Below are 57,671 nucleotides of genomic sequence, written 5' to 3'. Positions count from 1 at the left end.
CTTCTCGGAAGACACCTACCGCGTGCTCACGGCGGTCGACGCGGCCGTGATGGTGATCGACGGCGCGAACGGCGTGGAAGCGCAAACGCTCAAGCTGCTCGAAGTCTGCCGCAGCCGCAAGACGCCCATTCTCACGTTCATCAACAAGCTCGACCGCGAAGTGCGCGAGCCGCTCGACCTGCTCGACGAAATCGAGCAGCACCTGGGCGTGGCCGCCGTGCCGTTTACCTGGCCCATCGGCATGGGCAAGGAGTTCCAGGGCGTGTACGACATCCAGCGCGACCAGGTACGCGTGTTCCGCGCGGGCCAGGAGTCGCTGGGCGGCGCGGTGGAAACGCTGCAGCACATCGGCGACGCCGATGGCGAAGCGCGCTTCGGCTATCACTGGAAGCGCACCAAGGAAGAAGTCGAGCTGATCACGGGCGCGACGCCCACCTTCGATCGCGACGCCTTCCTCGCGGGCGAGCAGTCGCCGGTGCTGTTCGGCTCGGCGATCAACAACTTCGGCGTGAAGGAAATTCTCGACGCCCTGGTCGATCTCGCGCCGCCGCCGTCGCCGCGGATGGCCGTGCAGCGACCGGTCTCGCCCGAGGAGCCCAAGTTCACGGGCGTCGTGTTCAAGGTGCAGGCCAACATGGACCTGGCACACCGCGACCGCGTGGCGTTCATCCGCGTGTGCTCGGGCCATTTCGAGCGCGGCATGCAGCTGAAGGTCACGCGCAACAACAAGACCTTCCGCGCGAACAACGTGGTGAGCTTCCTGTCGCAGCGCCGCGAGACCGTGGCCGAGGCGTACCCTGGCGACATCATCGGTATTCCTAACCACGGCACGCTGAGTCTCGGCGACACGCTCACCGAAGGCGAAGACCTGCAATTCACGGGTCTGCCGTTCTTCGCGCCGGAAATCTTCCAGACCATCGAGGTGGTCGATCCGATGCGTGCGAAGCAACTGGGCGAAGCGCTCAAGCAGCTTGGCGAAGAAGGCGCGATCCAGGTGTTCCGACCGATCCACGGCGGCGCGACGATTCTGGGCGCGGTTGGCCAGCTGCAGTTCGAAGTGGTGTCGCACCGCCTCGCGGCCGAGTACAAGGTTGCCGTGCGCCTGATGCCCGCGCGCTACCGCCTCTCGCGCTGGGTAACCTGCGACGATCCCGCCGAGCTGCGCCGCTTCACCGATTCGTACGAGGCCCGCATGGCCTACGACGCGTCGAACGCGCCCACCTATCTCGCCTCGCACGTCTCCGAAATCGAGGTCGCACAAAAGGCCTGGCCGAAGATCGTGTTCAACGAGCTGCGCGAGCATTCGGGCGCGCCGTTCCGCAAGTCGATGTAAGACGCGCGGCGCACTCGCGCCGCGTTCACAAACCCCGCGACGTTCCTTCTCGCGCATCGTGGTGTCACACGCCCAGGGCGGCGTGCGACGCCATACCGCCGCATCTGCGCTCATACGCGCCGGGCGAAAAACGCGCAGCGCCTGCGCGCTTGCCCTATCCTCTTCTCGTAACGGTAAAAGACGACAAACCGGCGTTCGCCTGATGGCAAGCGCCTGTCCGACCGACGAGGAGTGCCTGTGACCGTACGCAATCTCGATGCAGTGTTCCAGCCGAAATCCGTGGCCGTGATCGGCGCTTCACAGCGCCCCGGCAGCATCGGCAGCATGGTGTGGCGGCGGCTGATCGAAGGCGGCTTCACGAGCCCGCTCTGGGCCGTCAACCCGCGCCATGCGGGCGACTTCGAAGCCTTCGACGGCCGGCCCGTGCTCGCCGACGCAAGCGACCTGCCCGAGGCGCCTGGCATTGCCATCATATGCACGCGACCCGCCACGTGGCCCGCGCTCGTGCATCGCCTCGGCGGCATGGGCACGCGCGCCGCGATCATCGTAGGGGAGGTGCGCGACGAGGCCGATCAGGCCGACCTGCGCCATGCGCTGGCGGCGGCACGCCCGCATCTGCTGCGCATCGTCGGCCCCGGCAGTCTCGGCGCGCTCACGCCCGCGCTCAACGCGCAGCTGGGCGCGGCAGCGTCGATTGCGCGCAAGGGCGGTGTGGCGTGGGTGTCGCAGTCCAACGCGCTCACCAACGCGGTGCTGCGCTGGGCCGCGCCGCGCGGCCTGGGCTTTTCGCACGTGATCGCCCTCGGCGACGAAGCCGACGTCGACGTGGGCGACGTGCTCGACTATCTCGCGAGCGACCCGAGCACGCGCGCGATCCTGCTCGAAGTGGACACGATCCGCGCGGCGCGCAAGTTCATGTCGGCGGCGCGTGCAGCGGCGCGCAACAAGCCCGTGCTCGCGCTGAGGAGCGGCCGCGACGACAAGGGCGATGCGCTCTACACGGCGGCATTCCGGCGTGCGGGACTGGTGCGCGTCGACACGCTCGACGACCTGCTCGACGAAATCGAAACGCTCGGCGTGGGCCGGGTGGCCGCGAGCGACTCGGCCACGCTCATCACGAGCGACCGCGGTGTGGCCACGCTTGCGCGCGACGCCTTCATGAAAGCCGGCGACACGCTGGCCCGCTGGAACGACGAAGCCCTTGCGGCCGTCCAGGCCGCGCTGCCCCACGCGCAGGCCGGCAATCCGCTCGTGCTCGGCGACACCGCGAAGCCCGAGCACTTCGGCCTCGCGCTGCAAACGCTCGCCACGCACCGTTCGAGCGGCACGGCGTTCGTCGTGCATGCACCGACCCACAGCGCGCCGGTGGACGCGGTGGCGCGCACGCTGATCGAGCAACAGCGTTTCGCGTATCGCGGCATGCTCGCGTGCTTCTTCGGCGGCGTGGACGAAGCCACGCGCGACGAACTGCACGCGCACGGCATTCCGGTGCACACCACGCCGCGGCGCCTGGCGCGCGCGTTTGCGCGTCTTGTCGATTACCGGCTGGGCCGCGAGCTATTGATGCAGACGCCAGAGACGATGCCCGCCCAGGGGCCGGCCGCGATCGAGGCCGCGCAGGGCGAAGCGCGCGCGGCGCTGGCGGCCGGGCGCACGGAACTGAAAGGGGAGGAGGCGGGCAGACTGCTGGCCTTGTTCGGGCTCGCCACGCAGGCGCAGGACGAACCTGGCGTGAAGCCCGTGGTGGACGTGTCGGTCGAATTTCGCGACGACGACAACTTCGGCCCGGTGTTCCGTTTCGCCGCGCCGTCGCCGGACGACTTTTCGCCGCCGCTGCGCGTCTACAGCCTGCCGCCGCTGAACCCCGTGCTCTCGCGCGACATCGTCGCGCACTCGCCCTATGCGCGCTACACGGCGCCCGAGCCGACGCTGGCAGCACTCACCGAGCTGTCGCAGTTCGTGTGCGAGGTGCGGGAAATCGTGGGCTTGCGTCTGACGCTGCGTGTGCTGCCCGAGGCGGTCGTGGTCGTCGCGCCCTGCCTGCAGCTCGCGGAAAAGCGCAGCCGCTTCGCGATCATGCCGTATCCGCGGCGGCTGGAAGAGACCATCGACTGGCAAGGCCAGCGCCTCACGATCCGCCCGATCCGTCCCGAAGACGAGGAGATGCACCGCACGTTCGTCGAGTCGATGACGCCCGACGACTTGCGCCTGCGCTTCTTCTCGGCGGTGCGCAGCTTCGATCACACGCAGCTCGCGCGCATGACGCAAATCGACTACGACCGCGAGATGGCGCTCATCGCGGTCGTGCATGGCGAGGACGGCCAGCCGCGCACGCTGGGTGTGGTGCGCGCCGTGGCCGATCCGGACAACGAGACCGCCGAGTTCGCGGTCGCGATTCTGTCGAATCTCAAGCGCGGCGGCCTTGGGCGCTTGCTGATGTCGCGCATCATCGAGTACGTGCGCTCGCGCGGCACGCACTGGCTGCTCGGCGAGGCGCTGCGCGAGAACGCGCCGATGATCGGCCTCGCGCGCGCCTGCGGCTTCACCGTCACGCCCACGGAAGACCCGGGCGTGGTCGGTTTTCGCATGCCGCTCGACTGAGGGAGCACGCGGCCTGATTCGTGACGCCGCTTAGGCGGCCAGCTTCGCGAGCGCGTCGTCGATCTGGCCGCGCGTGAGTGCGAGCTCTTCGAGCCACGACTCGCCGTACTGCGCGCCGGTTTCCTTCTCCAGCCGCGCGATGGTCGCAGCGCAGCGCGCGGCGTCCTTGGGCGTGGCGATGAACGCCTTCACCGACTGGCCGCCCTGGAACGCCTCGAACAGCGGCGCGCGGATTTCCTCGGGCAGCGCGCGCGTGGTCCACTGGTGCGTCTTGCCGTTGAAGGTCAGCGAAGGCGGCAGCACGCGCTCCTTGCGCGTGGCCGGAATCAGGCCGAAATTGCGCGCGGCTTCGGCGATCTGCTCGGCCGTGAAAAGCTCCTCGGGAGCGATCTCGAATTGCGCGATGGCGGTTTCGACGGTCTTCATCGCGTCGGCGCGGTCGTCGCGCTTTTTCTGCGCGCGCGCGACGATATCGCGCAACTCGTCGGCTTCGTCGGCCGAGATCGTGAAGCTCGCCTGTTTCTGCTGAAGCTCGGAAAAGCGCTGGAATTCTTGATCGGTCAGGAGTTTCGCCATGGGTTTGGAGTACGGGGTTTCGAATGCGCGTTCGCCATGCAAGGCGCACAGGTTTTTTGAGAGGGCCGCCATTCTAACCGTTTTGCGTGGCCAGCTTGAGCACGACTGCGCGTCAGGCCGCGCTGTCCTCGCGAAACATCGACAAGGTTTGCACGGTCGCGCTCAGCATTCGCGTCGCCTCATCGAGCGAGGGCGCGACGTAGTCGTCGATGCGCTTGAGGAACGGGCAGGTGAGCGCCGCGATCGCCTGCCCCGACGGCCCGAGCACCGGAAACGTCACGTCCGTCACGCCGAAAATCTGCTGGCTGTCCTTACGCGAGAAGCCCGCCTCGCGCACCTGCTCGCACGCGGCTTCGAGCGCCGCGTGGTCGATCGTTACCTCGCCCTTCACCTTCGTATGCTCCGCGAGCATGTGCGCGCGCTGCTCCGGCGTTTGCCAGGCGAGGAGCGTGCGGCCCGAACTCGTGTCGACGAGACCCACGCGCGAACCCAGCCGCACTGCGATGCCCCATGTGCCCGGCCCGTCCACCTGCGCGATCACGAGCAGGTTGCCGCGGTCGTACACGGTGAGATGGCAGGACTGCTCGGCTTCGTCGGCGAAGCGCTGCATGAGCGGCAGCGCTTCCGAGATCAGGCGCTCCATGGGCGGGTGACGGTGGGCGAGCGCGAAGAGTTTCAGGCTCAGCGCATAGCGGTCGCCGCCTTCCGATCGGATGACGTATTGCCGCGCGACCAGCCGCTCGAGCATGCGGTAGATCTCGCTCGCGTTGCGCCCCAGCGCCTTCGTGATCTCCGCGCGCGTGAGCCCGGCGCGCTGCTCCGCAAGCAGTTCGAGGATGTCGAGCCCCTTGTCCAGCGCGGGCGCGCGATAGCGATCGGCATCGTCTTTCTCGTCGGCTTCCTCGGGCACGTTGTCCATCTGACTCTTCTTCGTGTTCTTTTCCATTCGCTCGCCCCAGGGAAATTACGGACCCATGCTGCACTGCACATCGCTTGACCTTGTGATGTGCGTATATGAATAATACGTTCACTGGTGAACAAACGCCAGCGTCGTCAGGCAGGGAAGAGGCAGTTGCAACGGGTCGCCGGCGCTTCGAGCATTCCACATGGGCGCGGCAAACACATGCGATTCATCAACGACAGCATCGGCGTGCGAGGCGCGTCGACAGGAGACACACATGGCGTTCGCATCCGGGCTCTCGAAGGCCCGCCGCTCCACCGGAATTCATCAAACGCGCGGCGCGTTCCCCCGCGCCGCCACCAGGACGCTGTGCGTCGCCGCGGCCTGTGCTGCGGCGTTCGGTGCGTCGGCTGCAAGTAACGCAGCCGAACTCGGCAAGGTCGGCCTCGGCCTGCCGCTCCTCACCTCGCCGTTCTGGCAGTCGTACAACAACTATCTCGGCGCGTATGCGAAGCAGGACGGCATCGACATCCTCGCGCCCGTGAACTCGAACAACGATCCCGCCCAGCAGATCACGGACATGAACAACATGATCAATCTGGGCGCGAAGGGCATCGTGGTCGGGCCGATCGATTCGGCGGCGATCAGCCGCGCGCTGGGCAACGCCGCGCAGAAAGACGTGAAGGTCGTGGCTGTGGACGTCGCGCCCACCCAGGGTAGCGTGGCGATGGTCGTGCGCGCCGACAATCGCGCGTACGGCGAGCAGGCCTGCAAGTACATCGGCGAGCACGTGAAGTCGGGCAAGGTCGTGCAGATCATGGGCGACCTCGCCTCGGTGAATGGCCGCGACCGTTCTGAAGCGTTCCGCGCGTGCCTGAAGAATTATCCGAATCTGTCGCTGCTCGAAATTCCGGCTGGCTGGAAGGGCGACGTGGCGGCGAGCGCACTGGACAGCCTGCTCACCGCGAACCCGGACGTGAAGGGCATCTACATGCAGGCGGGCGGCGTGTATCTCTCGCCCACGCTGCAAACGCTGCGCCGCAAGCAGTTGCTTTTGCCCGCCGGCGATCCGAAGCACATCGTGATCGTTTCCAATGACGGCATTCCGCAGGAGTTCGAAGCAATCCGCAAGGGCGAGATCGATGCGACCGTATCGCAGCCCGCCGACCTTTATGCGAAGTACGGCCTCTACTACATCAAGGCCGCGCTGGAGGGCAAGACGTTCAAGCCGGGCAAGACCGACCACGACAGCACCATCGTCCAGCTGCAGTCCGGCATTCTCGAAGACCAGTTGCCGGCGCCGCTCGTGACGAAGCAAAACGTCGACGAGAAGACCCTGTGGGGCAACACCGTCAAATGAACGATCGAACCAGCGATCGGGCCGTGGCGGATACCGCGCCGCCGTGGGGCGGCGCGGTATCGGTGGGTAGCCGAGAGGCGGCCATGCGAGCCCGCTTGCCGGTGGTCGAGGCGAGCGGCGTGACGAAGCGATACGGCTCCACCGCGGCGCTCGCCGACGTGAGTCTGCGCGTGATGGCCGGCGAATCGCACGCGCTCGTGGGCCGTAACGGCGCGGGCAAGTCCACGCTCGTTTCGATTCTCACCGGCCTGCGCAAGCCCGACGAAGGCAGCGTGCGCTTGAACGGCGAGAGCGCGCCCACGCTCGCCGACCGCGACGCCTGGCGCGAGCGCGTGGCCTGCGTGTATCAGCATTCGACCATCATTCGCGATCTCACGGTTGCGGAGAACCTCTTCATCAATCGCCAGCCCAGGCGGCGCGGGGTGATCGACTGGCCCACCATGCGCCGCGACGCGCGTGCGCTGCTCGACCACTGGCGCATCGACGTGCGCGAGGACGCGCGCGCGGGCGACCTCTCGGTGGAGGCGCGCCAGCTCGTGGAGATCGCACGGGCGCTTTCGTACGGCGCGCGTTTCATCATCCTCGACGAACCGACCGCGCAGCTCGACGGCGAAGAAATCAAGCGCCTCTTCCGGCGGATCGACGAATTGCAGCGCGAAGGCGTGACGTTCCTGTTCATCTCGCACCATTTGCAGGAGGTGTACGAGATTTGCCAGACCGTCACGGTGCTGCGCGACGCGCGGCACATCGTGAGCGCGAGCGTGGCCGAATTGCCGCGCGAGCGGCTCATCGAAGCCATGACGGGCGAGCGCGGCGGCCTGAATGTCGCCGACGCGGCGGCGCGCGCGGCGCTGCCCGCCAACGCGCCGCTCGCGCTCGAAGTGCGCGGCCTCACGGGGCATGACTATCACGACGTGTCGTTCACGCTCAAGCGCGGCGAAGTGGTGGGCCTCACGGGCGCGACGAGCAGCGGCCGCACGAGCGTGGGCGAGGCGATTGCGGGACTCACGGCGCAGCGCGCGGGCGAGATCCGCGTGAAAGGCGCGCCGCTCACGCCCGGCGACGTGCCCGCGGCGCTCGCGAGCGGCGTGGGCTGCGTGCCGAAGGATCGCCATCACGAAGGGCTCGTGCTCACGCAGTCGGTGGCCGAGAACGCTTCCATGACGATTGCGGGCTTGCTGGGGCGCTTCGGTTTCGCCCCCCCGGCGAAGAAGCACGCATTCGGCAAGCGCATGATCGAAGCGCTCGGCATCGTCGCGCAAGGCCCGGATCATGTGGTGTCGGGGCTGTCGGGCGGCAACCAGCAGAAGGTGGTGATGGCGCGCGCGTTGGCAAGCAATCCTGACGTTCTCGTGCTGATCGACCCCACGGCCGGCGTGGACGTGAAGTCGAAGGAAGCGCTGCTCTCGGTCGTGGACCGCGTGCGCGACGAAGGCAAGGCTGTGCTCGTGGTGTCGAGCGAACTCGACGACTTGCGCACCTGCGACCGCGTGCTCGTGATGTTTCGCGGCGAGGTGATCGCCGAAATGGCGGCCGGATGGCAGGACCACGAATTGATCGCATCGATTGAAGGAGTCGATCTCCATGAAGAATAGTGTTTCGACGCCCGCGTTCGCGGCGGCGCAGGCCGATGCGGCCGCAAGCGCTCGCCGGGCGCGTCCGCGCATCCGGCTGGCGCGCCTGCGCGATTTCGCGCTGCTGCCCGCGCTGATGCTGCTGCTCGTGATCGGCGGGTTCGTGAGCCCGAGCTTTCTCACGCGTGCGAATCTCATCAGCGTGCTCGGGGCTTCCGCTGCGCTCGCGCTCGTAGTGCTCGCCGAATCGCTCATCGTGCTCACGGGCAAGTTCGATCTTTCGCTCGAATCCACGGTGGGTATTGCGCCCGCCGTTGGCGCGATGTTCGTTATGCCGGCCGCTTCGGCGGGCTTCGGCCTGCAATGGCCTGCATTTGCGGGGCTCGCCGCCATCGTGGCGGTGGGCGCGCTGATCGGCTTCATCAACGGCTTTCTCGTGGTGCGGCTGCGCCTGAACGCCTTCATCGTCACGCTGGCGATGCTGATCGTGCTGCGCGGCATGCTGGTGGGCGCGACCAAAGGCGGCACGCTCTTCGACATGCCCTCGTCGTTCTTCGCGCTCGCCACCACCATCGTGCTCGGACTGCCGGTGTCCGTGTGGCTCGCCGCTGCCGCGTTCGCGATCGCCGCGTTCATGCTGCGCTATCACCGCGTGGGCCGCGCGCTCTACGCGATCGGCGGCAATCCCGACGCGGCGCGCGCCGCCGGCATCCGCGTGGAGCGCATCACATGGGGCGTGTTCGTGCTCGGCAGCGTGCTTGCCGCGATTGGCGGCTTGATCGTCACCGGCTACGTGGGCGCGATCAATGCGAATCAGGGCAACGGCATGATCTTCACGGTGTTCGCGGCGGCCGTGATCGGCGGTATTTCGCTCGACGGCGGCAAGGGCACGATGCTCGGCGCGCTGTCGGGCGTGCTGCTGCTCGGCGTGGTGCAGAACCTGCTCACGCTCGCCCAGGTGCCCTCGTTCTGGATTCAGGCGATCTACGGGGCGATTATCCTCGGCTCGCTGATGGTGGCGCGGCTCGCGGGCGGCGAGGCACAGAACTAAAAGCGGAGACTATCTGTGAACGGCAACGCACCCCATACCGACGCCCGCCTGATTCTGCTCGCGCCCGAGGACAACTGCCTGATCGCGGCGGCGCGGCTGGCAGAGGGCGAGACGGTGGAGATAGAAGGCGAGCGCGTGACGCTCGAGAAGACGATCGAACTCGGCCACAAAGTGGCGCGCCGCGCGCTCGCGAAAGATGAAAAGGTGCTGCGCTACGGCGCGCGCATCGGCCACGTGAACGAGCCGGTGGCGCGCGGCGCGCATCTGCACACGCACAACCTGGAAAGCGATTACTTGCCGACCTATACGCACGACGCGGGGCACGAGTTCGTGCCGCACAAGTAACGCCACCATGATGCGGCACGCGCCGCGAGCAGGATTCAAGTTATGAGCGATAGCAACGTCACCGCTTCACCGGCCGCCACGCCGATGCTCGAAGGCTGGCTGCGCAACGACGGCCGCAAGGGCATACGCAACGTGGTTGCGGTGGCCTATCTCGTGGAATGCGCGCACCATGTGGCGCAGGAAATCGTTGCGCAGTTCCGCGAGCCCTTTGGCGTCTTCGACGATCCGCACGCGCTGCATGAGCCAAAAGAGCCGCCGGTGCATCTGATCGGTTTTCCGGGCTGCTACCCGAACAGCTACGCCGAGAAGATGATGAAGCAGCTCACCACCCATCCGAACGTGGGCGCGGTGTTGTTCGTCTCGCTCGGCTGCGAGAGCATGAACAAGCACTATCTCGTGGAACAGGTGCGCGCGAGCGGCCGTCCGGTAGAGGTCCTGACGATCCAGGAAAAGGGCGGCACGCGCAGCACGATCCAGTACGGTCTCGACTGGGTGCGCGAAGCGCGTGCGCAACTCGCCGCCGAACAGAAGGTGCCGATGCGCCTCGACGAACTCGTGGTCGGCACGATTTGCGGCGGCTCGGACGGCACGAGCGGCATCACCGCCAACCCGGCTGTGGGCCGCGCCTTCGATCAGTTGATCGCAGCGGGTTCCGCCTGCATTTTCGAGGAGACCGGCGAGCTGGTGGGCTGCGAATTCCACATGAAGACTCGCGCGGCAAGACCCGAACTGGGCGAGGAGATCGTCGCGTGCGTGGCGAAGGCGGCGCGCTATTACTCGATTCTCGGCCACGGTTCGTTCGCGGTCGGCAACGCCGACGGCGGCCTCACCACGCAGGAGGAGAAGTCGCTCGGCGCGTATGCGAAAAGCGGCGCCTCGCCGATCGTGGGCATCGTGAAGCCGGGCGACGTGCCGCCCACGGGCGGTCTCTATCTGCTCGACGTGGTGCCCGATGGCGAACCGCGCTTCGGCTTTCCGAATATCAGCGACAATGCGGAAATCGCGGAGCTGATCGCCTGCGGCGCGCACGTGATCCTGTTCACGACGGGGCGCGGGTCGGTGGTGGGCTCGGCGCTCGCGCCGGTCATCAAGGTGTGCGCGAACCCCCTGACCTACCGCAACCTCGCCGGCGACATGGACGTGGACGCGGGCCGCATTCTCGAAGGGCGCGCGACGCTCGACGAAGTGGGGCGCGAAGTGTTCGAGCGCACGCTGGCGGTAGCGGGCGGCGAGCGTTCGAAGTCGGAAACGCTCGGGCACCAGGAGTTCATTCTCACGTACAAGAGCTTCGAGCCCGTCGGCCCCGCATGCCTGCCCGCCAGTGCGCGCGTGCCGATCGTCGAAGCCGCGAACTGAACCGCGCAGTCGGATGATTTCGTTGTGGAAACAACCATATCCAGGAGGAGACGAGCGATGGCGCAAGAACAGCATCCCAGGGTGGCGCGCAGGCGCCGTATCGGCCGCACGGCGCTCGAAGTCAGCGCATTGGGTCTAGGCACCGCGCCGCTCGGCGGCCTGTATCGCGACCTGTCCGAAGAAGAGGCGCAAGCCACCGTCGACGCCGCGTGGGAAGCCGGCATCCGCTTTTTCGATACCGCGCCGCACTACGGCCATACCAAGGCCGAGCACCGGCTGGGCGCGGCGCTGCGGCGCTATCCGCGCAACGAGTACGTGATTTCCACGAAAGTGGGCCGCCATTTCGTGCCGCGCACGCACCCGTACGACGGCAGCGAAGGCTGGCAAAACCCGCTGCCCTTCGAAGCGATCTTCGACTACACGCGCGACGGCATTCTGCGTTCGTTCGAGGACAGCCAGCAGCGGCTCGGTCTCGTCGATATCGATATCCTGCTCGTGCACGACATCGGCCGCTACACGCACGGCGAGCGCAACGAGCACTACTGGCGGCAATTGAGCGACAGCGGTTTCCAGGCGCTCGACGAACTGCGCCAGGCGGGCGTGATCAAGGCGATCGGCTTCGGCGTGAACGAGCGCGAAGTGATAAGCGAGGCGATGCGGGAGTTCGACATCGACTGCGCGTTGCTGGCGGGCCGCTATACGCTGCTCGAACAGACGCCGCTCGACGACCTGCTGCCCGAGTGCGAGAAGAAGGGCGTGAGCATTCTGTTAGGCGGCGCGTTCAATTCGGGCATTCTCGCGCACGGGCTGCTCGGCGAACTCAAGTTCAACTATGCCGATGCGCCGCAGGACGTGGTCGAGCGCGTGGCGCGGCTCGATACGATCTGCCGGACCTACGACGCGCCGCTCGCGGCGGCGGCGCTGCAGTTTCCGTATGCGCACCCGGCCGTGGCGACGGTGCTCAACGGCGCACGCAGCCCGCAGGAGGTGCGCGAGAACGTCGCCTCGTTCGAGACGAATTTGCCCCGCGAATTGTGGCTCGCGCTGCGCGACAAGGGTCTCCTCGACCCGCGCGCACCGCTGCCGCAGGCCTGAGCCATGACTACGATCTCTACGATCGAACGGATCGACGCCCATCAGCACTATTGGGACCCCGCGCGCGGCGATTACGGCTGGCTCACGCCTTCGATGACCGCGCTGTATCGCGCGTTCGGACCCGCCGATCTCGCGCCGCTGCGCGCGTCGTGCGGCGTGGCGCGCACGGTGGTCGTGCAGGCCGCGCCGACCGTCGAAGAAACGCGCTGGCTGCTCGATCTTGCGCGCAATGAGCCGTCGATTGCGGGCGTGGTGGGCTGGGTGCCGCTGGACGACCCCCACGTCGCCACGCTGATCGCCGAACTCGCGCGCGAGCCGAAGTTGCGCGGCGTGCGCCCCATGCTGCAGGACCTGCCCGACGACGACTGGATCGCGAAAGCCGATACCGCGCGCGGCGTGCAAGCGCTCATCGCGCACGATCTCGCTTTCGACGCGCTCGTGTTCACGCGTCACGCGGATGCGCTCGCGACGTTCCTCGCGCGGCATCCAACGCTGCGCGTGGTGGTCGATCACGGCGCGAAGCCGCCGATCGCCGCAGGCGGCGAGAGCGGTTTTGCCGCGTGGGCGCAGGCCATCACGCGCTTCGCGAAGTTTGCGCACGTGCACTGCAAGCTGTCGGGGCTCGCGACGGAAGCCGCGCCCGGCTGGGACGACGCTACGCTGGCGCCGTGGGTCGGGCATCTGCTTGCCGCGTTCGGGCCGCAACGCCTCATGTGGGGTAGCGACTGGCCGGTGCTGAACCTGAATGGCGACTACGCACGCTGGCACGCGAGCGCGCAACAGCTTACACAAGCACTTTCCGCAGACGAGCGCGCCGCCATATTCGGCGGCAACGCTGCGGCTTTCTATCGGCTTGAATCCGGGCTCGGGGACCATCCAGCCGGTTAGAAAACGTCCGCCGAACGCCACGAGGCGCGCCTGCGTCGCCATAATGGCCGTTTGCGTCATCCCAACTTCTTCCCGCGATTGCATCGCTCGATCGCGGCATGGGGGCCTGCTGCAATACGGGGTATCGCCGTGCCGCGCTTCCAACTGGAGTGGCAGATGGTACAAAGACTGGCCGGCAAAACGGCCCTGATCACCGCGGCGGGCCAGGGCATCGGCTACGCGGCCGCCGAACTGTTCGCGCGCGAAGGCGCACGCGTGATCGCCACTGACCTGCGTATCGACGCACTTGCGGCGCTGCCGGTCGAGGCGCGCAAGCTCGACGTGCTCGACGGCGCGGCCATCACCTCGCTCGCGCAGGAACTTGGCGCGATCGACGTGCTGTTCAACTGCGCGGGCTTTGTGCACGCGGGCTCGATCCTGGAAGCGAGCGAAGAAGACTGGGACTTCGCGTTCGATCTGAACGCGAAGGCGATGTACCGGACCATCCGCGCCTTTCTGCCGGGCATGCTCGCGAAGGGCGGCGGGTCGATCATCAACATGTCGTCGGCGGCTTCGAGCGTGAAGGGCGTGCCCAACCGCTTCGTGTACGGCGCCTCGAAGGCCGCTGTGATAGGGTTGACGAAGGCCGTGGCCGCGGACTTCGTGACGCGCGGCATCCGCTGCAACGCGATCTGCCCGGGAACGGTGTCGTCGCCGTCGCTAGAGGAGCGCATTGCCGCGCAGGCGGCGGCGCAGGGCACGAGCGTGGACGCGGCGCGCGCCGCATTCGTCGCGCGCCAGCCGATGGGGCGCGTGGGCAAGCCCGAGGAAATCGCGGCGCTCGCGCTCTACCTTGCCTCCGACGAATCCGGCTTCACGACCGGCCAGGCACATGTGATCGACGGCGGATGGTCGAACTAGTTAGCCCGAACCATCGCCCCAGGCGATTCTGACCGACTGCAACGCACAGACACACGAGGAACTCAGACGATGAAACTGCTTCGCTATGGCCCGAAGGGCCACGAGAAACCGGGCCTGCTCGACGCCGAAGGCCGAATTCGCGCGCTCTCGGGCAACGTGGCCGACATTGCGGGCGACGTGCTCTCGGACGCCGGCCTCGCGCAACTGCGCTCGATCGACCCCGAAACGCTGCCGCTCGTCGAAGGCAATCCGCGTATCGGGCCCTGCGTGGGCCACATCGGCAAGATGGTCTGCATCGGCCTGAACTATGCCGATCACGCCGCCGAGTCGGGCATGCCGGTGCCGAGCGAGCCGGTCGTCTTCAACAAGTGGACGAGCGCCATCGTCGGCCCGAACGACGACATAGAGATCCCGCGCGGCTCGAAGAAGACCGACTGGGAAGTCGAGCTGGGCGTGGTGATCGGCAAGCATGCGAAGAACGTGAGCGAGGCCGAAGCGCTCAACTACGTGGCGGGCTACTGCGTGATCAACGACGTGTCCGAGCGCGAATGGCAGATCGAGCGCGGCGGCCAGTGGGACAAGGGCAAGGGCTTCGACACCTTCGGCCCGACCGGCCCGTGGCTCGTCACGCGCGACGAAGTGGCCGATCCGCAGAACCTCTCCATGTGGCTCGAAGTGGACGGCCATCGCTACCAGAACGGCAGCACGCGCACGATGATCTTCACGGTCGCGAAGCTGGTGTCGTATCTCTCGGAGTGCATGAGCCTGCAGCCGGGCGACGTGATCTCCACCGGCACGCCGCCGGGCGTGGGCATGGGCGTGAAGCCGAATCCCGTGTTCCTGAAGGCGGGTCAGACGGTGCGCCTTGGCATCGAGGGCCTGGGCGAGCAGCAGCAGAAAACGCGCGCGGCAGAGTAAGCGCGCTTGAGGCACGAAAAAGCGCGCGAGGGGAGGCGGGGCAAACCCGCTTCGCCTCGCGCGCTTTGTTTTGCGGCGCGGGCTTCTCAGTTCGCCGGACTTTTCTCTTCCGGCCCGTTGCCTTCCGCGAGCCGGTTCACCGTCCCCTGCGCGAGCGCCACGAGCTTTTCGTCGCCGTTTTCCATCACGTACACGCTGCACTGGCAGGTGGCCTGGTGGCGCCCCGCGTGCACTACACGGGCGCGCGCCATCAGCGTGCCCTTGAGCGCCGGGCGCAGATAGTTGATCTTGTATTCCCCGGTCACCACCCGCGGCCCGAGCGCCAGCGCGCCGGCGAAGGTCAGCGCGTTGTCGGCGAGATAGCTGATCACCCCCCCATGCACGTAGCCGTGCTGCTGCTTGAGGTCGTCGCGTACGGGCAGGCGCAGGGTCAGCTCGTCAGCGCCCACGTGTGTCAGTTCCGTTCCGAGCAGCACGCTGAACGGTTGGGCGTGTAAAGCGCCGCGTGCGCGGTCCACAAGATCTGTCATCGTCGCGTTCCCTGGGTCTATCCCCGAGTGGTTTCCTAACCACTCTAGGAAGCCTCAGCGTCGAGTCAAGGTGAATCGGATCCAACCGGCATTCTATTGTTGCGAGAAATGCGGGGAATGGCCGCGCGACCATTGCTGAAATGATCCGTTGCGCATTTTGGGGCATTTTTTCACGGTTTAGGGCTCAAAAACCGGCTTTGCGTGGCCGTAAACGCAGTGCGGACCCGAGCGATCACATGCTCGCGTTTCACTCATTCACTGCCATCCCAGGTGTCCCCGATGTTCAGCAAGATCAAGGTCGCATCCGGCCTGTTGTGTGTCCTCGTCGCGTTCTGTGTACTGCAGCTCGTGACCGCAGGACTTGGTTACTGGTCGCTTACGCGCACGCACGACGACGTGGCGGACCTCTCGAAAGTGGCGTTGCGGCAGGCGAGCGCCGCCAACGTCATCACCCAGCAGTTGATGGACGCCCGTATCAATCTCTCGCGCGCGGGCACGCGCATGGTCCGCGGCGGAACGGTGCCGACCGATATGGTCAATCACGCGCGCGACCAACTGGCCGCCGCCGACACCACGTTCGCGGCGCTCATGGCCGTGCCGCCGATCAACGACGACAATCGCGCGCGCGTCGCCGCGCTCGGCGAGCGCTATCAGGTGTACCGCAAGGCGCTCGGCGAACTGATCGACGACCTCAACGGCAACAATCTGCAGGCCTTCCTCGACCAGCCGACGCAGTCGTACCAAGACGCCTATCTCGCGGAGCTGCACGCTTTCACGCAGTTCAACGCCGCGGCGAGCCGCGCGTCGCTCGATTCGATCGACTCGCGCCTCGCACTCTTCCAGGGCGTGGGCATCGTCATCCTGCTGCTGCTGGTCGCGCTCGCGACCGGCGTGCACCTGGCGCTGCGCCGGGGCGTGGTGGCGCCGCTCGAGGAAGCGGGCCGCCATTTCGAGCGCATCGCGCGCGGGCGCCTCGACGAGCGTATCGCCGCGCGCGGCGAGAACGAGATCGGCCGGCTGTTCCAGGGCCTTGCGCTGATGCAGGCGAGCCTCGCGCGCACGGTCCACACCGTGCGCGAAACGGCGGGCTCGATCAACGTGGGCGCCGACGAGATCGCCACCGGCAACGCCGATCTGTCGGCGCGCACCGAATCGCAGGCGGCGTCGCTCGAGCAGACGGCGGCGAGCATGGAGGAACTGACGGGCACCGTGCGCAACACGGCCGAGAACGCGCGCGAGGCGAACGCGCTGGCCGAGGCGGCGCTCGACGCGACCGCGCGCGGCGGCGCCGTGGTGGGCGAGGTGGTGGAGCGCATGCGCGGCATTGCGCAAAGCTCGGACAAGATCGCGGAGATCATCGGCGTGATAGACGGCATCGCGTTCCAGACCAACATTCTGGCGCTCAACGCGGCCGTGGAAGCGGCGCGCGCGGGCGAGCAGGGCCGCGGTTTCGCGGTCGTGGCGGGCGAAGTGCGCGGGCTCGCGCAGCGCAGCGCGCAGTCGGCCAAGGAGATCAAGACGCTGATCAGCGAGTCGGTGTCGCAGATCCGCGGCGGTTCGGAGCTGGTGGAGCGCGCGGGCGAGTCGATGCGCGAGGTGTCGAACTCGATCTCGCGGGCCACGCAGATGATGGCGGGGATCAGCGCCTCGTCGCTCGAGCAGAGCACGGGCATTGATCAGGTGAATCAGGCCGTCTCGCAGATGGACCAGATGACCCAGCAGAACGCGGCGCTCGTCGAAGAGGCCGCGGCTGCCGCGGCCTCGCTGCATCAGCAGACGCACCAGCTTTCCGAGGCCGTGGCGGCGTTCGAGATTTCGCCGGCGGTGCTGGCGGCCTGAATGGCTTGAACTGCCGGAGTGGCTCTATCGCTCCGGCAGGCGGGCTCGCGCCCGCCCGCGTCGGCGCTTTGCTTCGTTGCGCCTCAGACGCCCATGCCCTGGTAGGCCGTCAAGAGGTGATACGGCGTCGTGGACGGCATGTCCGCGCGCGCCACGTCACCGTTTGCGCTGCGGCATTCCACCCAGCCCTGCGGCGTGAGAAAGCGCGGCGCGAAGCGCCCGATCTGCGGCGCGAGCGCGGCGCGCACCGCGGCGTCGCCGTGCGTGGCGAGCGCGCGCAAGTATTCCGTTTGCGCCCAGATACGCTGCGTCGCATCAATCACCTGGCCATGCTCGTCGAGCGCGGCCGCCACGGCTCCCGTTTCCGGGTCGACGCCGTGCTTCTGTGCAAAGACGAAGGCGCGCGCGAGCGCTTCGTCCAGTCCCGACGCGCCCAGCCGGGCGCCCGCCCGCGTTGCCAGCCAGAACCATTCGAACTGATGACCGGGCTCGAGGCGGTTGTCCGCCGCGCCGACCGGCAATTCGGCGATGCAGCCCGTCGGCGCGTGCAGGAAGCCGCGCGCGAGGGCCTCGACGAGACGCGTGATCGCCGTGTCGAACGCGCTGTCGCCGGTCGCCTCGCTCGCCGCGAGCCAGGCTTCGGTGAGGTGCATGAGCGGATTCTGCAGCGGGCCGCCGGTGACGCTCGCAAAGGAAGCGTCGTGCGCCGCGTTGAGCAGGCCGTCGCGGGCCGCGAAGCGGTCGACGATCAGCGAGGACGTATCGCGTGCGACGTCGAGCGCCTCGGCCGCGCCGAAGCGCTGGCCGTAGGCCGCGGTTGCGAACACCACGAAGGCGTGCGTGTAGAGGTCCTTGGTGGTGGCGAGCGGCGCGCCCGCTGCGTCGACGCTATAGAACCATCCGCCGTGCTGCGGGTCCCGAAAAGTGTGGCGCAGCGTTTCGAAGAGCGTCTGCGCGTGCGCGGCGTCGCCGGCCTGGGAGAAAACGAAGAGCTGGCGGGCGCAGGCCATCGCGCGGTAGCGCGTGACAGGCAGCGGGGTCGCGCCGGCCGCATCGAGTGCCTCGTAGGGCAGGCGCAGTTCGGCATTGAAGCCCGGGCCGCGCCACATCGGCAGGACGACGCGGTCGAAATGCTCGCGCAGGCTCACTGCGCTCGTAGGTGTGTTCATGGCGAAAAGGTGCGGCGGAGCGCGTCACTTCAAAGATCGATGCCGGCGATTGTACGCATTCGCAAACTTCGCGGGACATTCCAGGCGGCGCAGCGCGCTCGCCCACGACAGCGCACCGGGTTGACCTGCGCGGGACGTTGGGTCGATGCCGGCTGGGTATGTCGGGGCAGAGCCCCCTGGCCGCGCGTTCCGGCATGCGACAATGCGCGTTCGAACCAGAACACGAGGACGTCGCCAAGCGGCCGTGACCGGCCCGCGCGCGACGCGAACCGCATCGCTGACCCATGGCTGATTACGCAGACACCGCATCCTTGAGCTCTTCGCATCCCGAACGCAACGCGCCGTGGCAGCCCCGCCCGATATCTGCGTCGTCCGACGTGACTGAATCCCCGCTTGCTGTCGAATCCGATAGTCCGCACGCGCTTGCCGGCGAGGGACTCGCCGCCGTTGCCGAAGTGGATGCCGCCGTGCGTCAGGGCACGCTGAGCGGCTTCGAAAGCCCCGAGTCGGGTCAAGCGGTGGCAGCGCCCGTCGACGAAGCCAGCGCGACGAGCCCTGTTGCGGCTGCAACGACTGCGCGCCGGCCGCCGCGGGCGAAACGTGCCGCGGCGCCTGCCGTGGCCGAAACGGCGGCGCCGGGCGTCGCAGAGGTGCGGGACTCGGCTGGCGCAGCCGTCGCCGAGCCGTCGTTTGCCGCAGAACCTGCTGAGCGCGTGGAACCCACTGGGTTCGCGTCCGAAGCGGCTCCGGCGGCCACCGAGCCGGATGCGCTGACGCCGCGCCTCGACGCGCTCCAGGGCGCGCTCGCCGAGCAGCGCCGCATGGCGCTCGCCTCGTCGCGGCAACAGAAGTGGGTGCTCGCCGCCGCTACGATGGCGGTGCTCGCATCGGCCGGTTTCGGGATCGCGCAGTCGATGCGGCTCGACAGCCTCGCAAACGAATCCCGCGCCGACGAGGCGCGCCTCGAGCAGTTCATCCTGAAGCAGCAGGCCACGCTCGACGACCTCGCTCAGCGCGTTGCCGCGCAAACCGCCGCTGCCGCCACGGCGACTGCTGCCGCTACCGCTGCCGCGGAAACCCCGGCGGCGGCCCCCGCACGCCTGTCGCCCCGGGCCGCGCCCGCCAAGGCATCGCCCGCCCCCGCGCACCGTGCAGCGGCGCATGCCACGCATGCGCCTCACGCGAAAAGCGCTCAGAAAACCACGCGCTGACCCGCTTCGGGCCGCGATCGCCTATATCCGAAATCTCGATGCGTTGTATTGATGCAACGCATCGAGCGCGCTCGACCCCGTGCGACGGCACGCCGCAGCTTTTTTGCTGCGCTGCACTAGCGTTGCCCTAGGGAAAACCCTATAATCCGTTCTGTCTTAGGGAAAACCCTGAATTGCAGCCTAACTGGGAGTCGCCATGAGCTTCATCTTTGCCCTGTTCCAAAAGGTAAGCGACCTCTTCGCGTCGCCGTATCTGCCGATGGATTCGGAATACTCGTACGAAGCGCGCCACCGCGAAGCCGAGCGCGTTCGCCGCTCGCACTACATGCCGTTCGGCATGCCGCGTGACTGATCGAAGCTGAAGCGCTTCGGGCGGCGCGCGCCGTCCAACGCGTTTCTCCGGTCAGACCGCCAGGTCTTCAGGCAAGGCCGGCTCTCGCAAGAGAGCCGGCCTTGCTGCGTCTGGGGCGGCTGCAAGCCGAAGCCGCTTCGCCTGGCGTGACGACAGCCGCGCGCGGCTCGTGTCATAGTGGTGCCGCTTCGAAATCGCTGAGCCACATCATGTCCAATACCTACTTCTACGACCCCGCCCAAGGTCATGGGCTGCCGCACGATCCGTTCAAGGCGATCGTCGCGCCGCGCGTGATCGGCTGGATCTCCAGCCGCGCGAAAAGCGGCGTACTCAATCTTGCGCCCTACAGCTTCTTCGGCGCATTCGCCACGTTTCCGCCGATCATCGGGTTCTGCAGCGAAGGCCGCAAGGACAGCGTCAGCAACATCGAAGAGACCGGTGAATTCGTCTGGAATCTCACGTCGAAGGCGCTGGCTCCGCAGATGAACCGCACCTCCGCGCCGGTTGCCGCAGACGTCGACGAATTCGCGCTCGCGGGCCTCACGGCCGCGCCGGGCCGCAGCGTGTCGGTGCCGCACGTGGCCGAGTCGCCGGCCGCGCTCGAGTGCAAGCTGCTGAAGGTCGTGCGGCTCAACACGCTCGATGGCGCGCCCATGGACAACTGGCTCGCGCTCGGGCAGGTAGTGGGTGTGCACATTCGCGAGGAATTTTTGAAGGACGGCCTGTTCGACACGCACGCTGCCCAGCCCGTCATGCGCGCGGGCTATCGCGCCGACTACGCGCAGATCGGCGAGATGTTCCAGATGGTGCGGCCGAGCGCGTAAGCCGCTGCGGGCGTGCGCTTCGGGATGAACGGGTCGCGGCGTTGCCGCGTCCTGCCCCGCCCGCCGATAATGGCCCGACACCGCGAAGCGCACAGGGAGGCAATCCATGCAATCTCCGACGGGATCGGTGGTGGCGCTCAGTTCTGCCGCCTCGACGATGTTTTCGATCGGCCTGATCGCGCTGGGCTACTGGGGGCTGCACGAGCCTTCGGCCTGGCGCATCGGCGACCGGGTGGTCGTCGGCATCGCGCTCGCGGGCTTCGCGTGCCTCGGCAGCGTGCCCTGGCTCGCCACTTCGCCCGCGAAGCCCAACGACGAGTCGCGCTTTCTGATGGCGCGCCGTGCCTTTCTTTGCGGTGCGGCCGCGGTGTGGGTGTCTATCGCGCTCTCGCTGGCGTTGTGACGCGCGCATCGAACGCGAGCAATTCACCCGCCTGTGACTGGCTACACCCATTGGGCCAGGGATTGCTGTTGCGGGCGTGCAACTCAAGCAACACATCAAGGCTCGTTATTGATTTCGCCGCACGCGCCCAAGGCCGCATCGCAGCGCAATTGCTGCAATTTTGTGAAAAATTATGCCAATCCCAGGAAGAAACCGTTCTTAGCGGGCCGGCTTTTGCGCTTCTAAACTAGCGCCGCGTTTCCTTCCATCTCAAGCAAACACGGGCTATCCCATGAAGAAAGTTTCCATTGCCGCTGCCGTTTGCGCAGCGTTTGCGGCGTCCGCTGCCCACGCGCAGAGCTCGGTCACCCTCTACGGCCTGGTCGACGCGGGCATCGCCTATACGAACAACGTTGCCACCACTCAGAATGGCCTGCCCGGCCACGGTAGCGGCCGCGTCGCACTTGCAAGCGGCAATATCAGCGGCAGCCGCTTCGGCCTGCGCGGTGCGGAAGATCTCGGCGGCGGTCTCAAGGCTATCTTCGTGCTCGAAAACGGCTTCAACGTCAACAACGGCGCGCTCGGCCAGGGTGGCCGCATGTTCGGTCGTCAAGCGTTTGTCGGGCTAAGCACCGATCAATACGGCACCCTCACGATGGGCCGCCAGTATGACTCGATGGTCGACTTCGTCGCGCCGCTGTCCGGCACGGCGGGCTCGTTCGGCGACGCGGGCTTCGCACACGTGTACGACAACGACAACCTGCAACATACTGTGCGCTTCAGCAACTCGGTGAAGTTCTCGAGTATCGACTACGCCGGCTTCAAATTCGGCGGCATGTACGCGTTCAGCAACAGCACCAGCTTCGCCGTCGATCGTGCGTACAGCGCAGGTGCGAGCTACAACAACGGCCCGCTGCGACTGGCAGCGGCCTACCTCCAGATCAACGGCTCGGCAGCAGCGAGCAACCCTTCGGGAGCAGTGAACCAGAGCGTTGCGGCTGACCCGAGCGAGTTCAAGTCGACCGCGGGCGGCGGCAACCTGACCGCGGATGTGCAGCGCACGGCCGGTGCAGGCATCGGCTATACGTTCGGCCCGGCGGCGGTCAACTTCGTCTACACGCACAGCCAGTATCAGAACACGTCCGCGTTCGGCCTGAACCCGGTGAGCGGTTCAACCCACTTCGACAACTATGAACTGAACGTCAAGTACGCACTCACGCCGGCGCTGTCTCTCGGCCTCATGGATACTTTCACGGACGGTCATCTGAACGGTGTGAGCAAGTCGAACTTCAGCTCCGATCCGAAGTGGAACCAGGTCAACGCGATTGCGCGTTACTCGCTGTCGAAGCGCACGGAAGTGTACGGTGAAGCGATGTACCAGCGCGCGATTGGCGGCAACAACGTCGCAGTGATGTACAACGCCGGCGGTTTCTCGGCGACGAGCAATCAGGTGATGGGCGCGGTCGGCATGCTGACCCGCTTCTAAGCGTCGACTAGAACCCCATCCTGTGGCTGTATGGGTGGATCGTTGCAGCAGGACTGCGAGGCAGTCGGTGGATCGCAGCCTGCTACAAGGTATGTCATTGGCCCGCCGCCTCGGCGGGCTTTTTTCCGGCGAGGGCGACCGGCGAGTTTGGTACGATTCACGCTTTGCCAGCCGACCCTACCTGCCGCGTGAAGCGTTACGTGCCGTTGATCCGCGATCGAATCGCGATGTCGTTGTCCCGCCTGAGGCCCGCCACCGCGCGGCTGGGCGGGTTTATTCGCCCGCTGGGGGTGCGTGCGCTCCATCATCTGCGGCATCCCACGCAGCGCGGCGTGCTCATGACGATTGGCGCGTTGCCGGCGCTCGTCGTGCTCTACGTGCTCGTGCTGATTCCGTTCACGCCGAGCATTGGCGACATCCGCAAGGCGCGGGTGGACGAACCGGCCCAGATTCTGTCCGCCGACGGCAAGGTGCTCGCCGAGTTCAAGCCCTCGAACCGCGAATGGGTGCCGCTCGCGCAGATCTCGCCGCACATGGTCGATGCGTTGATTTCCACCGAGGATCACCGCTTCTACGAGCACCACGGCATCGACTTCAAGCGCACGGCGGGCGCGGCGCTGCACACGTTCTCGGGCGAGCGCCAGGGAGGCTCGACCATTACGCAGCAACTCGCGCGTAATCTCTATCCCGATGAAATCGGCCGCGCACCCACGCTCACGCGCAAGATCAAGGAAGCGATCACGGCGTTCAAGATCGAGGCGGTGTATAGCAAGCAGCAGATTCTCGAGACGTATCTGAATACGGTGCCGTTCCTCTATAACGCCTACGGCATCGAGATGGCGGCGCGCACCTACTTCGGCGTTTCGGCGGATCAGCTCGATATCCTGCAAGCCGCGACGCTCACCGGCATGCTCAAGGGCAACGCCTACTACAACCCGGTGATCAACCCCGAGCGCGCGCTCGCGCGGCGCAACACCGTGCTCGGCCAGATGGTGAAGTACGGCAAGCTCAGCGAGGCGCAGTACGCCACGCTCTCGAAGAAGCCGCTGCGCCTCGACTTCGAGCGTCAGACCGAGCCGCCCGGCCCCGCGCCGCACTTCGCGCTGCAACTGCGCAAGTGGCTGATTTCCTGGGCCGACCGCAACGACTACAACATCTATTCGGATGGCCTCGTGGTGCGCACCACGATCGATTCGCGCCTCCAGCAGATGGCAACGGCCGCGCTGCGCCAGCACACGAACCAGCTCCAGGGCGTCGCCAACGCCGCATGGAGCGGACGCAACGGCTGCGTGGCCGGCAACGACCTGTTCGCGACGTTCATGCGCGAAACGCAGGACTACAAGAGCGCACGCGACGCCGGTGCGAACGACGCCGACGCGCTCAAGCAGCTCGCCCGCGACCGCACCTTCATGCGCAACCTCTGCAAGAGCAAGACCGCGGTGGAGGCGGGCTTCCTCGCCATCGACCCGCGCAACGGGCAGATCAAGGCGTGGGTAGGCAGCCGCGACTTCACCGACGAACCGTTCGACCACGTGCAGCAGGCGCGCCGTCAGCCGGGGTCGACGTTCAAGCCGTTCGTCTACGGCGCGGCCTACGCGGCGGGCGCGAAGCCGAGCGACACGTTCATCGACCAGCCGGTGGAGATTCCGCTGGCGGGCGGCGAAATCTGGAAGCCGACCGACGACGTGCCGCCGAGCAATCGCCCGATGACGCTGCGCGACGCGATCGCGTTCTCGCGCAACCGCATCACCGCGCAGCTCATGCAGACGGTGGGCCCGGACAAGGTCGCGCGGCTCGCGCGCGCGATGGGCGTGCGCGATAGCCAACTCGAGCCGGTGCCGTCGCTCGCGCTCGGCACGAGCCCGGTCACGTTGAAGGAGATGGTCTCCGCGTACAGCACCATCGCCAACGACGGCGAGTACCTCGAACCGCGCATGGTTACGAGTATCGAGGACCACAAGGGCAACGTGCTCGCGCAGTTCGAGAGCGCTTCGCCCGAGCGGGCGCTTTCGGCTGAGGCGGACCGCACGCTGCTCGACACGATGCGCGACGTCGTGAACCGCGGCACGGGCTCGGCCATCCGCACGCGCTTCGGCATTCGCGGCGACGTGGCGGGCAAGACCGGGACGACCCAGGGCAACACCGACGGCTGGTTCATCCTGATGGACCCGCAACTCGTGGCGGGCGCGTGGGTGGGCTTCGACGACGGCCGGGTGACGCTCGACGACTACTGGGGGCAGGGAGCGCGCAGCGCGTTGCCGATCGTCGGCGACTTCTTCCAGCGTGCGTTGCGCTCGCGCCTCGTCGATCCGCGTGCGCGCTTTAACACCGAGGTGAAGCCGGGCGCGTTCGAAACCTTCCGCGAGAACCTGCGGGCGTGGATGGTCAAGCTGTTGGGCAAGCACGAAGCGCCGCCCCCGGCCCCGCCGGCGCGGCATGCGCCGCCGCCGCGCGTGAGCGCACCGGCCCCTGCATCCGTGCCGGCTGCGGCTTCGGCGGCGGCGCCTGCGGAGGCATCGGCACCGTCTGCCGCTTCGGCGGCGGCTGCGGAATCGGCCGCGCGCGCGATCATGGGCCTGCCGCCGATCATCGGGCCGTCCAGCGCGCCGGCGGCGCAAGCTCCGCAGCCCTCATATCCGGCGCAGGCGCCGGCGCTCGCGCCGACCCCGACCCCGGACGAGGCGGACCCTGACACGCCGGGCGCGAGCGCGAGCTTCACGCCGCCCGTGGCCCAGCCGCAGGGGCAATGAGCGGCGGCGTGCGCGGCCGGCTCAGCGAGTCGCGCGCGCTTCTCCCGTGGCGGTAGCGACGGGGCGCGCGGCGTGCCGGGCGCCCAGGTGAGCGAGCAGCGCCCGGCGCACGGGCGCGTCGTAGTAGCGATTGGCAGCCCACGCAAGCAGCACGACGCCCGGCACGAACACCGCGGCGATGACCCGAGACGGATGGCTCAGTGTGTGTATGCGCGACACGAGGTCCTGCACGATGAATCCGAGCGGCACATGAAGAACATAGATGCCGTAGGAAACAAGGCCGGAAAACGTGAATAGCGGCAGCAGGCGCGCCGGTGGCTCTACACGGGACGCCGCCCAGACGATTCCAGGAAGAACCACCAGCGAGAGAAGCACGTCGATCGCGTTTTGATGCGCTGCTGGCCAGGGCATGCAGAGCAGTGCGATCACCAGCACGATGACCGCGATCGCCGCAAGATGTCTGCGCTCGCGGGCGGGGCGGCGGAATCTATAGAGCAGCAAGCCGGCGGGAAAGGCGTAGCCAAGGCGGGCGAAGCCCGAATCGAAGGTGTCCCACGCAACTCCGCCGCTAATGGAGGACGTGCAGGCCAGGTACACGAGACAGAGGGCGGACACGCACATGATAGCGACGAGCGTGCGCGTCGTTAGATCGCGAAAGAACACGCCGTAGGCAATGCTCGCCACCAACTCGAAGAAGAGCGACCAGGCCGGAAAGTCGAGCGGGTAAATATAATTCCAGACCGTCGGCCAGGGATAGAACGTAGGCAAGCCGACGTGTGACGGCAGCATCAGCACGCTTGCCGGCAGGGCCGAAGCGATCGCGCCCCAGTCCGATACGGGAAGGCGCAGCGCCATTGAGACGATACCGAGCGCGAGGCCGGCGAAGTAAAGCGGATACAGGCGAACCAGTCGCAGCTGAGTGTATTGGCGGCAACTCAAGGCGCCCGACGCGAGCTTGAAATCGTAAGCACGCCCAATGACAAAGCCGCTCATGGCGAAAAAGAGATCGACCGCCAGATAGCCGTGGTTGATGGCATGAACGTGGCACAGCATTGGAAAGTGTACGAAGACGACAAGCAGCGCCGCAGCGCCGCGCAGACCATCTAGCGTGGCGTATCTCGAACCCGACTGGGTACCCTGCATGTCTCGTTCCCCTTGCGATTTTCTTATCGTTTGTGCCCGCAAGGGTATCTGCCCCGGAGAAGGGGGTGTGTTCGCTAACTAGCATATCCCGTGGAAACCGCGCTCTGCGATTTCCGCCGACGCGGCGCGCGCTGGGGACAGACGCATTCGAGCGCGGTTTAACGCGTTAAGCCGCGTTACAGACCGCGCCGAAGCGTACGTGCCTTACTCGCGCACCTTGAACACGGAGACGAGTTCGGCGAGCGCCGCCGCATGATCGTTGAGCGCGGCGGCGGCGCGCTCGGCGTCGCCCACCAGCGCGGCGCTCTGCTGCGTCGCCGCGCCGATCTGCGAAACCGCGATATTGACCTGCTCGATGCCGCCCGACTGTTCGCGCGAGGCCACGCTGATCTCGCCGATGATCGAGCGCACTTCATCCACGCGCGAGACGATGCCGCGCATCGTCGTACTCGCTTCGCCGGCAATGCGGTAGCCCGCCTCGACCGTCGACGACGATTCGGCGATCAGCGCCGAGATTTCCTTCGCGGCCGCCGCGCTGCGCTGCGCGAGCGCGCGCACTTCGCTCGCGACCACCGCGAAGCCCTTGCCGTGCTCGCCTGCACGTGCCGCTTCCACGGCCGCGTTGAGCGCGAGGATGTTGGTCTGGAACGCGATGCCGTCGATCACGCCCGTGATCTCGGCGATCTTCTGCGATGCGCGGCTGATGTCGTTCATCGTTTCCACGACGCGGCTCACGGCGCGCCCGCCGTCGAGCGCGGCTTCGGCTGCGCTCGTCACCACGGTGTTGGCGCGCGTCGCGTGATCGGCGTTCTGCTGCACGGTCGAGGTGAGCTCTTCCATGCTCGCCGCCGTCTCCTCCAGGCTGCTCGCCTGGCTCGCGATGCGCGATGCGATCTCGCCGCTGCCTTGCGCAATGCGCGAAGTGTCCTCGCTCATCTGCGCCGTGGCGCTGCGCACCTGCGCGACGATCTGCGCGAGCCCCACGCCGATGCCGTCGATGGCGCGCGTGAGGCGGCCGATCTCGTCGGCACCCGCCGTGCCCGGCGTCTCCGATGCATTGCCGTGTCCGATGCCGTTGCGGCTGTCGCTGCCGATGCGCACGGTGAGGTCGCCCGCGGCGAGCTGGCCGGCGGCTTGCGCGGCGGCGTCGAGCGGCCGGCTAACGAGGCGACGCGCGGCGTAGATCGACAGCGCCGCGAACAGCGCGACCAGCACGAGGCCGATGGCCGCGAAACGGTCGCGCGTCGCGTTCACCTCGGCCATGATCTCGTCGCGCACGGCGACGCCGCCCACGAGCCATTGCCACTGCGGCACGCTCACGAACGAGACGAACTTCGCGCGCGCGTCGCCTTCTCCGCGCGTCGAGTCGGCGGAGGTGTAGTCGAGCGTGCCTTCGCGCGCCTCGAGCATGCGCGACCAGGGCGCGTCGGCGTCGTCGTAGTGTTTGCCGACGGCGCTCGGGTGGACGAGGAAGGTACCGCGCGTCGGGCCGTTCGAAGCGTCCATCACGAAGTAGTAGCCGCTCTCGCCGATCTTGAGCTTGGCGATCTCGCTCTTGAGCGCATCGATCTGCGCGCCCACGTCCACGCCGACGAACAGCGCACCGATCACGTGGCCGCTCGCATCGAGAATCGGCTTGTACTGCGTGATGTACTGCTTGCCGAACAACTGGGCGAGGCCGGTAAAGGTGCGGTTGGCCATCACCGGGCCATACGCCGGGCCCTTGCGGTCGAGGAGCGTGCCGATCGCGCGCGAGCCGTCCTGCTTCTTGAGCGACGTGGTCACGCGCACGAAGTCGTCGCCGCTGCGCGCGAAAATGGTGGCTATTTCGCCGCTGCGCGCGAGAAACTGGTCGGGGATCGTGAAGTCCAGGTTCAGCACGTGGTCGCCGGACTTGAAGACCGGCGTGGCCTTGCCGCCAATGTCGACCGTTTGCGTGGGATCGAGCGTGAAGGCGCCGGGCAGGAAGCTCTCGAAGAGCTGCATGGCGCGGTCGACTTCGGTTTCGAGCGCGCCGTTGATGAGCGAGATCGACGAGGCGACCGCCTGATCCTTTTCGGCAATGCGCGAGCGCACCTGGTGGCCGACCTGCGTCGCCGCCGAATGCGTGATCGCCCACGTGAAGGCGGCAAATATGGCTGCGACGAGCACGCACGATAGCAGGGCGAGGCGCACGCCGACGCTTGCGCGGCTTGATAAGCGTGAAAGCATGGATTCGGTTCCGAATAGAGCTGGTAAGGAAGGAACCGGCGCCTTCGAGGCGCTGGCATGACGCATTACGGCGCGCGCGAGCGATCCTTTAGGGGCAGGACTGAAAAAAGCTTACAGTCGCGTAAAGATTACCGACCGCGTATGCCAACTCGGCGCGCAGATAGTGGGATATTTCGGATTCGCAAATAACGTCGACAGATGGGAAAGGGCGCACGAAGCGCCCTTTCGTTATATTCCGTACGATACGTCGCGTCTTGAATTTCTGCGTTAGCGGCGGCCCCGCCACGTTCTGAGCAGGAGCGCGTTGGTCACGACGCTCACGCTGGAAAACGCCATGGCCGCGCCCGCGAGCATGGGGTTGAGCAGGCCGAAGGCGGCGAGCGGAATCCCGATCAGGTTGTAGAAGAACGCCCAGAACAGGTTCTGCTGGATCTTGCGCCACGTGCGCCGCGAAATATCGATTGCGGCGGCAACGAGCGCGGGGTCGCCGCGCATGAGCGTGATGCCTGCCGCGTGCATGGCGACGTCGGTGCCCGTCGCCATGGCGATGCCGATGTCGGCGGCGGCTAGCGCCGGAGCGTCGTTGATGCCGTCGCCGGCCATCGCGACGATGCCGCCGCTCCTGATCTTGAGGTCGCGGATCGTGCGCGCCTTGTCGTCGGGCAGCACCTGCGCATGGACTTCGCCGATGCCGAGCTGCGCGGCCACGGCCGCCGCGCTGCCCGCGTTGTCGCCGGTCACTAGCACGCTGCGGATGCCCATCGCCTCGAGGTTCGCAATGGCTTCGCGCGCCGTGGGCTTCACGGTGTCGCCGAAAGCGAGGAGGGCGAGCACCCCGCCGTGCGGCTCGAATAGCCACGACACCGTATTGCCGGCCTCTTCGAGCGAACGCGCGCGGGCCGAGAGCGTGGGCGGTACGGCGAGCGTCAGTTCGTCGAGCCAGCGGCCGCTGCCGATGGCGAGGCGCCGGCCGTTCACTTCGGCCTCCACGCCGCGCCCGGGCACCGCGCGCGCATGGGCGGCGACAGCCAAGGCGCCCGGCGCCTGGGCATTTGCTTGCGCTTTTGTCTGTGCTTCGTACGCCAGCACCACGGCTTTCGCGAGCGGGTGTTCGCTTTGCCGCTGCACGGCGGCGGCGAGCGCGAGCGCCTCGCCGCGCTCGAGGCCCTCGGCCGCTTCGAACGCGGTGAGCGAGGGCTGGCCGAGCGTGAGCGTGCCGGTCTTGTCGAAGGCGACCACGCTCACGTTATGGGCGGTCTCCAATGCTTCGGCGTCCTTGATGAGCACGCCGTGGCGCGCGGCCACGCCGGTCCCGGCCATGATCGCGGCGGGCGTCGCGAGGCCGAGCGCGCACGGGCAGGCGATCACGAGCACGGCTACGGCATTGAGGATCGCCGTTTCGGCGCTCGCGCCCGCGAACAGCCAGCCGCCCAGCGTGATGGCCGCGATAACGAGAATCGCGGGGACGAACACAGCGCTCACCCGGTCGACGAGACGCTGGATCGGCGCCTTTTCGGCCTGCGCGCTTTCCACGAGGCGAATGATCCGCGCAAGCGTGGTTTCCGCGCCGATGGCCGTGGTGCGCACGGCGATCGCGCCTTCGCCGTTGATGGAGCCGGCCGTGACGGGATCGTCAGGCGCTTTCGGCACCGGCAGGCTTTCGCCCGTGATGAGCGATTCATCGATGTGGCTGCGGCCTTCGAGCACGACGCCGTCCACGGGCAGGCGCTCCCCGGGGCGCACGACCACCACGGTGCCCACGCGCACCTGGGCGAGCGGGACTTCGCGCTCCTCTGCGATGACGCCATTTGCGCCATCGAAGCGGATGCGCGCGCGATCGGGCCGCAGCGCGTTGAGAGCGCGGATCGCGTCGGTGGTCTGGCGCTTCGCGCGCGCTTCGAGCCACTTGCCGAAGCGCACGAGCGTGATGACCACCGCCGAGGCCTCGAAATACAGATGGGCCATGTCGCCGGGGTGCGCGAGCATCGCATAGACACTCACGCCATACGCGGCCGAAGTGCCGAGCGCGACCAGCAGATCCATGTTGCCCGCGCCGGCGCGCACGGCCTTCCACGCGGCGCGGTAGAAGCGTGCGCCGAACACGAACTGCACGGCACTCGCGAGCGCCAGCTGTGCCGCTGCGGGCAGCATCCAGCCTAAGCCGAGCCAGTGGCCGAACATCGGCAGCATGAGCGGGGCGCTGAGCACGGCCGAAATCAGCACGGCGCGCCATTCGCGGCGCGCCTCGTCGCTGGCGGCGGCGCTTTTCGCCGGGGCAGACGTGTCTTCGTCAGCGGCGAGCGGCGTGGCTTCGTAGCCGGCCTTCTTGACGGCGGCGACGAGCAGGTCCTGCAATTCGCCCGTGAGCGGCGAGCGCGTGTTGACGGTGGCCTGCTCAGTGGCGAGGTTCACGCTCACGCCAGCCACGCCGGGTACGCGCCCGAGTGCCTTCTCGACGCGGTTCGCGCACGACGCGCAAGTCATCCCGCCGATGGCGAATGTGGCGGCTTCCGTGGCGACGGGCACGGCTTCGTAGCCGGCCTTTTCGACAGCGGCGACGAGCGCGGCGGGCGCGACGCCGCCGCTGGCCTCGACGGTGGCCTTTTCGGTGGCGAGGTTGACCGAGGCGCGCGTGACGCCCGGCACCTTGGCAAGCGCTTTCTCGACGCGCATGGCGCACGAGGCGCAAGTCATGCCGTGGACTTCGAGTTCGGCCACGGCGGTATCGGTGCGTTCTGCAACGAGGGGTTCATTCATGATGGGGTGCGAGCACTGGCTATCATCGATGTTACGCAGTATCTACGTTCCCATCATGGGAAGGTCAAGGGGCGTGACACTACGCCACTTTCGTTTCAGAGGGACGTGCTCGGAGCAAGCTCTCCGCCTGTAAGGCAATATTCCACGCCGCAGTCTTTTCAGGCCCATGCGCGAGCGATACGATACCAACCGGCGGCATTGGCGCCTTGCCGCGCGCAGACTACGGCCCTGGGGGGGCCCGCGCGCGGAGTGGCCAGCCGGTCGACGTCACTTCATGGACCGCCCGCACCGAATACAACCAACAAATGACAACAATACATCGAGCATTTTCTACGTACCGTAGCTGCTCTGCGCTTGCCTGCCTTGCCCTGATCGCCGGATGCGCCTCGGCGCCGGGCGACGTTGCGCCGAAGAGCAACGGCTGGATGAAGGACGAAGTCTCCGACTCCTATGTGTTTGGCTATCCGCTCGTGCTGATGGACGTTGCGCGCGAAGCGGCCACCGGCAGCGGGCCCGGCCAGGCCGCGCCGAACACGCTGCGCCACGCGCAGTCGCTGCCGCCCGTCGGGGCCTCGAGCCCGCTCGAACCCAACCTCGACACGCTGACTTCCAGCGGCTGGCTCGACGTTTCGAGCGAGCCGGTGCTCGTCACGCTGCCCGACACGCACGGCCGCTACATGGACGCGCGCGCGCTCGACATGTGGACGAACGTCGTCTGGTCGACGGGCGCCGCGCAGACCGGCGAACGTGTCAGCGGTCTGAAAGCGCAAACGATTGCATTTGTGCCGGCCGGCTGGAAGGGCACGCTGCCAGCGCGCGTGAAGCGCGTCGACGTGTCGACGCGCTACGTGTGGTTCCTCGCGCGCATCCAGACGCGCGGCGGCGGCGACCTCGCCGCTGTGCGGCGGCTGCAGCACGGCCTGCAGGTCACGGCGCTTTCCGAGTGGGACGAGCGCGGCGCGCGCGGCAAGGCCGGCGCTCGCGGCGGCCGCGGCAACGAGCCGACCGGTGCTACGCAGAGCGGCGATCCGGCGGCCCCGGGCACGCCGTCCGCGCAGGTCGCGGCGCTCGACGCGCACGGTTTCTTCGACCGGCTCGCCCAGGCGCTGGAAGACAACCCGCCCACGGCGGACGATGCGCACGCGCTCAAGATTCTCGGCGACATCGGCGTGCACCCGGGCGACCCGGCGCAGTTGCCCTCGGGCGCGAAGGACGCCGCAGTCGTCAAGGCGGGTCTCGCCGATGGCCGCACGCGCGCCGCGACGCCGCCGTCCAACCTGCTGGCGGGCAACGGCTGGCTCTGGGTAGGCGACGACGCGGGCAACTACGGCCCCGACTACTCGCTGCGCGCTTACGCGGCGTACACGTCGCCGGGTCTGCCGACGACCCGCGACGAAGTGCGCGCCCGTGTGAGCCAGGACAGCGACGGTCATGCGCTCAACGGCGCGAACCGCTACACGATCCACTTCACGGCGAAGCAGTTGCCGCCGGTGCGCGGATTCTGGTCGATCACGGCCTATACGACCGATGGCGCGCTCGATGCGGACGCGCCCGTGCGCGTGGCGTTCGGCGACCGCAGCGGCGCACGGCGCAACCGCGACGGCTCGCTCGACGTCCACGTGAGCGCCGAGCGGCCGCGCGGCGGCGCGAACTGGGTGCCGGCGCCGCATGGCGACTTCCGCCTCGTGATGCGCCTCTACGCGGCGAAGCCGCAAGCGACCGACGGCAGCTGGCAGCCGCCCGCCGTCGAGAGGCAGTAATCGCTGAACCGGGCTGAACGAAGCGTTGGCGGGGCGCTGTCCCGCCAACGTTTTTTTCGCGCCGCATAAGCTCGCTCAAGCGCGCCACGCCCGGCTTCTCCGCCCGCATTGTCATGCATCGCGCAACACGCGCGGCGCACATCACGCAATCGCCGGCCATCGCCTTTGCGCTGTTACTTCTTGTTGCGCAATACCTGCGCAGCGGGCGGCGTTTTCCCGCCGTCCGATCTTCTATCGGACCTATACTTCCGGCTGTCGGCATCCCCGGATTTCGACATCAGACCCACATCCCGCGGCGGGCCTGTTGCCGCCTCATCCGCAAGCAAGCATGGCAAGCCTCAACAAAGCGTCGCTCAACTCCTCCTTGCAATCGGTGCGCGCTGTCGCGCGTGCGCCCCGCACCCGGCGCATCCTCACGGGCCTAATCATCTTTCTGATTGTGTTCGGTCTGGTCGGCTTCTTCGCCGCGCCGCCGATCATTCGCCACGTTGCCGAGCAGCAGTTGAGCAAGCAGCTCGAGCGGCCCGTCACGATCGGCCGCGTCGCGCTCAATCCGTACACGCTTCGTCTCGAAGCGGACCGCGTGCATATCGGCGAGCGCGGCGGCAACGGCGACTTCTTCGATGTCTCGCGCGCCGTCGTGCAGGCGTCCTGGTCGTCGATCTTTCGCGCGGCGCCCATCGTCGACGAACTGCGGCTCGACTCGCCGCGCGTCACCATCGTGCGGCTCGACGCGCAGCACTTCAACTTCTCGGACCTCATCGAGAAGTTCTCGACGCCCTCGAAACCCGGCAGCAAGCCCACGCAATTTTCGGTTTCAAACATCCGCATCGAGAACGGCCAGATCACCTTCGACGATCGCCTGCTCAACGAAAAGCATGTGATCGACCGCTGGTCGCTCGGTATTCCGTTCATCGCCACGCTGCCTTCCAAGACCGACATCTTCGTTCAGCCGATGCTGCGCGCACGCATCGACGGGGCGAGCACGCTCGCCATCGACGGCAGGACCAAGCCGTTTTCCGCGACGCGCGAGTCGGAAGTGGAGCTGCGCCTGACCGACCTCGACGTGCCGAAGCTCCTCAGCTATGCGCCGACGAAGCTGCCCGTCACCGTGAAGAGCGGCAAGCTCTCGACCAACCTCAGGCTCGATTTCGTGATGTCGGGCGAGAAGCCCACGCTGCGCGTGACGGGCACGACCGACCTGAACGACTTCGACTCGACCGACAACGCCAACGCGCCGTTCTTCGGCGCGCGCAGCATGCACGTGGCGGCGGCCTCGCTCGAACCGTTCAGCAACGTTTATCGCTTCGATGAGATCCGTCTCGACGCGCCCACCGCGTGGGTCGCGCGCGACAAGCAAGGCGTGCTGAGCGTCGAGAAGCTGATGGGCGCGCCGGCCGCGCAAAATTCGCCGGCTGTGAACGAGGCCGCCGGCAAGGCCGCGAGCGCCGCGCCGGCCTCGGGCGCCTCTGGTGCCCAGAGCGCGCAAGCGGCGCCCGAGGAAGCGAAGCCCGCGCCGCTCGATGTCTCGATCCGCCAGTTCGCGCTCACGAACGGCACCGTGCACATCGCAGACGATCTGCCCGCGCGGCCGGTGAACATCGAACTCACGCAGCTTTCCGCGACGCTTACCAACTTCTCGACGACCGCCAAAGCGGGCGCGCCGTTCACGTTTGCGACGAACGCGAACGACGGCGGCACGATCAAGGCATCGGGCAAGGTGAGCCTCGCGGGCAAGAATGCGGACGCCAACATCGCGCTCGAGCGTGTGAGTCTGCCGCAGGCGCAACCGTATATCGACAACCTGAGCAGCGCGCAGATTCTGGACGGCAGGCTCAATCTCACATCCACGCTCAAGGCCGACTGGGCGCAGCAGCCTGCCGTCGTGCAGGTCGGCCAGAGCACGCTCGGCCTCGAATCGCTCAAGCTCGCGGCGCGCGGGGCGAAGGCGCCTGCCATCGCGCTCGACCGGGGCACGGTGCAGGTGCGCGGCGTCGACCTCAACGCGCGCAAGGCGCAGATCGCTTCGGTTGACGTGACCGGCCTCGTGGTGAACGCCGAGCGCCAGAAGGACGGCAAGGTCGACCTGGCGCAACTCGCCTCCACGCAACAGGCGGTGCCAGAGCGCACGGCGATTCGCGCGGCGCAGAAGTCGGTGCAGGAAGGGCCCGCCTGGCGCTACACGATCGACGCTTTGACGCTGAACAACGGCACGATCAACTTCACGGACAGTTCGACGCCGCGCCCGGTGAAGCTCGCCATCACGCCGTTCGACCTGAAAATCCAGCAGATCACCGAGGACCTGAGGCACCCTCTGCCGATCGACCTGAAGGCGACTGTGAACCGCAAGGGCACGCTCGCGCTGAGCGGCAAGATCAACCCGACGCCGCTCACGGCGCAGCTGAAGATCGACGCGAACCGGCTCGACGCCGCCGCGTTCGAGCCTTACTTCGGTAATCAGCTCAACGCGGTGATCGCGAGCGCGCTGCTCAACATGAACGGGCAGCTTTCTGTGGAGCAGGGCAAGGCGCTCAAGGCGAACTATCGCGGCGATGCGGCGCTCGTGGACGTGCGCATGCTCGACAAGGCCACGTCCGGCCCGTTCGCGGGCTGGCGCTCGCTCGCGCTTACCAACCTGAAGGCGAACTACGACGACGCGCGCGGCACCGACGTGGACGCGAGCCGCGTGACCTTCGCAGGCTTCTATGGCCGCGTGCTGCTCGACGCGCAAGGCAAGCTCAATCTCAAGGACGTAGTCGCGCATCAAACGGGCGCCGCGCAGTCGCTCACGCAGGACAAGAGCGGCAAGCCAGGCGAGCGGGAGCCGGTGCCGCTCACGCCGCAGGCGGCGAGCGCGCCCGTGCAGACGGCTTCCGCACCGGCGGCGGCTTCCGCGCCAGCAACGGTCGTGGCCGCGCAGCCGCCGAAGAACCCCGTGCGCCTACACTTCGGCGAGCTCGTGCTGCAGGACGGCCGCGTGAACTACACCGACAACTTCATCAAGCCGAACTACTCCGCCGATCTCGTGCAGATCCACGGCACGGTGGGCGCGTTCGGCACGCAGTCGACCACGCCTGCGCCCGTGGATGTCTCCGCGAAGCTCGCGGCGAACGGTCCGCTCTCGATCAAGGGCACGGTGAATCCGCTCATCGACAAACCGTCGCTCGACCTCACGGCGAGTGCGCACGATATCGAGCTCACGAACCTCACGCCGTATTCGGCGAAGTACGCGGGCTACCCGATCACGAAGGGCAAGCTCAACGTCGATCTGCACTACCAGCTCGCGAACGACGAGCTCACGGCGAACAACCATCTCTTCATCGACCAGCTCACGTTCGGCGATCACATCGACAACGACACGGCCACCAGGCTGCCGGTGCGGCTCGCGATCTCGCTGCTCAAGAACCGCAAGGGCGAGATCGACGTGAACATTCCGGTGTCGGGATCGCTCTCGAACCCCGAGTTCAGCCTCGGCGGCCTGATCTGGAAGGCGGTGCTCAACCTCGTCGCGAAGGCGGTGACCGCGCCGTTCACGCTGCTCGCCCACGCATTCGGGGGCGGCGGCGAAGACCTGGGCTACGTCGAATTCGCGGCCGGCACGGCAACGCTGACCGACGCCGACCAGAAGAAGCTCGACACGATCGTGAAGGCGCTCGACGACAAGCCTTCGATCAAGATCGATCTGATCGGCCGCGTCGATCCGGCCGTGGACACACCCGCGCTGCGCGAACATTACGTGGATCGCCTCGTGCGGCTTCAGAAGGTGAAGGACACGGTGGGCAACGGCGAGAGCGTCGATACCTCGCAGGTCAAGGTGGACGACAAGGAGTACGAGAAATACCTCACCAAGGCCTATAAGGATGCGGACTTCAAGAAGCCGCACAACATGATCGGCCTCACGAAGACGCTGCCCGTGGACGACATGAAGCAGGCGCTGGCCGACCACGCACCCGTTGACGACGCCACCTTGCGCAACCTCGCTCAGGACCGTGCGCAGGCGGTGCAGCAGTACTTCGAAGGCAAGGTCGATCCGAGCCGCGTGTTCATCGTGGCGCCGAAGCTGGACGCCAAGGGCATCGACGACAAGGGCGCGACGACGCGGGTGGATTTCGGGCTGAAATAAGCGGTGGTTTTGTGATTCGAGGCAGCGGCGCGTTCCGGTCTAACCGGCGCGCCGCAGCTTTTTCGGGCTCGCGAACGCGTGTTCCTCGATGACCTGCGCGAGCGTCGCAAAGGCCGGGGCGATTTCCTCGTGCGGCACGCACGCGTAACCCGTTAGCAGTCCTTTGCGGTCCTGGCTCACGCTGTAGTAGGCCGCGAGCGGCCGCACGATCACGCCCGCGTCGTAGGCGGCCGCAGCGACGGCGCGATCGTCGGTGTGGTCGGGCAGGCCGAGCACGAAGTGCAGGCCCGCTTCGTCGCCCATAACGGGCAGCGCATCGCCGAAGTGGCGCGTGACCGCGTCGATCAGCAGCTGGCGCCGCTCGCCATAGAGCGTGCGCATGCGGCGCACGTGCGAAGTGAGATAGCCATCCATGATGAATTCGGCAAGCACAGCCTGCTGCATGAGCTGGCCTTCGCGATACAGCTCCGCCACGCCCGTGCGGAACGTGGCTGCGAGCCGCTCGGGCACGACCATGTAGCCGATGCGCAGGCCCGGAAACAGCAGCTTGCCGAGGCTGCCCACGTAGATCACGCGGTCCGACTCGTCGAGACCCTGCAGCGAGGCGAGCGGCCGGCTGCCGTAGCGGAACTCGCTGTCGTAGTCGTCCTCGATGATCCACACCTTGTGCTGGCGCGCGTATTCGAGCAGCGTGCGGCGGCGCGCGAGGCTCATTACCATGCCGAGCGGATATTGATGCGAAGGCGTGACGAGCGCGATGCGCGGCGGGTCGCGCAGGTCCTGCTCACGCGGATTGAGCCCTTCGTCGTCGACGGGAATGGGCGCGAGCTTCAATCCCGAGGACTGCAGCACACTGCGCGCGCCCCAGTAGCAGGGCTCTTCCACCCAGGCGCGGTCGCCGACGTCGGCGAGCAGGCGCACGGCGAGATCGATGGACTGATGAATGCCGGTCGTGATGATGATCTGGTCCGGCGTGCAGCGCACCGAGCGCGCCACGCGCAGGTAGTCCGAAAGCGCCCGCCGCAGCGGACGGTAGCCGCCGCCGGGAGCGTAGGTAAGCAAACCATGATTGGCCGATTTCCACAGCCTGGCCTGCAGGCGGCTCCACGTGCGCGCCGGAAACTCGGCCACGTCGGGCACGCCCGGCATGAAGGCGCCCCACTGCCTGGCGGACACGCCCGCCTCGTCGATGAGCCGTTGGCCGCGCATCGACATGTCGCCGCGCGGGGAGGCGCCGTTCGCGTCGTCGTCCTCGTCGGCGGGGGCGGCCGCTGGCGTCGGTGTGCTCACGGCGACCGAGTCGGGGCGCGTGTCGGCGACATAGGTGCCGCTGCCCGTGGTCGAGATCACGTAGCCCTCGGCGCTCAGCTGGTCGTAGACATGCAGCACGGTATTGCGTGCCACGCCGAGGTCGCCCGCGAGCGTGCGCGAGCTGGGCAGCTTGGTGCCCGGCGCGAGCCGGCCCGCCAGGATGGCCTGCTGCATGAGCTGCAGCAGCTGACGGTAGGCGGGCTCGGCGCTTTCCTTGTCGAGTTGCGCCGCGAGCCATTCGGACAGGATGACCATGGCCAAGTGGTTCCATCGATAATAATGAAATGGCTCCATTGAATAGAGCCGGGACCATCTATAGTAATTCGCACGTCAGGTTCGGTTAATGTCTGTGACGCATTTATTTAATCGCGTCAGAAGGGCCGGCCGGGAAAAGAGCAAGCAAAGGAGACAGGGCGAATGAAGACCTCGGATGTGATCGTCAGCTTTCGCGGCGTGCGCAAGACCTACGACGGCGAAACGCTGGTCGTCAAACAACTTGACCTTGATATCTACCAAGGGGAATTTCTGACGCTGCTCGGGCCGTCCGGCTCGGGCAAGACCACCTGCCTGATGATGCTCGCCGGCTTCGAGTTTCCCACCGGCGGCGAGATCCGCCTCGAAGGCAAGCTGCTCAACAACGTGCCGCCGCACAAGCGCGACATCGGCATGGTGTTTCAGAACTACGCGCTCTTTCCGCATCTCACGGTCGAGCAGAACGTGGCTTATCCGCTGGGCGTGCGCAAGGTGCCCGCCGCCGAGCGCGCGCAGCGCGTGAACGACGCGCTCAAGATGGTGCGCATGGAAGGCTTCGCGAAGCGCTATCCCGCGCAGCTCTCGGGCGGCCAGCAGCAGCGCATCGCGCTTGCCCGCGCGCTCGTGTTCCAGCCCAAGCTCGTGCTCATGGACGAACCGCTCGGCGCGCTCGACAAGCAGTTGCGCGAACATATGCAGTACGAACTGAAGTCGCTGCACGAAAAGCTCGGCGTCACGTTCGTCTATGTCACGCACGATCAGGGTGAGGCGCTCACGATGTCGGACCGCGTGGCCGTGTTCGACAAGGGCATCGTGCAGCAGCTCGACAGCGTGGACCGGCTCTACGAGTCGCCGGGCAACGAGTTCGTGGCGAACTTCATCGGCGACAGCAACCGGCTGCGCGGCACCATTGCCGCCGTCGATGGCGAGTACTGCGAAATGCAGCTCGCCGACGGCACGCGCCTGAAGGGCCGCAATGTGGCGGGTGCGCAGGCGGGTGCTTCAGCCATCGCCTGCATTCGCCCCGAGCGCATGAAGCTCGCGAACGGCTCGCGGGGCAACGGCGCGAACGCGCTGGCGGGCGAAGCGCGCGGCCTCATCTATTTCGGCGACCACGTGCGCATGCGCTGTGGCCTGCACCAGCAGGACGAGTGCTTCGTGAAGGTGCCGCTCGGCACCGAGGCGCTCGACGGCTTCGCGCCCGGTCAACCGGTCGCACTCGAATTCGCGCCGGAGCATCTGCGCGTGTTCGCTTGAGGCGTGCGGGCGCGGCGCGCAATCTCGCGCGCCGTCGCCTCGCGAAGCAGGCGTCTCGACGATCGGGCCACGTTTCTCGCATCGAAGGGCCCGGCAAGACAAACCACCAAGGAGAAGGGACTCAACCATGAAGCAGATCGGCAACATGCGCGTTGCAGCGGTCGCGGCCGCGCTCGCACTCTCGTTCGGCGTGGCGAATGCCGCGGAGCTGACCGTCGTGAACTTTGGCGGCGCCAATGGCAATGCGCAGAAGGCGGCGTTCAACGAGCCGTTCCAGTCGCAGACGGGCAACAAGATCACCGCCGTCGAGTACAACGGCGAGCAGGCCAAGGTGAAGGCCATGGTCGACGCGAAGCACGTGGACTGGGACGTGGTGGAAGTCGAAACCGGTGACATCGCGCGCGGCTGCGACGAAGGTCTCTACGAGAAGCTCGACTGGGCCAGGCTCGGCAACAAGGGCGACTTCATGAAGGCCGCGCAGCAGCCCTGCGGCGCAGGCTTCTTCGTGTGGTCCACGGCACTCGCCTATAACGCCGACAAGCTCAAGACCGCGCCCACGAGCTGGGCCGACTTCTGGGACGTGAAGAAATTCCCTGGCAAGCGCGGGATGCGCAAGGGCGCTCAGTACAACCTGGAATTCGCGCTGATGGCCGACGGCGTGCCGCCGCAGGACGTCTACAAGGTGCTCTCGACGAAGGCCGGCCAGGACCGCGCGTTCAAGAAGCTCGATGAACTCAAGCCGAACATCCAGTGGTGGGAGGCAGGCGCGCAGCCGCCGCAGTTCCTGGTCGCGGGCGACGTGGTGATGTCGACGGCGTACAACGGCCGTATCGACGCCGCGCAGCGCGAAGGCAAGAACCTCAAGGTGGTCTGGAACGGCAGCATCTACGACCTCGACTACTGGGCGATCCCGAAGGGCGCGCCGAACAAGGCGCTGGCCGAGCAGTACATCGCCTATACGCTCTCGCCGAAGCCGCAGCAGGCATATGCGCAGCACATCGCGTACGGCCCGGTGAATGCGAACGCGATCAAGGCGCTCGACGCGAAGACGCTCGGCAACCTGCCGAACTCGCCGGACAACGGCAAGAACGCGGTGCAGCAGAACCTCACGTTCTGGACTGACCACGGCGACGAGCTGGAGCAGCGCTTCGCCTCGTGGGCCGCGAAGTAAGGATGAGGTAGACGCTCCGGCGCGCAAGCGCTGGAGCGGTTTGGCTGCATGGCTGGAGACCGGATGTGACCACAATGACGACCGTGACCAACGTTGCTGGTGCGGCACGCGAAGAGAGCGCGCGCCTGAAGCGGGAGCTGCGCGTAGCGCAAGCGAAGAAGCGCACGATGGCGCTCATGCTGATTGCACCGCTCGCGATCTTTCTGCTGCTGATCTTCGTGGTGCCGATCGCCGCGCTGCTCACGCGCGCGGTGCAGAACCCCGAAGTCGCGACGGCGCTGCCGCATACCATCACGGCGCTGCGCGACTGGGACCGCAAGAGCGCGCCGCCCGACGCTGCGTACGCCGCGCTCGCGCAAGACCTGATCGTCGTGCAGGACGGCGATGCGATGGGCGCGCTGGCGCGCCGCCTGAACGTGGAAATCGCGGGCTTCCGCTCGCTGATCGCGAAAACGGCGCGCGCCATGCCGCTCGCCGACGACGACGGCAAACCGTTCAAGCTGACCCCCGCGCAAACGCGCGCCAGGATCGTCGAACTCGACGACCGCTGGGGCGACGTTACCTACTGGCAAGCGATCGCGAAGAACAGCTCGCGCTATTCGCCGTTCTACCTGCTCGCGTCGCTGGACCACCGCCAGGATGCATTCGGCAACATCGTGGCCGCCGATCCCGAGCAGCAGATCTATCTCGACGTGTTCGCGCGCACCTTCGTCATCAGCGTGTTCGTGACGGTGTTCGCGCTGCTGCTCGGCTATCCGCTCGCCTACTGGATCTCCACGCTCTCCGAGCGCCGCGCGAATCTCGTGATGATCCTCGTGCTGATTCCGTTCTGGACGTCGATTCTCGTGCGCGTGGCCGCGTGGATCGTGATTCTCCAGGGCGAGGGTCTCGTCAACAAGGCGCTGCTGGGCACGGGCCTCATTTCGCAGCCCTTGACGCTGCTGTTCAACCGCGTGGGCGTCTACATCTCGATGACGCACATCCTGCTGCCGTTCATGGTGCTGCCGCTGTACAGCGTGATGAAGTCGATTCCGCCGACTTACCAGCGCGCGGCCGTGTCGCTCGGCAGCCATCCGTTCGCGGCCTTCTGGCGCGTGTACGTGCCGCAGACGTACCCCGGCGTGGGCGCGGGCGTGCTGCTCGTGTTCATTCTCTCGATCGGCTACTACATCACGCCGGCCCTGCTCGGCGGCCCGGGCGACCAGATGGTCAGCTACTACGTGGCGTACTTCACCAACGTGTCGATCAACTGGGGCATGGCCTGCGCGCTCGGCGCGCTGCTGCTCGCGGCGACCACGGTGCTCTATTTCGTCTACGGGCGCTTTACGCGCACGCAACTGAGCCTCGGCTGAGGAAGGCGCAACCATGAAATTCGCCAAACCGCTTTTTGCGCCGCATACGTCGGCCGTCGAACGCGTGTGGTACTTCGCGCTGCGCGCGCTCGTCGTGCTCACGCTGCTGTACCTGATCCTGCCCGTGCTCGCGATCGTGCCGCTGTCGTTTTCGTCGAGCACGTTCCTTGTGTATCCGATTCCGGGGTGGTCGCTACGCTGGTATGAAAACCTCGTGATGTCGGACGAATGGCGCATGGCCGCGAAGAACAGCTTCATCGTGGGCCCGGCCGCGACGTTCGTGGCAACCGTGCTCGGCACACTCGCGGCCATCGGCATCACGAAGGCCGATTTCCGCGGCAAGGCACTGCTCATGGCCGTACTCATCTCGCCGATGATCGTGCCCGTGGTCGTGGTGGGCGTGGGCATGTATCTGTTCTTCGCGCCGCTCGGACTGGCCAATACGTATCTTGGCCTGATCCTCGCGCATGCGGCGTTGGGCGTGCCGTTCGTCGTGACGACGGTCGCGGCCACGCTGCAGGGCTTCAATCACAATCTCGTGCGCGCGAGTCTTTCGCTCGGGGCGAATCCGGTCACGACGTTCTTCCGCATCACGCTGCCCGTCATCGCGCCGGGCGTGATTTCGGGCGCGCTGTTCGCGTTCGCCACGTCGTTCGACGAAGTCGTCGTGACGCTCTTCCTCGCTGGCGCCGACCAGACCACCTTGCCGCGCCAGATGTTCACGGGCATCCGCGAGAACATCAGCCCGACGATCGCGGCGCTCGCCACGATCCTGATCGTGTTCTCCACATGTCTGCTGCTCGCGCTCGAATGGCTGCGCGGCAGGAATGCGGCGCGCGCGGTGAAGGCGTGAGCGCGTGAGATGTCGATAAAAAAAGGCAGCGCCGTGGCGCTGCGCGTTACGCCTCCTGAAGCAGCTTCGGCACACGCCGCTTGACCCACGGCGTGGCCTGATCGTACGCGTGGGCGAGCTGCAGCACCGAGAGGTCCGCCTGCGGCCTGCCGATCACCTGCAGACCCATCGGCAGGCCTTGCGCATTGAAGCCCGCAGGCACGCTGATGACAGGCAGCCCCGCGAGGCTGCCGCCGATCACGACTTCCATCCAGCGGTGGTAGGTATCCATCGTGCGGCCCCCGATCGACTTCGGCCAATGCTCGCTAGCGTCGAACGGGAAGAGTTGGGCGCTGGGCAGCACGAGATAGTCGTAACGCTCGAACAGCGCTAGCAGCGCGTTGTACCACTGGCTGCGCGTGACCGAGGCGTTCCACACGTCTTCGCCCGAGAGCTTCAGGCCGCCTTCCACTTCCCATTGCGCTTCCGGCTTGAGCAGCGCGCGCTTTTCCGGGTCGCGATAGAGCGCGCTCAACGTGCCCGCGCACGAGAAATGGCGCAGCGTGAGCCACGTTTGCCACACGCGCTCCATGGCGAAGTCGGGGCGCGCGGCTTCGACCTTGCAGCCTATTGACTCGAAGTCCTTGAGCGCCGTTTCGCAGAGTGCGAGCACGCCGTCTTCCATCGGCAGATAGCCGTCGTAATCGCCTAACCAACCGATGCGCGCACAACCAAAGTCGCGCTCGAGCGGGCCCGCGAACTGCGCGGGATCTTCTGCAATGGAGAGCGGCGCGCGCGCGTCGTAGCCCGCCTGGGTGGCAAGCAGCATCGCGAGGTCGGGTACGGTGCGGGCCATCGGTCCCGCGTAGCCGAGCTGGTGGAAGAACAGTTCGTGCGCCGGCACGGAGGGCACGCGGCCCTGCGAGGGACGAAAGCCGAACACGTTGTTCCAGCCGGCGGGATTGCGCAGCGACCCCATCATGTCGCTGCCGTCCGCCACGGGCAGCATGCGCAGCGCCAGCGCCACGGCCGTGCCTCCGCTGCTGCCGCCCGCGCTGCGCGTGGGGTCGTAGGCGTTGCGCGTGGTGCCGAAGACCGTGTTGTAGGTGTTAGAGCCCAGGCCGAATTCCGGCGTGTTCGTCTTGCCGATGAAAATCGCACCCTGTGCGCGCATGCGCGCGGCCATCAGGGAGTCTGCCGCGGGCACTTCGTTGCGGAACAACGGCGAGCCTTGCGTGTACGGGATGCCGGCCGTGGCCGTGAGATCCTTCGGCGCTTGCGGCATGCCGTGCATCCAGCCCAGGTACTCGCCCCGCGCGAGCTCGGCGTCGCGTTCGCCTGCTTCAGCGAGCAATGTGGCGCGCTCGCGTAGCGAGACGATGGCGTTCGCCGGCGTATTCACGCGTTCGATATGGTCGAGAAACGCCGTCATCACTTCGCGGCAGGACACCTTGCGCAGGCGTATCCATTCCGAAAGCTCGAGCGCGTCGGCCGTGACGAGATCGTTGGGGGACAGTCTTGCGGGGGACAGCGATGCCTGGTTCATACGTGTCTCTCGTTTGCGGATGGAGCAGGGGGAGGGTCATTGTCGCGCAGGCGCGGCGCAAGCGAAAGGAAACGAATGGTTGCCGCCGCGGGTTGATGGTTGCCGCGTGGGGCGGCCAGGTTACCGGACGGTCGCGGCAGGCGCCGATGTGTCGTTGCCTTGCCCTGGCGGCGCGGTGCCGGGGAGCGGGGCGCCACCGAGGGCTTGATAGAGTGCCGCGGTGTCGGTTAGCCGATCCGCACGAACGCGCGAGCGATCGAGCGTTGTCTGGAGTGCCTGGCGTTGCGCATCGATCAACGAAAACTCGCTCACGCCGCCTGCGTTGTAGCGCGTTTGTGCGATCGCCGCGTTGGCCTGCGCCTCACGAGCGGCGTCGTCGCGCGCCTGCAGTTCGGTCGCATCGTTCTGGAGCGCCTGGAGCGAGTCGGCGACCTGCTGCAACGCTTGCAGGACCGTCTGACGATAGTCGGCGAAAGCGGCTTCATAGGCGGCTTGTGACGCACGTTTCTTCGCGCGCAATTCGCCGCCATGGAACAGCGGCTGTGTGAGGCCGAGTCCGACGTTCCAGATGTTCAGCCCGCTGATGACGTCCTCGATACGCGTGCGCTCCGACCCGATACTCGCCGAGAGCGAGATCTGCGGATAGAGATTCGCCGTCGCCACGCCCACGTTCGCGCCGGCCTGGTGCAGCAGCGCCTCGGCGGCGCGTATGTCGGGACGCTCGCGCGCCAGCGTGGAAGGCACAGTGAGCGCAACCGTATCGGGCAGATGCAGGGTATCGAGAGAAAGGGCGTCGAGCGGCGCGGCAAACTGCGCAGGCGCGACGCCGAGCAGGGTCGCGAGCTGATGCTCCGCAGCGTCGCGCTGCGTTTCGAGCGGCGGCAGCGAGGCGCGCGTTTGCGCGAGCAGGGTGCGCTGGCTGTGCACGTCGATCTGCGCGACGCCGCCGGCAGCCAGGCGCGCTTGCATGATCGCAAGCTGGCGCGCCTGAGTCTGCGCGAGTTGCGTGGCGAGGTCGATCTGGCGTTGCAGCGACGCGCGGCGGATGGCGGTGGACACTACGTTGGCGGCTACCGAAAGTCGGGCGGCCTCCATTTCGTACGCCTGATAATCGACCTGTGCGAGCGTGGACTCCAGCGCGCGACGGTTCGCGCCGAACAGGTCGAATACGTACGAGACGCTGACCGAAGCGTTGTAAAGCGTGAACGGCGGCGGGTTCGGCACTTGCGTAATGCCAAAAGCGGCGAGATCGACTTTCTGGCGGGTACCGGAGAGCTTCAGATCGAAGGCGGGGAAGTTCGTCGCGCCTGCCTGCGCGTTGTAGTTTTCGCGCGCCTCCACGAGCTTGGCGCGGGCCGAGTCGAGCGTGGGACTCGCGCGCAAGGCCTGATCGACGAGTTCGTTCAACTGCGCGCTGCCAAATTGCGTCCACCAATCGTTTGGGGCGTGTTCCGCGGCCGTGAAGGTCTGCGCGCCGCCGCCGGGGCCTGTGGCGCTGGCGGTAGTCGCCGGCACGGGCTCGCGCGTCCAGCCCGTGGCATCGGGCGCGGCGGGCGGGTGGAAATCGGGACCCACGGTGCAGCCCGCGAGCATGAGCATAAGCAGGAAGGAAAAGGCGGCGTCGCGCGTCATGGTCGTGTGCCTCGCGCTAGTCGAGCGTGCGCCGGTAGAAGCGCACTGCGATCGCCATGACCGCGACAGTGAAGACGGCGAGAGGCCAGACCGCGGGCCACAGGTCGGTCCAGCCGTTGCCCTTGAGCAGGATGCCGCGCACGAGCCGGTTGAAGTACGTGAGCGGCAGTAGATTGCCGAGCCATTGCGCCCAGCGCGGCATGCCGCCGAACGGGAACATGAAACCGGAGAGCAGCAGGCTTGGCAGGAAATAGAACATCGTCAGCTGCATGGCCTGCAACTGGTTCTGCGCGAGCGACGATAGCGTAATGCCCACCGTGAGATTCGCGGCGATGAATAGCAGCGCCGAAAGGTAGAGCGTGACGAGACCGCCCGCGAACGGCACGTGAAAGACGTAGCGCGCCGCAAGCACGATGATGGTCGCCTGGATCAGCCCGATCGCCACGTACGGAATGATCTTGCCCGTCATCACCTCGATGGGCAGCACGGGTGTGGCGAGCAGGTTCTCCATCGTGCCGCGCTCGCGCTCGCGTGTGATGGCGAGCCCCGTCATCATCACCATCGTCATGGTGAGGATTACGCCCATGAGGCCGGGCACGACGTTGTATTGCGTGATGCCCTCGGGGTTGTAAAGCCGGTGCACCTGCACGTCGAACGCGGCGGGCGTGCCGTTCAGATGCGCGAGCGGGCCGGTGAGGTCCTTCGCGGCCACGGGCCCGACAAGCCCTGGCAGCGCCGCGAGCGCGGTGGTGATGGCAGTGGGGTCGCTCGCGTCGGCTTCGACGAGCAGCGAGGGGCGTTCGCCGCGCAGCAGCCGCCGCGAGAAATCGACAGGAATGCTGAGCACGAACTGCACCGTGCCGCGCGCGAGCGCGCGACGTGCCGAGGCTTCGTCGGGCAGCGTTTCGATTACGTCGAAATAGGCGGAATTACGCATGCCCGCGACGAAGTTGCGCGCGAACACGCTGTCTTCGCGCACGACGATGGCCGTGGGCAGGTGCTTGGGGTCGGTGTTGATTGCATAGCCGAACAGCGTGAGCTGAATGATCGGCAGGCCCACGATCATCGCGAACGTGATGCGATCGCGCTTGAGCTGCAGGAACTCCTTGAGCACGATGCTCCACCAGCGCGCCACGGAAAACGGGAACGACGCGCTCACGACGTGACTCCGTAATTGTCCTGAGCATGGCTCATCAGGTAGATGAAGACATCTTCGAGACCAGTGTCAATGCGTTCCGCGCGCAGCGGCTGGCCTTGCACGGCGCGTTCGACCGCTTGGGCGAGCGCTGCGTGATCGCGTCCGCTCGCATGCAGCGCGGAGCCGAACACCACGGTCTGGTCGATGCCCGGCGCTTCGCGCAGCTGCGCGGCGAGTGCGCTGAGCCGCTCGCCATGAATCGCCCACGTTTCGAGGTTCTGTTCTGCGATCACCTCCGCGGCGGTGCCTTGCGTGAGCAGCTTGCCGTAGGCGATATAGGCGAGCTTGTGGCAGCGTTCGGCTTCGTCCATGTAGTGCGTGCTCACGAGCACCGAAATGCCCCGCGCGGCGAGCCGGTGCAACTCTTCCCAGAAGTCGCGGCGCGCGGTGGGATCGACGCCCGCCGTCGGTTCGTCGAGCAGCAGCAATTCGGGCTCGTGCAGCATGCAGGCCGCGAGCGCGAGCCGCTGCTTCCACCCGCCCGAAAGCGCACCCGTGAGCTGGCTCGCGCGGCTTGCGAGCCCGAGCGATTCGAGCGCGCGGTCGACGGCTTCGCGGCGGTTCGGCATCTCGTAGATGCGCGCAACGAAGTCGAGGTTCTCGCGGATAGTCAGGTCTTCCCAGTACGAGAAACGCTGCGTCATGTAGCCCACGTGCCGCTTGATCTGCGCGCTCTCGCGCAGGATGTCGTAGCCAAGGCAGGTGCCAGAACCCGAGTCGGGCGTGAGCAGCCCGCACATGAGCCGGATCGAGGTGGTTTTGCCGCTGCCGTTCGGGCCGAGAAAGCCGAAGATCTCGCCGCGCGCCACACGCAGCGTCACGTCGTTCACGACATGCTTGCTGCCGAAGTGTTTGTTGAGATTGCGCACGTCGATGGCGTAGCCGCCGGCGGATCGATCAGGTGTGCTCATTGGAGCGTCACCTCGACCGGCTGGCCCGGATGCAGCTTCACGGCATCTTCTGCGGAAGGGCGCGCCTCGATCAGGAAAACGAGCTTCGCGCGGTTCTCGTTGCTGTAGATGACGGGCGGCGTATATTCGGCGGCGTTCGAAATCCACGTGATGGTGGCCGGTACCAGGGCGGCGCAGCCGTCGCAGCGCACGTTGACCTTGCGGCCCGGCGCGAGCGACCCGACGATCGTTTCCGGCACGAAGAAGCGCACCTTCACGTTCTGCGGCGGCAACATCTGCACGACGGGGTTGCCCGCCTGCACCCACTCGCCCACGCGAAACAGCGTGTCGTAGACGAGGCCGCCGCTCGGCACGCTCACGCGCTTCTGGTCGAGCCGCCATTGCGCCTGCGCGAGCGAGGCGCGCGCGGCCTCGACGTCGGCGGCCTGCGCGGCGATTTGCGCACTACGTCCCGGCAGATTCGCCACGCGCACCTGACCTTGCAGCTCGCGCACCTGGGCGGCCGTGGAGGCGGCCTGCGCGCGCGAGTCGTCGAGCTGCGCCTGCGCAATGCCGCCTGCGCGAAGCTGCGTTTCGTCGCGCGTGAGCTGGAGCGCGGCCTTGCGCGCGTTCGCCTCGGCCTGCGCGAGCTGCGCCTCGGTCACGCGCACTTCGGGCGGACGCTTGCCGGTCTGGAGGTCGGCGAGCTGTTGCTGTGCGGCCGTCAGGCGATGCTGCGCCTCGTCGCGCGCGGCCGCTTCCTCGACGGAGTCGAGTGCGAAGGCGGCCGCATTGGCCGTCACGGTTTGCCCGCGTTGCACGTCGAGGTGCGTGAGCGTGCCCGACTGCGACGACGCGAGATAGACGTACTCGCCTTCGGCATAGCCTTGCCAGCCAGCCGGCCCATGCCGGGAACATGCGGCGAGCACGAGCGCCGCTGCGCATATGACGGCAATGGGGCGCTTCATGACGCGTCCTCCTTGCGGCTCGCCGTCGGGTCCGTCGCGCGGCGCGCGCGCGTGTGCTGCGGCGCGGGCCGCAAGGCCGCGCTCAACAGCGCACTCACATGCCGATGCAGCGCCTCGCGCTCGATCTTCGGAAAGCCGCGCACACTTTGCCAGAGCTTCGACGTGGCGAGCGGCAGCATGACGAGCGCGAGAATCGAGATGAATAGCAGCGGCGCTTCCAGTTCGGCGTTGACGCTGCCGTCGCGCTGCGCCTCGCCGACGCGCGCGGCGAAGCGCTGCAACTGCTCGGTGGGCAGACGCTTGAGCATGCGCTCGCGCAGCAGGCCACCTTCGTTGACGATTTCGCGCAGCCAGAGCGGCGGCAGCCAGGGCATCCGCGCGGTGACGTCGAAGAGCCGCGCGACCAGTTCCTCCACGAGCGCGCGAGGGTCTTGCGCGAGGTCCCCCCGGGCGCTGTCCACACTCTCCCACACGAAGGCGATCGAGCGCGCAATGCGCTCCTCGACCACGGCGTCGAGCAGCTTTTCGCGATTCGTGAAGTAGTAGTGAACCATGGCGGACGTCACGCCAGCGGCCTCGGCGATCTGCGCCATGGTGGTGGCCGCGATGCCCTGCTCGCCGAACAGTTGCGTGGCGCTGGCGAGCAGCCGCTCTCGCATGTCGAGGTCGGCGGCGGCGCGGCGCCGGCCGCGCGGGCGGGGCGCCGCGGCAGCGGTGCGGGTGCGCGTGATCATCGTTCTACTCTAATTCACGCGTTAGTTAAATTCAAACGGCACGCGCGACGGGTTAACCCTGCGACAGCTTCTTGCCGGTTCTTTCAGAACTTTCCTATACAAAATTGCCGGCAGGTCGTTCAGGCTGTGAGATTCACGCTGAAGGGACAAACAAATACGCCACCATGGAACAAAAAATGAAACGCGTCGTCGTCATCGACGATCATCCGATTGTGCTGAAGATGCTCGCCAACGTGCTCAATACGGAGTACGAACTGGTGGGCGAGTGCAGCGACGGCGAAGCGGGCCTGCGCCTCGCGCAGGAATTGCATCCCGATCTGGTGATTCTCGATCTCGAGTTGCCGAAGCTCGACGGCCTTTCCGTTATCCGCGGCATTCGCGCGACGCAGCCCGGCGCGCGCATTCTCGTGCTCTCTGCGAAGCCCGAGCTGGTCATGGCCAATCACACGCGCGTCGCGGGCGCGAACGGCTATGTCAACAAGAATCGCGGTGTGGAGGAACTGTGCGGTGTGGTCAAGGCGGTCTTGCTCGGCTACGACTGCTTCCCGGCGGGCAGTTGCGGCGGTGGCCGCGACGTGGCGCTCAACGGGCTGTCGCCTCGCGAAGTCGAAGTGCTGCAGTATCTCGCGCGCGGTTTGAGCAACAAGGGTATCGCGGCTCGGCTCGGGCTTTCCGATAAGACCGTCAGCACCTATAAGACCCGCGTGCTGGACAAGCTCGGCGTGTCGTCGCTTGCGGCGCTGATCGAGTTTGCAACGTTGAACAAGCTGATCGAATAGCTCGACCCCGAGCCCAGTCGAAAAAAAAGCCCGACTTGCGTCGGGCTCCAAGTGTGACCGCACCCGTTGCCGGGCGCGGCACCTGCAAAAAACTGCGTACTTACGCCGCGAGCAGCGAGCGCAGCACGAACGGCAGAATACCGCCGTGCTTGTAGTAGTCGACTTCGATCGGCGTGTCGATGCGCAGCAGCACCTGCACACGCTGATCCTTGCCGTCCTTGTGGTGGATCACGAGCGTCAGGTCCTGTTGCGGCTTGAAGTCCTCCGTCAGGCCTTCGATATCGAACGTTTCTTCGCCGCTCAGGCCGAGCGACTGAACGCTGTCCGAACCCTTGAACTGCAGCGGCAGAACGCCCATGCCAACGAGGTTCGAGCGATGGATACGCTCGAAGCTGCGTGCGACCACGGCCTTCACGCCCAGCAGCTGCGTGCCCTTGGCTGCCCAGTCACGCGACGAACCCGTGCCGTACTCTTCGCCTGCGAACACCATGGTCGGCGTGCCGGCGTCGATGTACTTCATCGCCGCGTCGTAGATCGAGAGTTGTTCGCCGCTCGGCTGATGGATCGTCAGACCGCCTTCCACGCGCGTGCCGTCGGCCTTCGCCGGGATCATCAGGTTCTTGATCCGCACGTTCGCGAAGGTGCCGCGCATCATCACGTCGTGGTTGCCGCGGCGCGAGCCGTAGCTGTTGAAGTCGGCCTTCTGCACGCCGTTTTCCTTCAGCCACTTGCCTGCGGGCGAGTCTTCCTTGATCGAGCCAGCCGGGCTGATGTGGTCGGTCGTGACCGAGTCACCGAAGATGCCCAGTGCGCGCGCGCCCTTGATTTCGGGCACGCCCGAGGACGGCGTCATCGAAAAATCGCTGCCGAAGAACGGCGGCTCGGCGATGTAGGTCGACTTCGGCCAGTCGTAGACCTGACCTTCTTCGCCTTCGATCTTGCTCCACAGGTCGCCCTTCGTCGTGAGCTGGCTGTAGTTCTTCTGGAACGCGTCCGGATCGAGCGCGAACTTGAGCAGCGCGTTGACTTCGTCGCTCGTCGGCCAGATGTCGCCGAGGTAGATGTCGCGGCCGCCCTTGCCCTTGCCCACCGGTTCCGTCATCAGGTCGCGCGTGATGTTGCCCGCGATCGCGTAAGCGACGACCAGCGGCGGCGAGGCCAGGAAGTTCGCGCGGATGTTCGGGTGGATACGCGCTTCGAAGTTGCGGTTGCCCGAGAGCACCGCGGCCGCGACGACGTCGTTCTTGACGATCGATTCGTTCAGTTCGGGTGTCAGGTCGCCGGCGTTGCCGATACAGGTCGTGCAGCCGTAGGCCGCGAGTTCGAAGCCGAGCTTCGAGAGGTACGGCAGCAGGCCCGTCTTCGTCAGGTATTCCGTGACGATGCGCGATCCCGGCGCGAGCGACGTCTTGATGTGCGGCGCGACCGTCAGGCCCGCTTCCACGGCCTTCTTCGCGAGCAGACCGGCGGCCAGCAGCACGCTCGGGTTCGACGTGTTCGTGCACGACGTGATCGCGGCGATCAGCACGTCGCCGTTGTGCAGCTTGACCTTGTCGCCCGCCGCGTATTCGGCGGAGAGGTCGGCGGCCTTCTTGTTGAAGCCGTTTTCTGCGACCGGCTTTGAGAACAGGTCCGTGAAGGTCGACTTCACGTTGCCGATTTCGATGCGGTCTTGCGGGCGCTTCGGACCGGCCAGCGACGGCGCGACCGTGCCGAGGTCGAGGACGAGCGTCTTCGTGTAGTCAATGTCGCCGGCCTTCGGCACGCCGAAGAGTTCCTGCGCCTTGAAGTAGTTCGCGAACGCCTCGATTTCGGCTTCCGTGCGGCCCGTGCCCTTGAAGTAGTCGATCGTCTTTTCGTCGACGGGGAAGAAGCCCATCGTCGCGCCGTATTCCGGCGCCATGTTGCCGATGGTCGCGCGGTCGGGCACGCCGATCGACGCCGTGCCTTCGCCGAAGAACTCGACGAACTTGCCGACGACCTTCTCCTTGCGCAGCATTTCGGTGATGGTGAGCACGAGGTCGGTGGCCGTGCAGCCTTCGCGCAGCTTGCCCTTGAGCTCGACGCCAACCACGTCAGGCGTGAGGAAGTACACCGGCTGGCCGAGCATGCCGGCTTCCGCTTCGATGCCGCCCACGCCCCAGCCCACCACGCCGATGCCGTTGATCATCGTGGTGTGGCTGTCGGTGCCGACGAGCGTGTCCGGGTAGTAGACGGTATCGGCGCCTTCGGTCTTCTTGTGCACGCCGCGTGCGAGGTATTCGAGGTTCACCTGATGGACGATGCCGATGCCCGGCGGCACGACCTTGAACGTGTCGAAGGCCTGCATGCCCCACTTCATGAACTGGTAGCGCTCGTTGTTGCGCTGGAATTCCAGTTTCATGTTCAGGTCGAGCGCGTCCTTCTGGCGGAAGTAGTCGATCTGGACCGAGTGGTCGACGACGAGATCCACCGGCACGAGCGGCTCGATGACCTTCGGGTCCTTTCCGACCTGCTTGGCCACGCCGCGCATGGCGGCGATGTCGGCGAGCAGCGGCACGCCCGTGAAGTCCTGCAGCACAACGCGGGCGACCACGAACGGGATTTCGTCGACGCGCGTGGCGTTAGGCTTCCAGTTCGCGAGTTGCTCGATGTGCTCTTCCGCGATCTTCTTGCCGTCGTAGTTACGCAGCACAGACTCGAGCACCAGACGAATCGAGACCGGCAGACGATTGATCTTCACGCCAAGCTGCTTGCCGAGTTGCGGCAGCGAGTAGAACTTGCCTTTGCCGGAACCGCTGTCGAATTCTTTTAGCGTTTTGTGGAGATTGTGGGCCATAGTGTTTTCCTTCGTTTAATCGCGGAAATAACGCTTACTGCTCGTTTGCTGCTGTCACTGATACCTGCCTGATTGCTCAGATCACATACATGTCGACGTACTCGTTGACGGGCAGGGCGCATAGCCGCGCCTCGTCGAGCGAGACATCGAGAATCGCCTGCTGCTGCTTCGCGGAGAAGCGGCGCGCGAGGTTGATTCGAAACTTTTCGATCAGAAGCGGGATGCCTTCTTCGCGGCGCCGCTTGTGGCCGATCGGGTACTCCACTACGACCTCGTCGAGCGTCGTGCCGTCGATGAGCTCTATGGTGAGCGCATTCGCGATCGAGCGCTTGTCCGGATCGTGATAATCCTTCGTAAATTGCGGGTCTTCCACGCATACCGTCTTCGCGCGCAGCGCGTCGATGCGCGGGTCGCTCGCGACTTCGTCTTCGTAGTCGGAGGCGGTGAGGCGCCCGAAGATCAGCGGCACGGCAACCATATACTGGATACAGTGGTCGCGGTCGGCGGGATTGGCAAGCGGGCCGCTCTTGTCGATGATGCGGATGGCCGCTTCATGCGTGCGGATGGTGATGCGCTTGATGTCCCCGGTCGTCCTGCCGCGCTGCGCGAGCACGCCGTGCAGCGTCATCGCGGCTTCGGCGGCGGTCTGCGCGTGGAATTCAGCGGGGAACGAAATCTTGAACAGCACGTTCTCCATCACATACGTGCCGTAGGGGCGCTGAAACCTGAACGGCTGTCCCTTGAACGAGACGTCGTAGAAGCCCCACGTTTTTGCCGTGAGCGCCGAGGGATAGCCCATCTCGCCCGTTTTCGCCATGAGCGCGAGGCGCACGGCGCGCGAGGTGGCGTCGCCCGCGGCCCACGACTTGCGCGAGCCCGTATTGGGCGCGTGGCGGTAGGTGCGCAGCGACTGGCCGTCGACCATCGCGAGCGAAACGGCGTTGATCAGCTCGTCGCGGGTCAGCCCGAGCATTTGTCCGACCACGGCAGTCGAGGCGAGCTTGACGAGCAGCACATGGTCGAGACCGACCTGGTTGAACGAGTTTTCCAGCGCAATGCAGCCCTGGATCTCGTGTGCCTTCACCATGCCTTCGAGCACATGCTTCATGGTGAGCGGCGCTTTGCCATGGGCGACGGCGGTGCGCGAGAGCCAGTCGGCGGTCGCGAGGATGCCGCCCAGGTTGTCCGACGGATGGCCCCATTCGGCGGCGAGCCATGTGTCGTTGAAGTCGAGCCAGCGGATCATCGCGCCGATATTGAATGCGGCCTGAACCGGATCGAGCTGGAATGGCGTGCCCGGCACCTTCGCACCGTGCGGGACGATCGTGCCCGGCACGATCGGTCCCAGCAACTTGGTGCAGGCGGGGTAGGATAGCGCCTCGAGTCCGCAGCCGAGGGTGTCGATCAGGCAATGCCGGGCCGTCGTCAGCGCGAGCGCGCTGTCTACCCGGAAACCGAGCACATAGTCGACGATATCGACCAGTACCTGGTCCGGCTGCGGCCTGACGTTGGAGATCAGGGCGGACATCGAGGCGATCCTAGGGTCCTTACTGGCCCGCGGCGCCGCTGGCGGCTGCCGGAGCGCGGTTAGCCGGATTCAGCGCTTGAGCCTGGGTCGGCGCCATTGCGCCCTGCTGCATTGCAACAGTCTTGCACTCGTCGGCCAGACGCGAGCTGTCCTTGTCCGAGAACAGCATGGCCTTCGTCGGGATCACGACGAGGTCGAGGCCGGTAGCGGCGTCGTGGAAGCGGTCGGCGCCCGTGGTCGTCACCTGACGCGGCAGGTTGTAGTTCTTGTTCGCCCAGTGCACGGTGACGATCTGGTCACGCGCCATGTCGCCCTTCAGGTCGAACTGTGCGCCTTCCGCGCAGGACCAGTGCTCCGAGCCTTCCGGGACCGGATCGACCTTCGCTTCCTTGGCCGGGTTGGCCTTGCGCTTGATGATGCGATGCTTCGGAGCCGGCTTCTTGGCGGTCGTGGTCGACGTGCCTTGTGCGGCGGCGTCGGTGGCGGCCAGCATCAGCGTCGAGGACAGCGTGCCGATGACAGCGGCGATCAGCAGTTTCTTCATGAGTGTCAAACCTTTATCTATCTAAAAGCGGTTGATCAGTGCGCGGTTGAACAGGCAACCGCCGTTTGCACTGCGCGCGCCCCGAAAGCGCGCAGCGGACGCTATTTTCACCTATTTATCGCCATGAACTTCAATTTCTCAGGCCCGGTGTTGTTTGCGGCCTGGTTCGCAAGTAACTGCCTGTAACTGTCCGTGACTGCCCGCGCTGTACTATGCGGCGCTAGATCCGCCCCATTGCCTTGGCGCAGTACGTTGAAAACGTTTTCGGGGGCCGTTCGCGGCGCGCATCAGGCCGACTCCTGCGTCCGCTCGCCAACCCCGAAGAGCCGCGCGGCTTCGGCCGGCACGGCGCGTCCCGTGGCGCGCGCGCGGCGCAGCACCGACCAGTAATAGCGATAGCTCGCGCGGTCGTGCAGCGTGTCGCCGTGACGTGTCGGACCCCATTGGGCGTGTTGGGCGGCCAGCAGGATTTCGGCGGCCAGCGCGATTTCTTCGTCGCGCGGCGCGAAAGCGGCCACGATCGCGGGAATCTGCGCCGGGTGAATGCTCCACATGCGCGTGTAGCCGAACTCGTTGCGAGCGCGGCGCGCGTCGTTCGCCACCACGTCCATGTCGCGCACTTCCGTACTGACGTTGTGCGAGGGCACGCGGCCGAACGCGTGGCACGCGGCCGCGATTTCGAGCTTCGCGCGGCGCACGAGCGGGTGGTCGAACTGGCCCGGCGAGCGCATGGCCGTGTCGGGAATCGCGCCGTCGTGCGCTGAGACGAAGTCCATCAGCCCGAAGCTCAGCGACTCGACGCCGCGCAGCGCGGCGAGGTCGAATACGCGCGCGAGTGCGCCATGCGTTTCGACGAGCAATTGAACGGGAATGGGCTTGTCGATGCCCATCTCGACGCGTGTGGCCTCGATGAACGCCGTCATTTCGGCGGCGTCGCCCACGGCGCGGATCTTCGGCAGGGTGATGAAGGCCGGCGCGCGTTTCGCGCCGCGCAGGATCATGCGCACGTCGTCGCGCCAGTGCGGGTGATGGAAATCGTGGATGCGCACGCCGACGCGGCCGAAGCGGTCGTGTTCGCCGCCGATGAACGACGCCACGACTTCGGCGTGTTCGGCCTCGCGGCCGACCTGCGCGCCGTCTTCGCAATCGAGCGTGATGTCGAATACCGGGCCCAACTGCTGTTGCAGCGCGAGCGATTTGAGCATCAGCTTCTCACTGCCCGCGTAGTGGTCGCATGCGGGCAGGATGGCGGGCGGCGCTTCGCCGTCAAACAGCACTTCTGCTGGGAGAATGGCGCGCATCTTCGGCGTCGGGAGTCGAGTTTTGTGGAGATACCGGATTCGGATGCGCCCTGCCGGCTACGCGGTCAGGGCAAGGCGCATGCGGATCGGGGGGCCCGCCTAGGGGGGGCCCCCCGATCCGCA

The 57,671-nt window shown here is 66.6% G+C and carries 43 protein-coding genes (1 of these 43 running past the window's edge); 25 read left to right on the top strand and 18 right to left on the bottom strand.

All coding sequences use genetic code 11. The features are described 5' to 3' along the window. Both M3I53_RS31775 and M3I53_RS31770 read left to right on the top strand, forming a co-directional pair. Positions 1 to 1,333, top strand: partial view of a peptide chain release factor 3 gene (locus tag M3I53_RS31775; protein ID WP_254319782.1) — the 3' portion only. 269 nt of this gene lie to the left of the window's left edge; 1,333 of the gene's 1,602 nt are visible here — the last part of the coding sequence; the start codon falls outside the window, past its left edge; it ends in the stop codon at positions 1,331 to 1,333. 237 nt (positions 1,334 to 1,570) lie between these two features. Continuing rightward, positions 1,571 to 3,934 (top strand): GNAT family N-acetyltransferase, encoded by a 2,364-nt coding sequence (locus tag M3I53_RS31770; RefSeq protein ID WP_254319781.1) that lies wholly within the window; start codon positions 1,571 to 1,573, stop codon positions 3,932 to 3,934. Positions 3,935 to 3,964: 30 nt separating this feature from the next. On the opposite strand, the gene M3I53_RS31765 is transcribed toward M3I53_RS31770, so the two are convergent. Next, positions 3,965 to 4,510, bottom strand: coding sequence for a hypothetical protein (locus M3I53_RS31765; protein WP_254319780.1), 546 nt, complete (start codon positions 4,508 to 4,510; stop codon positions 3,965 to 3,967). Positions 4,511 to 4,622: 112 nt separating this feature from the next. After that, positions 4,623 to 5,456 (bottom strand): IclR family transcriptional regulator, encoded by an 834-nt coding sequence (locus M3I53_RS31760; RefSeq protein WP_254319779.1) that lies wholly within the window; start codon positions 5,454 to 5,456, stop codon positions 4,623 to 4,625. A gap of 232 nt (positions 5,457 to 5,688) precedes the next feature. On the opposite strand from M3I53_RS31760, the gene M3I53_RS31755 reads away from it, so the two are divergent. The 9 genes from M3I53_RS31755 (at position 5,689) to M3I53_RS31715 (ending at position 14,898) form a co-directional block, all read left to right on the top strand. Then, positions 5,689 to 6,771 (top strand): sugar ABC transporter substrate-binding protein, encoded by a 1,083-nt coding sequence (locus tag M3I53_RS31755; protein ID WP_254319778.1) that lies wholly within the window; start codon positions 5,689 to 5,691, stop codon positions 6,769 to 6,771. 83 nt (positions 6,772 to 6,854) lie between these two features. After that, complete coding sequence (locus tag M3I53_RS31750) at positions 6,855 to 8,366, top strand: sugar ABC transporter ATP-binding protein (protein ID WP_254319788.1); 1,512 nt, start codon at positions 6,855 to 6,857, stop codon at positions 8,364 to 8,366. Continuing rightward, entirely contained in the window at positions 8,356 to 9,396 is a 1,041-nt protein-coding gene (locus M3I53_RS31745) for an ABC transporter permease (RefSeq protein ID WP_254319777.1), read from the top strand. The genes M3I53_RS31750 and M3I53_RS31745 overlap by 11 nt, the downstream gene beginning before the upstream one ends. A gap of 15 nt (positions 9,397 to 9,411) precedes the next feature. Then, positions 9,412 to 9,741 carry a UxaA family hydrolase gene (locus M3I53_RS31740; RefSeq protein ID WP_254319776.1) on the top strand — a complete coding sequence of 110 codons (330 nt, stop codon included), beginning with the start codon at positions 9,412 to 9,414 and terminating at the stop codon, positions 9,739 to 9,741. Between the two features lie 42 nt (positions 9,742 to 9,783). Next, complete coding sequence (locus M3I53_RS31735; protein WP_254319775.1) at positions 9,784 to 11,097, top strand: UxaA family hydrolase; 1,314 nt, start codon at positions 9,784 to 9,786, stop codon at positions 11,095 to 11,097. Positions 11,098 to 11,154: 57 nt separating this feature from the next. Beyond that, positions 11,155 to 12,192, top strand: a complete 1,038-nt coding sequence (locus M3I53_RS31730) for an aldo/keto reductase (protein ID WP_254319774.1) — start codon at positions 11,155 to 11,157, stop codon at positions 12,190 to 12,192. A 3-nt stretch (positions 12,193 to 12,195) separates the two neighbouring features. Beyond that, on the top strand, positions 12,196 to 13,080 hold the full coding sequence (locus M3I53_RS31725; RefSeq protein ID WP_254319773.1) for an amidohydrolase: 885 nt from the start codon (positions 12,196 to 12,198) through the stop codon (positions 13,078 to 13,080). Positions 13,081 to 13,236: 156 nt separating this feature from the next. Then, a complete protein-coding gene (locus M3I53_RS31720; protein ID WP_254319772.1) occupies positions 13,237 to 13,980 on the top strand; it encodes an SDR family oxidoreductase in 744 nt (247 codons plus the stop codon). A gap of 69 nt (positions 13,981 to 14,049) precedes the next feature. After that, a complete protein-coding gene (locus tag M3I53_RS31715; protein WP_254319771.1) occupies positions 14,050 to 14,898 on the top strand; it encodes an ureidoglycolate lyase in 849 nt (282 codons plus the stop codon). 86 nt (positions 14,899 to 14,984) lie between these two features. On the opposite strand, the gene M3I53_RS31710 is transcribed toward M3I53_RS31715, so the two are convergent. After that, entirely contained in the window at positions 14,985 to 15,428 is a 444-nt protein-coding gene (locus tag M3I53_RS31710) for a PaaI family thioesterase (RefSeq protein ID WP_254319770.1), read from the bottom strand. A gap of 279 nt (positions 15,429 to 15,707) precedes the next feature. Between M3I53_RS31710 and M3I53_RS31705 the strand changes: the two genes are divergently transcribed. Next, positions 15,708 to 17,267, top strand: coding sequence for a methyl-accepting chemotaxis protein (locus M3I53_RS31705; RefSeq protein WP_254319769.1), 1,560 nt, complete (start codon positions 15,708 to 15,710; stop codon positions 17,265 to 17,267). Between the two features lie 83 nt (positions 17,268 to 17,350). On the opposite strand, the gene M3I53_RS31700 is transcribed toward M3I53_RS31705, so the two are convergent. After that, entirely contained in the window at positions 17,351 to 18,436 is a 1,086-nt protein-coding gene (locus tag M3I53_RS31700; protein ID WP_254319768.1) for an AGE family epimerase/isomerase, read from the bottom strand. A gap of 377 nt (positions 18,437 to 18,813) precedes the next feature. Between M3I53_RS31700 and M3I53_RS31695 the strand changes: the two genes are divergently transcribed. The 6 genes from M3I53_RS31695 to M3I53_RS31670 all read left to right on the top strand — a co-directional run bounded on the left by M3I53_RS31695 (position 18,814) and on the right by M3I53_RS31670 (position 25,441). Next, positions 18,814 to 19,647: a hypothetical protein gene (locus M3I53_RS31695; RefSeq protein WP_254319767.1), complete on the top strand. Its 834-nt coding sequence runs from the start codon at positions 18,814 to 18,816 to the stop codon at positions 19,645 to 19,647. A 196-nt stretch (positions 19,648 to 19,843) separates the two neighbouring features. Continuing rightward, on the top strand, positions 19,844 to 19,999 hold the full coding sequence (locus tag M3I53_RS31690; RefSeq protein ID WP_165822904.1) for a hypothetical protein: 156 nt from the start codon (positions 19,844 to 19,846) through the stop codon (positions 19,997 to 19,999). 209 nt (positions 20,000 to 20,208) lie between these two features. Beyond that, complete coding sequence (locus M3I53_RS31685) at positions 20,209 to 20,823, top strand: flavin reductase family protein (RefSeq protein ID WP_254319766.1); 615 nt, start codon at positions 20,209 to 20,211, stop codon at positions 20,821 to 20,823. A 106-nt stretch (positions 20,824 to 20,929) separates the two neighbouring features. Next, positions 20,930 to 21,226 (top strand): hypothetical protein, encoded by a 297-nt coding sequence (locus tag M3I53_RS31680; protein WP_254319765.1) that lies wholly within the window; start codon positions 20,930 to 20,932, stop codon positions 21,224 to 21,226. 271 nt (positions 21,227 to 21,497) lie between these two features. Further along, positions 21,498 to 22,691: a porin gene (locus M3I53_RS31675; protein ID WP_254319764.1), complete on the top strand. Its 1,194-nt coding sequence runs from the start codon at positions 21,498 to 21,500 to the stop codon at positions 22,689 to 22,691. Between the two features lie 227 nt (positions 22,692 to 22,918). Next, entirely contained in the window at positions 22,919 to 25,441 is a 2,523-nt protein-coding gene (locus M3I53_RS31670; protein WP_254319763.1) for a penicillin-binding protein 1A, read from the top strand. A 21-nt stretch (positions 25,442 to 25,462) separates the two neighbouring features. On the opposite strand, the gene M3I53_RS31665 is transcribed toward M3I53_RS31670, so the two are convergent. From M3I53_RS31665 to M3I53_RS31655, 3 genes are all read right to left on the bottom strand, one after another. After that, positions 25,463 to 26,584: an acyltransferase gene (locus tag M3I53_RS31665; RefSeq protein WP_254319762.1), complete on the bottom strand. Its 1,122-nt coding sequence runs from the start codon at positions 26,582 to 26,584 to the stop codon at positions 25,463 to 25,465. 204 nt (positions 26,585 to 26,788) lie between these two features. Continuing rightward, positions 26,789 to 28,795, bottom strand: coding sequence for a methyl-accepting chemotaxis protein (locus tag M3I53_RS31660; RefSeq protein ID WP_254319761.1), 2,007 nt, complete (start codon positions 28,793 to 28,795; stop codon positions 26,789 to 26,791). Positions 28,796 to 29,062: 267 nt separating this feature from the next. Continuing rightward, complete coding sequence (locus tag M3I53_RS31655; protein WP_254319760.1) at positions 29,063 to 31,552, bottom strand: heavy metal translocating P-type ATPase; 2,490 nt, start codon at positions 31,550 to 31,552, stop codon at positions 29,063 to 29,065. A 305-nt stretch (positions 31,553 to 31,857) separates the two neighbouring features. Between M3I53_RS31655 and M3I53_RS31650 the strand changes: the two genes are divergently transcribed. Both M3I53_RS31650 and M3I53_RS31645 read left to right on the top strand, forming a co-directional pair. Beyond that, positions 31,858 to 33,312 (top strand): DUF1254 domain-containing protein, encoded by a 1,455-nt coding sequence (locus tag M3I53_RS31650; protein ID WP_254319759.1) that lies wholly within the window; start codon positions 31,858 to 31,860, stop codon positions 33,310 to 33,312. Positions 33,313 to 33,640: 328 nt separating this feature from the next. Then, positions 33,641 to 37,435, top strand: coding sequence for a DUF748 domain-containing protein (locus M3I53_RS31645; RefSeq protein WP_254319758.1), 3,795 nt, complete (start codon positions 33,641 to 33,643; stop codon positions 37,433 to 37,435). A gap of 39 nt (positions 37,436 to 37,474) precedes the next feature. On the opposite strand, the gene M3I53_RS31640 is transcribed toward M3I53_RS31645, so the two are convergent. Next, complete coding sequence (locus M3I53_RS31640) at positions 37,475 to 39,007, bottom strand: PLP-dependent aminotransferase family protein (RefSeq protein WP_254319757.1); 1,533 nt, start codon at positions 39,005 to 39,007, stop codon at positions 37,475 to 37,477. A 156-nt stretch (positions 39,008 to 39,163) separates the two neighbouring features. Here M3I53_RS31640 and M3I53_RS31635 point away from each other — a divergent pair, with 156 nt between their 5' ends. The 4 genes from M3I53_RS31635 (at position 39,164) to M3I53_RS31620 (ending at position 43,631) form a co-directional block, all read left to right on the top strand. Beyond that, positions 39,164 to 40,255: an ABC transporter ATP-binding protein gene (locus M3I53_RS31635; protein ID WP_254319756.1), complete on the top strand. Its 1,092-nt coding sequence runs from the start codon at positions 39,164 to 39,166 to the stop codon at positions 40,253 to 40,255. Positions 40,256 to 40,382: 127 nt separating this feature from the next. Beyond that, positions 40,383 to 41,426: an ABC transporter substrate-binding protein gene (locus M3I53_RS31630; RefSeq protein WP_375542611.1), complete on the top strand. Its 1,044-nt coding sequence runs from the start codon at positions 40,383 to 40,385 to the stop codon at positions 41,424 to 41,426. A gap of 74 nt (positions 41,427 to 41,500) precedes the next feature. Beyond that, complete coding sequence (locus M3I53_RS31625) at positions 41,501 to 42,778, top strand: ABC transporter permease (RefSeq protein ID WP_254319786.1); 1,278 nt, start codon at positions 41,501 to 41,503, stop codon at positions 42,776 to 42,778. A 13-nt stretch (positions 42,779 to 42,791) separates the two neighbouring features. Further along, complete coding sequence (locus M3I53_RS31620) at positions 42,792 to 43,631, top strand: ABC transporter permease (protein ID WP_254319755.1); 840 nt, start codon at positions 42,792 to 42,794, stop codon at positions 43,629 to 43,631. A 46-nt stretch (positions 43,632 to 43,677) separates the two neighbouring features. Here the strand turns inward: M3I53_RS31620 and M3I53_RS31615 are convergent, their stop codons facing one another. The 6 genes from M3I53_RS31615 to M3I53_RS31590 form a co-directional block, all read right to left on the bottom strand. Beyond that, on the bottom strand, positions 43,678 to 45,156 hold the full coding sequence (locus tag M3I53_RS31615) for an amidase (RefSeq protein ID WP_254319754.1): 1,479 nt from the start codon (positions 45,154 to 45,156) through the stop codon (positions 43,678 to 43,680). Between the two features lie 120 nt (positions 45,157 to 45,276). Further along, positions 45,277 to 46,788 (bottom strand): efflux transporter outer membrane subunit, encoded by a 1,512-nt coding sequence (locus M3I53_RS31610; protein ID WP_254319753.1) that lies wholly within the window; start codon positions 46,786 to 46,788, stop codon positions 45,277 to 45,279. A 16-nt stretch (positions 46,789 to 46,804) separates the two neighbouring features. After that, on the bottom strand, positions 46,805 to 47,947 hold the full coding sequence (locus M3I53_RS31605; RefSeq protein WP_254319752.1) for an ABC transporter permease: 1,143 nt from the start codon (positions 47,945 to 47,947) through the stop codon (positions 46,805 to 46,807). Continuing rightward, positions 47,944 to 48,897 carry an ABC transporter ATP-binding protein gene (locus M3I53_RS31600; protein WP_254319751.1) on the bottom strand — a complete coding sequence of 318 codons (954 nt, stop codon included), beginning with the start codon at positions 48,895 to 48,897 and terminating at the stop codon, positions 47,944 to 47,946. The genes M3I53_RS31605 and M3I53_RS31600 overlap by 4 nt, the downstream gene beginning before the upstream one ends. Continuing rightward, a complete protein-coding gene (locus M3I53_RS31595; RefSeq protein WP_254319750.1) occupies positions 48,894 to 49,844 on the bottom strand; it encodes an HlyD family secretion protein in 951 nt (316 codons plus the stop codon). Before M3I53_RS31595 ends, M3I53_RS31600 begins: the two co-directional genes overlap by 4 nt. Beyond that, positions 49,841 to 50,578, bottom strand: a complete 738-nt coding sequence (locus M3I53_RS31590; RefSeq protein WP_254319749.1) for a TetR/AcrR family transcriptional regulator — start codon at positions 50,576 to 50,578, stop codon at positions 49,841 to 49,843. The genes M3I53_RS31595 and M3I53_RS31590 overlap by 4 nt, the downstream gene beginning before the upstream one ends. 176 nt (positions 50,579 to 50,754) lie before the next feature. Here M3I53_RS31590 and M3I53_RS31585 point away from each other — a divergent pair, with 176 nt between their 5' ends. Further along, on the top strand, positions 50,755 to 51,357 hold the full coding sequence (locus tag M3I53_RS31585; RefSeq protein WP_254319748.1) for a response regulator transcription factor: 603 nt from the start codon (positions 50,755 to 50,757) through the stop codon (positions 51,355 to 51,357). A gap of 100 nt (positions 51,358 to 51,457) precedes the next feature. On the opposite strand, the gene acnA is transcribed toward M3I53_RS31585, so the two are convergent. The 4 genes from acnA to M3I53_RS31565 all read right to left on the bottom strand — a co-directional run bounded on the left by acnA (position 51,458) and on the right by M3I53_RS31565 (position 57,548). Beyond that, positions 51,458 to 54,175: an aconitate hydratase AcnA gene (gene acnA / locus M3I53_RS31580; RefSeq protein WP_254319747.1), complete on the bottom strand. Its 2,718-nt coding sequence runs from the start codon at positions 54,173 to 54,175 to the stop codon at positions 51,458 to 51,460. A 76-nt stretch (positions 54,176 to 54,251) separates the two neighbouring features. Further along, positions 54,252 to 55,703: a bifunctional 2-methylcitrate dehydratase/aconitate hydratase gene (locus tag M3I53_RS31575; protein ID WP_254319746.1), complete on the bottom strand. Its 1,452-nt coding sequence runs from the start codon at positions 55,701 to 55,703 to the stop codon at positions 54,252 to 54,254. A 19-nt stretch (positions 55,704 to 55,722) separates the two neighbouring features. After that, positions 55,723 to 56,247 (bottom strand): hypothetical protein, encoded by a 525-nt coding sequence (locus tag M3I53_RS31570; RefSeq protein WP_254319745.1) that lies wholly within the window; start codon positions 56,245 to 56,247, stop codon positions 55,723 to 55,725. Positions 56,248 to 56,534: 287 nt separating this feature from the next. After that, entirely contained in the window at positions 56,535 to 57,548 is a 1,014-nt protein-coding gene (locus M3I53_RS31565; RefSeq protein WP_254319744.1) for a CoA ester lyase, read from the bottom strand. Positions 57,549 to 57,671: the final 123 nt, after the last annotated feature.

It is taken from the genome of Paraburkholderia sp. CNPSo 3272, assembly GCF_024206495.1.
Lineage (GTDB): Bacteria > Pseudomonadota > Gammaproteobacteria > Burkholderiales > Burkholderiaceae > Paraburkholderia.
The sequence above is the reverse complement of the archived record's forward strand: the minus strand, read 5'-3'. Positions and strand labels throughout refer to the sequence as shown.

Excerpts from the sequence above, each read along its gene's own strand:
- M3I53_RS31645 (WP_254319758.1), top strand. The coding sequence starts at position 33,641 with ATGGCAAGCCTCAACAAAGCGTCGCTCAACTCCTCCTTGCAATCGGTG.
- M3I53_RS31705 (WP_254319769.1), top strand. The coding sequence starts at position 15,708 with ATGTTCAGCAAGATCAAGGTCGCATCCGGCCTGTTGTGTGTCCTCGTC.
- M3I53_RS31745 (WP_254319777.1), top strand. The coding sequence starts at position 8,356 with ATGAAGAATAGTGTTTCGACGCCCGCGTTCGCGGCGGCGCAGGCCGAT.
- M3I53_RS31755 (WP_254319778.1), top strand. The coding sequence starts at position 5,689 with ATGGCGTTCGCATCCGGGCTCTCGAAGGCCCGCCGCTCCACCGGAATT.
- M3I53_RS31635 (WP_254319756.1), top strand. The coding sequence starts at position 39,164 with ATGAAGACCTCGGATGTGATCGTCAGCTTTCGCGGCGTGCGCAAGACC.
- M3I53_RS31615 (WP_254319754.1), bottom strand. The coding sequence starts at position 45,156 with ATGAACCAGGCATCGCTGTCCCCCGCAAGACTGTCCCCCAACGATCTC.
- M3I53_RS31715 (WP_254319771.1), top strand. The coding sequence starts at position 14,050 with ATGAAACTGCTTCGCTATGGCCCGAAGGGCCACGAGAAACCGGGCCTG.
- M3I53_RS31660 (WP_254319761.1), bottom strand. The coding sequence starts at position 28,795 with ATGCTTTCACGCTTATCAAGCCGCGCAAGCGTCGGCGTGCGCCTCGCC.
- M3I53_RS31680 (WP_254319765.1), top strand. The coding sequence starts at position 20,930 with ATGCAATCTCCGACGGGATCGGTGGTGGCGCTCAGTTCTGCCGCCTCG.
- M3I53_RS31765 (WP_254319780.1), bottom strand. The coding sequence starts at position 4,510 with ATGGCGAAACTCCTGACCGATCAAGAATTCCAGCGCTTTTCCGAGCTT.
- M3I53_RS31690 (WP_165822904.1), top strand. The coding sequence starts at position 19,844 with ATGAGCTTCATCTTTGCCCTGTTCCAAAAGGTAAGCGACCTCTTCGCG.
- M3I53_RS31625 (WP_254319786.1), top strand. The coding sequence starts at position 41,501 with ATGACGACCGTGACCAACGTTGCTGGTGCGGCACGCGAAGAGAGCGCG.
- M3I53_RS31685 (WP_254319766.1), top strand. The coding sequence starts at position 20,209 with ATGTCCAATACCTACTTCTACGACCCCGCCCAAGGTCATGGGCTGCCG.
- acnA (WP_254319747.1), bottom strand. The coding sequence starts at position 54,175 with ATGGCCCACAATCTCCACAAAACGCTAAAAGAATTCGACAGCGGTTCC.
- M3I53_RS31630 (WP_375542611.1), top strand. The coding sequence starts at position 40,383 with ATGAAGCAGATCGGCAACATGCGCGTTGCAGCGGTCGCGGCCGCGCTC.
- M3I53_RS31610 (WP_254319753.1), bottom strand. The coding sequence starts at position 46,788 with ATGACGCGCGACGCCGCCTTTTCCTTCCTGCTTATGCTCATGCTCGCG.
- M3I53_RS31600 (WP_254319751.1), bottom strand. The coding sequence starts at position 48,897 with ATGAGCACACCTGATCGATCCGCCGGCGGCTACGCCATCGACGTGCGC.
- M3I53_RS31700 (WP_254319768.1), bottom strand. The coding sequence starts at position 18,436 with ATGAACACACCTACGAGCGCAGTGAGCCTGCGCGAGCATTTCGACCGC.
- M3I53_RS31665 (WP_254319762.1), bottom strand. The coding sequence starts at position 26,584 with ATGCAGGGTACCCAGTCGGGTTCGAGATACGCCACGCTAGATGGTCTG.
- M3I53_RS31575 (WP_254319746.1), bottom strand. The coding sequence starts at position 55,703 with ATGTCCGCCCTGATCTCCAACGTCAGGCCGCAGCCGGACCAGGTACTG.
- M3I53_RS31710 (WP_254319770.1), bottom strand. The coding sequence starts at position 15,428 with ATGACAGATCTTGTGGACCGCGCACGCGGCGCTTTACACGCCCAACCG.
- M3I53_RS31590 (WP_254319749.1), bottom strand. The coding sequence starts at position 50,578 with ATGATCACGCGCACCCGCACCGCTGCCGCGGCGCCCCGCCCGCGCGGC.
- M3I53_RS31650 (WP_254319759.1), top strand. The coding sequence starts at position 31,858 with ATGACAACAATACATCGAGCATTTTCTACGTACCGTAGCTGCTCTGCG.
- M3I53_RS31565 (WP_254319744.1), bottom strand. The coding sequence starts at position 57,548 with ATGCGCGCCATTCTCCCAGCAGAAGTGCTGTTTGACGGCGAAGCGCCG.
- M3I53_RS31570 (WP_254319745.1), bottom strand. The coding sequence starts at position 56,247 with ATGAAGAAACTGCTGATCGCCGCTGTCATCGGCACGCTGTCCTCGACG.
- M3I53_RS31730 (WP_254319774.1), top strand. The coding sequence starts at position 11,155 with ATGGCGCAAGAACAGCATCCCAGGGTGGCGCGCAGGCGCCGTATCGGC.
- M3I53_RS31655 (WP_254319760.1), bottom strand. The coding sequence starts at position 31,552 with ATGAATGAACCCCTCGTTGCAGAACGCACCGATACCGCCGTGGCCGAA.
- M3I53_RS31675 (WP_254319764.1), top strand. The coding sequence starts at position 21,498 with ATGAAGAAAGTTTCCATTGCCGCTGCCGTTTGCGCAGCGTTTGCGGCG.
- M3I53_RS31595 (WP_254319750.1), bottom strand. The coding sequence starts at position 49,844 with ATGAAGCGCCCCATTGCCGTCATATGCGCAGCGGCGCTCGTGCTCGCC.
- M3I53_RS31760 (WP_254319779.1), bottom strand. The coding sequence starts at position 5,456 with ATGGAAAAGAACACGAAGAAGAGTCAGATGGACAACGTGCCCGAGGAA.
- M3I53_RS31750 (WP_254319788.1), top strand. The coding sequence starts at position 6,855 with ATGCGAGCCCGCTTGCCGGTGGTCGAGGCGAGCGGCGTGACGAAGCGA.
- M3I53_RS31735 (WP_254319775.1), top strand. The coding sequence starts at position 9,784 with ATGAGCGATAGCAACGTCACCGCTTCACCGGCCGCCACGCCGATGCTC.
- M3I53_RS31620 (WP_254319755.1), top strand. The coding sequence starts at position 42,792 with ATGAAATTCGCCAAACCGCTTTTTGCGCCGCATACGTCGGCCGTCGAA.
- M3I53_RS31585 (WP_254319748.1), top strand. The coding sequence starts at position 50,755 with ATGAAACGCGTCGTCGTCATCGACGATCATCCGATTGTGCTGAAGATG.
- M3I53_RS31720 (WP_254319772.1), top strand. The coding sequence starts at position 13,237 with ATGGTACAAAGACTGGCCGGCAAAACGGCCCTGATCACCGCGGCGGGC.
- M3I53_RS31670 (WP_254319763.1), top strand. The coding sequence starts at position 22,919 with ATGTCGTTGTCCCGCCTGAGGCCCGCCACCGCGCGGCTGGGCGGGTTT.
- M3I53_RS31725 (WP_254319773.1), top strand. The coding sequence starts at position 12,196 with ATGACTACGATCTCTACGATCGAACGGATCGACGCCCATCAGCACTAT.